We start from the raw sequence: 51,448 nt of genomic DNA, 5'->3' as shown, positions 1-51,448 counted from the left end.
CCCGCCCGCCTCCGTGAGCGCGGCGGTCAGCTTGTCCCGCTGCTCCGGCGCGTCCTGCGGCGTACGGACCCGGGCGAAGCCCGCCGAGTTCACCGCGATGAACTCCCTGACGCTCATGTCGGCCAGCAGCCGGCCCCGGCCGATGACGATCAGGTGCTCGGCCGTCAGCGCCATCTCGCTCATCAGGTGGGAGGAGACGAAGACCGTGCGGCCCTCGGCCGCCAGCGCCTTCATCAGGTTCCGCACCCAGAGGATGCCCTCGGGGTCCAGGCCGTTGACCGGTTCGTCGAAGAGCAGCACCTGCGGGTCGCCGAGAAGCGCCGCGGCGATGCCGAGCCGCTGCCCCATGCCGAGGGAGAAGCCCTTGGTGCGCATCCGCGCCACGTCCTGCAGCCCCACGACGCCGAGCACCTCGTCCACGCGCCGCGCCGGGATGCCGGAGAGCTGGGCGAGCGCCAGCAGGTGGCTGCGCGCCGTGCGGCCGCCGTGCATGGCGCGCGCGTCCAGCAGGGCGCCCACGTGCCGGGGCGCGTTCGGCAGCTCCTGGAAGGTGCGGCCGTTGATCGTGACGCGGCCGGCCGTGGGCCGGTCGAGGCCGAGGATCATGCGCATGGTCGTCGACTTGCCGGAGCCGTTCGGCCCCAGGAAGCCCGTGACGGCGCCGGGCCGCACCTGGAAGGTGAGGTCCTGGACGGCGGTCTTGGCGCCGTAGCGCTTGGTCAGGCCGACTGCCTCGATCATTCTTCAGCCCTATCGACAGATCGGTACGACAACGGGCAGCAGCGTCGCGGGACACCGTGGAGTCACCCGTAGGAGGTAAGAGCAGGGTACGCACCCGGCGGTTCCACCTCATGCGGAAAACGGCCCGCACGCGCCACGCACGGCGACGTACCGACTGCGGACGGCTACGCGTCCCGCTTCCTCAGCACCAGGTAGCCACCCGCCAGGGACGCGACCACCCACAGCACCATGATGCCCAGTCCGCCCCACGGACCGTACGGCAAGGGGTCCTGCCCCAGGCCCCCGGGCACGACCTGCATGATCGCGGAGCCCGCCTGGTCCGGGAAGTACCGCGCGACCTCCTGCACCTTCGGCACCGCCACGAGGATCTGCGACACCAGGAAGAAGAAGGGCACGAGGATGCCCATGGACAGCAGGGGGGAGCGCAGCATCGCCGCCACGCCCATCGAGAACACGGCGATGAGCCCCATGTAGAGCCCGCCGCCGATCACCGCGCGCAGCACGTGGTCCGCGCCGATCGTCGTCCGGTGCTCGCCCAGCAGGGCCTGTCCGACGAAGAACGACACGAAGCTGGTGACCAGGCCCACGGCGAGGGCCAGGGCGCTCGCCACGGCGACCTTGCCGAAGAGGAACGCGCCGCGCTGCGGCACAGCCGCCAGGGACGTGCGGATCATGCCGGAGCTGTACTCCGTGCCGACCACCAGCACCCCGAAGACCACCATCGCCAGCTGTCCCAGCACCATGCCGGAGAAGCTGACCACCGTCGGGTCGAAGGTGAGCTGCTGCACGTCCGACAACTGGTCGAAGGTCACGTTCATCAGCACGCTGATGCCGGCGCCCATCGCCACCGTGACGAGCAGCGCGCCGGTCAGCGTCCACACGGTCGAGGAGACCGTACGGATCTTGGTCCACTCGGAGCGGAGCACTGCGGGTACGGATGCCATGACTTCCTCAAGCCCCCTTCACGCCCGCGCCCCACGTGGGCTGCGGGGCTGTGTCCTGTGCGTGGTACTCGACCGCCGTGGCGGTCATCCTCATGAAGGCCTCCTCCAGTGAGGCGTGCTGGGCGCTGAGCTCGTGCAGCACGACGCGGTGCTCGGCCGCGAGCTCCCCGACGCGCTCCGTCGTCGCCCCGTCGACCTCCAGGACCCCGCCTGCCGCCTCCACGGGGGTCAGCCCCTCGGCCCGCAGGACGTCGAGCAGAAGCTCCCGTTGCGGGGAGCGGAGCCGTACGTAGCTGCGGGAGTTGCGCGCGATGAAATCCGCCATCGAGGTGTCCGCAAGCAGTCGGCCCTGCCCGATGACCACCAAGTGGTCCGCAGTGAGTGCCATTTCGCTCATCAGATGGCTGGAAACGAAGATCGTCCGGCCTTCGGCGGCGAGTGCTTTGAAGAGATTGCGGATCCAGTGAATTCCCTCGGGGTCCAGACCATTGACCGGTTCGTCGAACAGGAGAATGCGCGGATCACCGAGCAGGGCGGCCGCGATTCCCAGCCGCTGGCCCATGCCCATGGAGAAGTTCTTGGCCTTCTTGCGCGCCACGGACGACAGTCCCACGATGTCGAGCACCTCGTGGACCCGTTGCTCGGGGATGCGGTTCGACTGCGCGAGGCACAGCAGGTGGTGGTAGGCGCTGCGACCGCCGTGCACCGCCTTCGCGTCCAGCAGCGCGCCGATGTCCTTCAGGGGCTCGTCGAGTTCCCGGTAGTGCCGCCCGTCGATCCGCACGGAGCCACTGGTCGGGGCGTCCAGGCCGAGCATCATGCGCATCGTCGTCGACTTGCCCGCCCCGTTCGGTCCGAGGAAGCCGGTGACGACCCCCGGGCGGACGGTGAAGGTGAGGTCGTCGACGGCTGTCTTCGTGCCGAAACGTTTGGTCAGGCCCTCGATCTCGATCATGCACCCACGCTACGGGGACGGGGGAGCGGACGCTACCGGGCGGCCCGCCCGAACTCACGGGGCCAGCGGCCCCGGAGGACCCCCGACGGCACCGAGCCCCCGGGACCCGCGCGCCGGCCCGCCGTCCGCACCCGGCTCGGTCGGCGACGCACGGCCCGCACACCCCCGCCCTCTCGGCGCCCGTCCGCGTCCTGCCCCACGGCAGGGGGCTCCGCCCCGGCGCCGTCCCGCGTGCCGCCACGTGCCCTGCCCCGCACGAGGAGGTCCCGCCCCGAGGGGCCCCGCACGCGGGAGGTCCCTGTCCGGTGGACGTCCTTGCACGGGAGATCCGGGGGGACCGACCGCACGGACCGCCCCGCCGCTCCGCCCGCGCGCCGCGCGCGTCGCGGACACGGGTGCCTGCCGTCCGGCGTCGGCCGGCCGGGCCCGCTCCACCCCGGGGACGTGTGTCCCCTGCCGGGGCCTGCCCGCACGGCCACCTCGGCCGCCTCGGGCGCCGCTGCCGGGCTCGCCTTCCCGCCCCGCCCGTCCCGTAGGGCGTACCCGAGCCCCCGTACCGCCCCGCTGACCGCCCCGCCACCCACACCCGTCCCGGCCCGATGCAGCGCCCGCAGGGGTTCGTTCGGCTCGCCGCTCGCCGCTCGCCGCTCGCCGCTCGCCGCTCGCCCCTCGCCCCTCGCGCTTCAGCTGCCCGTTCTCGTTCCAGCTCCCCGCTGTCTGCTGCTTGCCCTGCCCTCCCTGCTCCCGCTCCGTGCTCCCCCCGCCCTGCCCTCCTCCCCCGGCCCGACTCGACCCGCAGGGCCCGCATCCTCACCGCCCGCGCTCCGGCCCGCACTCGCGCCCGCTGGGGTCCGGCCGGGCGCCGTGCCACGCCGCGTGCCCGACCTCGCCGCACGTCCCGCGTCCGCGCGTACCGGTGTGCGGCGGGTCCGGGTGCGGGGCGGAAACACGCGGACGCCGGAGGGCTGGTGGCCAGCTCCTCCGGCGTCCGGGGGCGGCGGGCCGGGGGCCCGCCGGTCAGGGCGTCGTTGCTTCAGCGGGACTGCTGGGCGGGCACCCCGCGGGTGACCTCGTCGTCGCCCGGCACGTTCGCGGCGGCGACGGCCGCACCCGTCAGCGTGGCCAGCATCTCGCGGACGTTGGTCAGCTGGGCGTTGATGGAGTCGCGACGGTTCGTCAGCGCCGCCAGCTCGCGCTCCGATTCGCTGCGGATCCGGTCCGCCTTCGCGTTCGCGTCGGCCACGATGTCCTCGGCCTGCCGCTGCGCCGTCTCCACGGTCTGGCGGGCCCGGCGCTCCGCGTCGGTGCGCAGCTTCTCGGCCTCCAGGCGCAGCTGCTCCGCCCGGTGCTCGATCTCCGCGAGCCGCTTCTCCGCCTTCGCCTGACGCGACGCCAGGTCACGCTCCGACTGCTCGCGCCGCTTCGCGAGGTTCGTCTCGAAGTCGGCCGCCGCCTGCGCCGCCTTCGCCCGGGTCTCCTCGAAGAGGGCGTCCGCCTCCTCGCGCTTGGACTGCGCGTCCTTCTGCGCCTCGGCGCGCAGCTGGTTCGCCTCGCCCTGCGCCTTCTCGACGATCCGGACGCCCTCGTCCTCGGCCTTCGCCTTGCGGTCCGCGGCGAACGTCTCCGCGTCGTTGCGCACCTGCTGGGCCGCGGCCTCGGCGAGCTCACGGTGCTGCTCGGCGGCGCGACGCGCCTCCTCACGCAGGTCCTTCGCCTCCTCCTCGGCCAGCCGGAGGATCTTCTCGACCCGGGCGCCGAGGCCGGCGTACGACGGCTCGGCCTCGCTCACCTGGGCCTGTGCGTTCTGCGTTTCGAGGTGCAGTTCCTCGATGCGCTTTTCCAGAGCTGTGATACGGGCCAGAGCACTGTCACGGTCGGCAACGAGCTTGCTGATGCGGTCGTCCACCTGACCGCGGTCGTAACCACGCCGCACGAGCTCGAAGCCGAAGGGGGAGGAAGTGTCGCTCATGGGGTTCCTGTCGAATGAGACCGGTGAGGTGTTAGGGGGAATCCTAGGGGCCGCAGCGGCGTGTCATCGAGCGGATGACCGTTTGATTGGGAGAATGTCCAGCCTTTTGAGTGGCTTAGCCGGCGTTTGACTTGCCGCCCGTACGGGTACCCCCGGCTCCGGCCGCCGCCTTGGTGCTGCTGCCGCCCTCCTTGCCGCCACTTCCGGCAGGCGCCTCGAAACTCTCCAACGCCTCCAGCACGGCCTGGACACGGGAGATCTCCCCCTTGATGTCCTCCTGGCGGCGCTCCAGCACCTCCAGCTCGCGGCGCGCGGCCGCCAGCAGCGCGTCCGCCTCCTGCTCGGCCTTCTCCTTGATCTGCTGCGCCTCGCGGTTGACGTCGACCTTCTTCTGGTTGGCCTCCTTCAGCAGGCCCTCCGCCTTCTTCACCGCGGCGATCCGGACCTTGCTGGCCTCCGAGTTGGCGTCCGCCACCAGCTCCTCGGCCTTCGCCTCGGCCTGCGCCAGCTTCTCCTCGGCCGTCTGCACCATCTTGTCGGCGCGCTCGCCCGCGACCCGGGCCTGCTCGGCGCTCTCCTGCCGGGCCCGCTCGTGGAGCTCCTCGATCTCCGACTCGGTGCGCGCTCGCAGCTCCTCGACGCGCTCCCTTATGGCGTTGGCGTCCCGGCGCGCCCCGACCAGCAGCTCGTCGGCGTCCGTACGGGCCCTCTCCACCAGGGCGTTGCCCTCGATGGTCGCCTCGGACACGATCCGCTCGGCCTCCTTGCGGGCCGCGCCCACCATCGTGTCGGCCTGCGCCTCGGCGTCGGTGGTGGCGCGCAGCGCCTCCTCCTGGGCCTTCGCCACGAGCTGGTCGGCCTGCTCGGCCGCGTCGGCCCGCCGCTTGCCGGCGTCCTCGCGCGCCTCGTCCCGCAGACGGTCGGCCTCGGCGCGGGCGTCCGCCCGCACCCGGTCGGCCGTCTCCTCGGTCTCCTTGAGGTGCTGCTCGGCCTCCTTGCGGATCCGGTCCGCCGCCTGCTGGGCCGACCCGACCGTCTCGGCGGCCTCGGCCCGCAGCCGCTCCGCCTCGTCCGCCGCCTCGGCGGTGAGCCGTTCGGCTTCGGCGGCGGCCTTGGTGACGAGTTCGTCGGCCTGGGCGGCGGCGTCGGAGCGGCGCTTGTCGGCGTCCTTGCGTGCGTCGTCGAGGAGGCGGTCCGCTTCGATGCGGGCCTTCTCCCGTACCTGTTCGCCGTCGGCGCGGGCGTCCTCGCGCAGGCGTTCGGCTTCGGCTTCGCCGTCGGCCTTGACCTGCTCGGCCTCGGTGCGCAGCCGCGCGGCCTCCTCCCGCGCCTCCTCCAGGACCTCGGCCGCCTCGGTGGCGAGCTGGTCCGCAGCGGCGGCCGTCTCCGTGATGACCCGGTCCGCCTCCGCGGCCGCCTCGGCCGTCACCCGCCCGGCCTCGGCCGTGGCGTCGGAGACCAGCTTCTCCGCCTCGGCGGACGCCTCCGTGACGAGCCGGTCCGCCTGCTCCGCCGCCTCCGACCGGATGCGGTTGGCGTCGCCCCTGGCCTCCTGCCGGGTGCGCGCCGCGTCCTGCTCCGCGGAGGCCAGCGCGTCGGACGCCTCCGTCCGCACCCGCTGCCCGTACTCGGCCGCGTCCGACCTGGTCTTCTCGGCCTCCTCCAGTGCCTCCCGCACGGTCCGCTCGGCCAGCGCCTTCGCCGCCTCGGACTCCTCGCGGGCCCGGTCCCGCAGCAGGGTGGCGTCCGCCGAGGCCCGCTCCCGCTCCGCGTACGCGTCGCCGCGGACCCGGTCGGCCTCCTCCTGGGCCTCCGTCCTGGTGCGCTCCGCGGCGTGCTCGGCCGCCGACCGCAGCCCGGCGATCTCCTCCTCGGCCTGCTCCTGGAGGCCCGCCACGGACTCCCGCACCTCGCGGGCGGTCTGCTCGGCGGCGCCGACCATCTCCGCGGCCCGCCGCTCGGCCTCCTCGACCAGCCGCTGCGCCTCGGCCTGCGCCTCGTCGACCCGCTTGCGGGCCGACGCCAGCAGCTCCTCGCTCTGCTCCCGGGCGCGGCTTCGCTCCTGGTCCGCCTCGCCCCGCGCGGCGCCCAGCGTCTCGTCGGCCTCCCGGCGGCGCCGGTTGGCCTCCTCCTGGGCGGCCGCCAGCTCCTCCGCGGCCTCCGCCTTCAGCCGCTCCGCGGCGGCCTGCGCCTCGGCGCGGAGCCGGTCCGCGGACTCCTGCGCCTCCGCCTTGAGCCGCTCCGCCTCCGCGGACGCCTCCGCCCGGAGCCGCACCGCCGTGTTCTCCGCCTCGGCGCGCGCGGCCGAGACGTCCGCCGCGGCCTCCGTGCGCAGCCGCTGCGCCTCGGCCTCGGCCTCCTCCTGGAGCGCCCGGCGCCGCTCGGCGGACTCGGCGCGCAGCCGCTCGGTCTCCTCGGCGGCCTCCCGGCGCAGCCGCTCGCCCTCCGCGCGGGCGTCGGACAGGGTCTGCTCGGCCGAGACGAGCCGCGCCTCGGCGTCCGACTGGAGCCGCGCCAGCTCCTCGGCGGCCTCCGCCCGGCGTGCGGTGATGCCCCGCTCGGTCTCCTCCCGCAGCGCCTCGGCGGCGGCCTCCGCCGCAGCCTTCACCGACGCGGCCTGCTCCTCCGCGTCCGCGCGCAGCTGCTCGGCCTCGCCGCGGGTGCGCTCCAGGGCCTCCTCGGCCTGCTGGCGCAGGGCGGTGGCGCGTTCGATGGCCTCGGCGCGGACCCGCTCGCTGTCCGCGCTCGCGGCGGTGCGCAGCTCGTCGGCGTCCGACTTCGCCTTGGTGAGGAGCTCCTCGGCCTTCTTCGCGGCCTCCTCGATCTGCTGGACGACCTCGCGGCGGGCCTCCGCCCGGATCCGCTCGCCCTCCGCGATGGCCTCGGCGCGCAGCTGCTCGGCCTCGCCGCGCAGCCGCCGCGCCTCCTCCTGGAGCTCGACGGTCTTGGCGCGGTACTCCTTGGTGTCGTCCTTGGCGGCGCCGCGCAGCTGCTCGGCGGTGCCGGCGGCCTCGCTGACCAGCCGGTCCGCCTCCGCCTCCGCCTCGCGGCGGATCCGCTCGGCCTCCTCACCGGCCTTGCGGGTGGTGGCCTGGGCCTCCTCGGACGCCTTGCCGAGCATCTCCTCGGCGCTGCGGGCGGCCTGGGCGAGCTGGGCGGCGGAGTCCTCGGCGGCCTTCGTACGGGCCTTCTCGGCGGCCGTCGCGACCAGCTTGTCGGCCTCGGCACGGGCGTCCGCGAGGGCCTGCTCGGCCTCCGCCTTGAGCGCCTCGGCCTCCTTCGTCGCCTCGCCGACGAGCCGGGCGATCTCCGCCTTCGCGGTACGGGTGCGCTGCTCGTTCGCGGAGTCGGCGGCAGCCAGGCGCTTGGCGGCGTCCTCGGTGGCGGCGGCGACCAGCTTGTCGGCCTCGGCGCGGGCCACGCGCAGCCGCTCCTCGGCCTCCTGCATGCGCTGCTCGGCGCCCCGGCTGAGTTCGGTGGCCTGCCGGCGGGCCTGGTCGGCCTCGGCGGTGGTGGCGGTGCGGACCTGCTCGGCGTGGCTGGTGGCCTCCTGGGCCTGGGCGGACGCGGCGTTGAGGAGCCGTTCGGCGTCCTTTCGGGCGCGCAGCAGGATCGCCTCGGCCTCGGCACGGGCGGCCTCCGCCTCGGAGCCGACCCGCTGGCGGGTCTCCTCGGCGAGCCGGGCCGCCTCGGCGCGGGCGGCGGCCAGGGCCTGCTCGGCCTCGGCGCGGGACTCCTCCAGCAGCCGGCGGGCCTGCTGCTCGGTACGGGAGCGGAGCTGCTCCGCCCACGCCACGTTCTCGTTGACGTGGGCCTCGACGGTCTGCCGCCGCTCGGCGAGCTCCTGGTCGAGCTGCTGGCGGCGCTGCACCGCCTCGTTGTGCAACTCGGCCTGGAGGCGGGCCTGGTGCTCGGCGTGCTCCTGGAGTATCCGCTGCGTCTGGGCGCGGGCCTCGCGCAGTTCGCGCTCGGCGTCCGAGCGCATCTGCTCGGCCTGCACCTGGGCGGTGCGGAGCATCTGCTCGGCCTGGTAGCCGGCCTCGTTCGGATCGACGTAGGCAGGGCGGGACGCGATGGTGCGCCGTGCCTCGTGGAGCTTGGCGCGCAAGACCTCGACCTGGTAACCGAGGTCCTCGGCGTGCTGGACGGCCTTCTCCCGCTCGGTCTTCAGCCGGTCCATCTCGGCTTCGAACCGCGAAAGGTGGTCGTCGTCAGCCCGGTGGCTCTCCTGGCGTTCGTAGCCCCGCACTGCGCGGTCCCATCCGTCCCCTGGTCGCGAACTCTCCTTGCAGGGGTACCGTCCGCCGGCGAACGGCCCCCCCGGGGAATGGTGTCAGATCGGCGCCCCGCGGCGCTTTTCGGCAGCCTGGCGACGACCCGACGGCGACGGCACCGCGGCGCGGCCCCGCTCCGGCCCCGGCCCGGAGCCGCCCACTCTACCGGGCCGGGAATCGGGCGGTCAGTGCTCCGCTGAGGGGACTTCAGCCTCGGAGCCGGAGGCTGACCCGGCGGACGTGACCAGCTCGGTGAGCACGCCGTGGCAGTCCTTGGGGTGCAGGAACGTGATCCGCGAGCCCATCGAGCCGCGCCGCGGCTCGTCGTACAGGACCCGCACGCCCTTGGCGCGGACGGCCTCGGCGTCGCCGTCCACGTCGGCCGTGCCGAAGGCGATGTGGGGTGGACGCCCTCGCCGTTCTTGGCCAGCCACTTCGCGACCGTGGAGTCCTCGCGGGTGGGCTCCAGCAGCTGGAGGTAGGAGGCGCCGCCGTCGGACGTCTCGTTGATCTTGAGCATGGCCTCGCGGACGCCCTGCTCCTCGTTGGTCTCGGTGTGGAACACCTCGAAGCCGTAGGTCGTTGTGTAGAACTCGACGGTCTTGTCGAGGTCGAAGCAGGCGATCCCGATGTGGTCGATTCTCGTGAGCATGTGACCAGTGGAGCGCTCCCTTGAGCGGTTACGCAACGTGCGCGCCGTCACACCATCCGCCCGGTGACCGAGGCAGGTACCGCTCAGTACATTGACGGTAAACCCTCGTTCACTCCGCAGCCCCCCAGGCTGGAAGGGGATCGTCCTCATGTCTGGAACGACCGGTACCACCTCCGTCATCGTCGCGGGCGCCCGCACGCCCATGGGCCGGCTGCTCGGCTCCCTGAAGTCCTTCTCCGGCGCCGACCTCGGCGGCTTCGCCATCAAGGCCGCGCTGGACCGGGCGGGCATCGGCGGCGACCAGGTGCAGTACGTGATCATGGGCCAGGTGCTCCAGGCGGGCGCCGGCCAGATCCCCGCCCGCCAGGCCGCCGTCAAGGCCGGCATCCCGATGAACGTCCCGGCGCTCACCATCAACAAGGTGTGCCTGTCCGGCCTGGACGCCATCGCCCTGGCGGACCAGCTGATCCGCGCCGGCGAGTTCGACGTCGTCGTGGCCGGCGGCCAGGAGTCCATGACGAACGCCCCGCACCTGCTGCCGAAGTCCCGCGACGGCTTCAAGTACGGCGCCGTCCAGATGCTGGACGCCATGGCGCACGACGGCCTGACCGACTCCTTCGAGGGCATCGCCATGGGCGAGTCCACGGAGAAGCACAACACCCGCCTCGGCATCGCCCGCCCCGAGCAGGACGAGATCGCCGCCCTGTCGCACCAGCGGGCCGCGGCCGCGCAGAAGAACGGCCTGTTCGAGGCCGAGATCACCCCCGTGGAGATCCCGCAGCGCAAGGGCGACCCGGTCGTCTTCGCCAAGGACGAGGGCATCCGCGCGGAGACCACCGTGGAGTCCCTGGGCAAGCTCCGTCCGGCCTTCGCCAAGGACGGAACGATCACCGCGGGCACGTCCTCGCAGATCTCCGACGGCGCCGCCGCCGTGGTCGTGATGAGCAAGGCCAAGGCCCAGGAGCTGGGCCTGGAGTGGATCGCGGAGATCGGCGCCCACGGCAACGTCGCCGGCCCGGACAACTCGCTGCAGTCGCAGCCGTCCAACGCGATCCGCCACGCCCTGAAGAAGGAGGGCCTGGAGGTCGGCGACCTCGACCTGATCGAGATCAACGAGGCGTTCGCCGCCGTGGCCGTGCAGTCGATGAAGGACCTTGGGGTGTCCCCGGAAAAGGTGAACGTGAACGGCGGCGCGATCGCGCTGGGTCACCCGATCGGCATGTCCGGGGCCCGTATCGTGCTGCACCTGGCACTGGAGCTGAAGCGGCGCGGCGGCGGTGTCGGCGCGGCCGCGCTGTGCGGCGGCGGCGGCCAGGGCGACGCGCTGATCGTCAAGGTGCCGGGCGCCTCGTCCAAGTGACGGGCACGGCGCAGTAGGCACACGGGCACGCGGCGCCGCGCGGCCGGCAGGCGTACGACGCCGCGGCCGCGCGGCGCAGCAGCAAGGGCACCGCGGTCACGCGGGTCGGCGCGGTACGGGAAGTTAGGAGCTCTGGTACGTGATGGTGGACGTCCCCGCCCTGGTGGCGCAGGCACGGGAGGGCAGGCCGCGGGCCGTGGCCCGGCTGATCTCGCTCGTGGAGGGGGCGTCCCCGCAGCTGCGTGAGGTGATGGCGACGCTGGCCCCCCTCACCGGCGGCGCCTACGTGGTGGGCCTGACGGGTTCGCCCGGCGTCGGCAAGTCCACGTCGACGTCGGCGCTGGTGACCGCGTACCGGAAGGCGGGCAAGCGGGTCGGTGTGCTCGCCGTCGACCCCTCCTCGCCGTTCTCGGGCGGAGCCCTGCTGGGCGACCGGGTCCGGATGTCCGAGCACGCCTCCGACCCGGGCGTGTACATCCGCTCCATGGCCACCCGCGGCCACCTGGGCGGCCTGGCGTGGGCGGCCCCGCAGGCGATCCGCGTGCTGGACGCGGCGGGCTGCGAGGTGATCCTCGTGGAGACGGTCGGCGTCGGCCAGTCCGAGGTGGAGATCGCCTCCCAGGCGGACACCTCCGTCGTCCTGCTGGCCCCCGGCATGGGTGACGGCATCCAGGCCGCCAAGGCGGGCATCCTGGAGATCGGCGACGTGTACGTGGTGAACAAGGCCGACCGGGACGGCGCCGACGCCACGGCCCGCGAGCTGAACCACATGCTCGGCCTCGGCGAGGCCCGTGCCGCGGGCGACTGGCGGCCACCGATCGTGAAGACGGTCGCCGCGCGCGGCGAGGGCGTCGACGAGGTCGTGGAAGCGCTGGAGAAGCACCGCGCCTGGATGGAGGAGCACGGCGTGCTGGCCGCCCGCCGCAGGGCCCGCGCGGCGCACGAGGTGGAGACCATCGCCGTGACGGCGCTGCGCGAGCGGATCGGCGACCTGCACGGCGACCGCCGGCTGGAGGCGCTCGCGGAGCGCATCGTGGCGGGCGGCCTCGACCCGTACGCGGCGGCCGACGAGCTGGTGGCGGGCCTCACCGGGAACTGAGCCCCGCCCGGGTATGACGACGGCCCCCGCCCCCCTCGTGTCGCGAGGGGGCGGGGGCCGTCGGACGTCTGTGTGCGGTGCGGTCCTGTGGGGGACTGTCGGCGTGGCCCTCGCCAGGACGGCCGGCACCCCGCGGGGCAGCGCGGGGCGGCGGGGGAGCGGTTACGGCTTGCCGCGCAGGCCGCGCAGCTCCTCTGCGACGGGGGTGAGGGCGGTGTGCATCGCGCTCAGCGCCTCGGGCGTGAGCCGGTCGATGAAGTGGCGCCGCACGGAGTCGACGTGGTGGGGCGCCACCTTGTGCATGGTCTCCATGCCCTGCTCGGTGAGGACCGCGAACAGCCCCCGCCGATCGGACTCGCAGTTCTCACGCCGCACCAGACCCGTGTTCTCCATGCGCGTGATCTGGTGGGAGAGGCGGCTCTTGGACTGGAGCGTGGCCGCCGCCAGGTCGCTCATGCGCATCCGCCGCTCCGGGGACTCCGACAGGTTCACGAGGATCTCGTAGTCGTTGTTGGTCAGCCCGAACGGCTGGAGGTCCTTCTCCAGCTGGTACGTCAGCAGCCTGTTGACGTCCAGATACGTGCGCCAGGCGCACTGCTCCGCATCGGTCAGCCAAGGGGTGGCCGTCTCGGTCTCCATAGATGGATTCTACCTAAACAGTTGAAATGTGGACGAAGTGAACGACATGCGGTGACGCCTGCTCCGCTCCCCGTCCCCCGTCCCCGGACGCCCGCACGGCAGTGCAGACGTTCGAGCGCGTCACCCTCCGCAGACTACCGCTCACAGCCCGAAGCGGCGCTGGAGGTCCCCCAGCTGACCGGGAAGGCGCGGTACGGAGCCGTGCTGCCCGTGGCCGGAACCGTGCCCGTGCCCGTGCCCCCCGTGCGCACCGCCCCCGGGGACGCCCGGCTCGTGCGGCACGGTTCCCGTGGCCTGCTCCGGCATCAGCGTCTCCGTCGACTGGAGCAGCACCGTCCCGGCACCCACGAACTCGAACTGGTGCTCCTCGCCCGAGGCCCCGCCGAGCCCCGTCAACGCCCGCACACCGCCCATCACCCCGCGCATGTACGAGTGGTCGTAGTGGTGGCACGGCGACGGGCAGTCCGCCCACCCCACCAGCGCCTGCGGGTCCACCCGGATCGGCGGCTCCATGAACACCACCTCGCCGTTGGAGGCGGCCACGAACTTCCCCGTGCCGATCAGCGTCAGGAACCCCGGCACGATCGACTGCTTCAGCGACAGCGACGGCTGGAAGGCCAGCAGGTTCCCGGCCCGGATCGTCAGGTTGCCGTCCTCCAGGTCGAAGGAGTTCACGTCGAAGGCCCGGTCCGCGAGCAGCATCTTGCCGCTGCCCTCCGCCACCACCCAGTCGCTCGCGTGCATCGGCGAGTGGAAGCTGCCCCGCACCAGCCGCTCCAGCGGCCCGTGCCCCACGCCGTTGAACGAGATGTTCCCGTAGTAGGCGATCATCTTGCCCTTCTGCAGGAACCACCGGGAGCCCTTCAGCTCCACGCAGAAGGTGTACGCGTTGACGTTGTCGTCGCTCGGCAGCGACACCGGGTCGTACACGACGGACGCGTTCACAGCTTCTCCTCCGAGGCCTGGACGTACACCGCACCACTGCCGCTCAGCTCCAGCTGGAACGCCTCGCCCGAGCCGCGCCCCACCATGTCGCGCCAGCCCAGCGCGGTGGAGAGCTTGTTCCGCACGTCGCCGTGGTGCGCGACGTACGCCTGCGGGTCCACGTGGACCGGCCGCCCCGGGGTGATGGGCAGCTGGATGACCCCGCCGTGGGCCATCACGGCGACGGCGCCGTGCCCCTTGAGCGTCGTGGTGAAGAGGCCCTGCCCGGTCACCTGGCCGCGGACCATGCCCATGACGCCGCCCTGCGAGCCCATGAACATGGTGCCCTGCTCCAGTGTGCCGTCGAAGGCGAGCAGCCGGTCCGCTTCCACGTACAGCGTGTCGCCGGTGAGCTGGATGACCTGCACGTGGTGGCCGCCGTGCCCGAACATGACCGTGCCGCTGCCCTCCACGGTCATGAGCGGCGCGGCCTCGTTGGCGACCCGCCGGCCGATCATGGCCATGACGCCGCCCTGGCCGCCGGTGATGTTCGGCGTGAAAGTGACGTCCCCGCGGTATGCGAGCATGGCGCCGCGCTGGCTGAACAACCGCTGCCCCGGCGTGAGGACGGCCTCCACCATCTTGGAGTTGATCTCCCGGAACGGCATCAGACGTCTCCTCCGACCGTGTTGCGCTCGCTGGGCTGCACGTACACGATCCCGTCGCCCTCGAAGCGGATCTGGAACGCCTCGCCGCCGCCCTCGCCCATGAACGTGCGGAAGGTCACACCGGACTGGAAGCTCTGCTGGAGGTTGCCCTGGTGGGCGATGTACGCGCCGGGGTCCACCGAGAGCGGGTACTGCGGGGTCACGCGGAGCACCACGGCCGGCCCGTCGGACATGACCGCGACCTGCCCGGAGCCCTCCACCGTGGTGGTGAACAGCCCGTTGCCGGAGGCGCCGCCGCGCAGCCCGGTGAAGGTCGTGCCGGTCCGCAGCGCCGCGTCGGCGCACAGCAGGTTGCTCGCCTCCACCCACAGCTTGTCCCCGTGCAGACCCAGCACGGTGATGTCGGAGGCCCGGTCGGCGAAGAAGCAGGTGCCCTGCCCCCGCACCTCCATGACCTCCATCTGCTCACCGGTGAGCCGCCGGGTGACCATGCCGCGCAGGCCCTCGCCGCCGCCGGTCATCTTCTTGAACGCCATCTGGCCCTCGTACGCGACCATCGACCCGTTCTTCGCCTTGACGGCGTCCCCGGTCATGTCGACGGCCAGCACTTTGCTGCCTTGAAGTCGGAAGGTTGCCACGCGCAGACGTTAACCGGCGGCGCGGCGGCCCGGACAGGCCCCTGAGGAGGAGGCCGACCCGGAGAAGGGCCCCAGCTAAAAGGTTGGCAAAGCCGCCTGTCACAATGGGACCCGCTTGTGCACGCGTTCACAAGATCGGGCCCCGGCGGCCCGATCCCCCGTACACCACCCACACCGGAAGGTGCCTTCCGTGGACATCAAGACCGCATCCGCCCTCCACCGCCTGCGCCTGGTCTCGGGCCCCGAGGCCGTGTCCTTCATCCTGCTGCTGATCTGCTCGGTCCTGAAGCGGACGACGGACTTCAACGCGGTCCCCGTCATGGGCGCGATCCACGGCCTGCTGTTCGTCCTCTACGGCCTCTTCTGGCTGGACGCCTGGAACAAGGCGAAGTGGCCGCTCAAGACCGCCGCCCTCTACTTCGTGCTGTCGGTCGTCCCCTTCGGCGGCTTCGTCGCGGACCGCAGGCTCAAGCGCGAGGCCGACGACGCGGTCGCCGCGTCGCGCGCCCGGCGCGAGGGCGTGGTGGACGCCGCGTGATCGTCGCGTTCAGCGTCACGCCGCTGGGCGTGGGAGGGGACGTCGGCGCCTACGTCGCCGACGCGGTGCGGGTCGTCCGCGAGTCGGGCCTGCCGAACCGCACGGACGCGATGTTCACGACCGTCGAGGGCGAGTGGGACGAGGTGATGGACGTCGTGAAGCGCGCCGTCGCCGCGGTCGAGGCCCGCGCGCCCCGCGTCTCGGTCGTCCTGAAGGCCGACATCCGCCCGGGCGTCACGGACGGCCTCACGTCCAAGGTCGCGACGGTGGAGCGGCACCTGTCGGACGGGGCCTGAGCCCCGCGGGGGCGGACGCGCGACGCCCCCGCCGACGGCCGGGACCATCAGGTGCGTACCGGCCCGGCCCGGGACCAACAGGTGCGCGCACCGCACCGGAACGGCCCCGTCAGCCGGGGCCCCCGCCCCGCGGGGGCGGCGTGCAGCGGTGGCAGCGGCACGGGGGCCATGCCCGGCGACGCGCGGCCACGCGGTGGGCCGACCACTCACACGGCGTGGACGTGCACGTCCGGCGGGTCCAGCACCGCCAGGTAGGCGGCGATGTCCTGCGGGTCGCTGGTGAAGACCACCGCGCTGCCGTGTCTGGCGGCGGCCAGCGCCACGCAGGCGTCCACCGCGTCAGGCCGCTTCTTGGCGGGGAGGTCGGCCCGCCCCAGGACGGTGCCGACGCGGCGCCAGTCCGCCAGGTCGAAGCCGCTCGCGCAGGCGATGCACTCGGGGCGGCCCGCCTTCGTCTCCCGCATCGGCGGGGCGGAGCCGCGGGTCAGCGGCACCGTGCAGTCCTTGAGGACCGCGCCCAGTCCGTGCACGAGGGCCGGATGCGGACGCCACACCTGGGCGAGCACCGGCCCGAGGACCACTGCCCGGTGCGGCGCGGCCCTCAGTGCTTCGTGCAGGCGGACCGGCTTGGCCTTGCGGTCCGCCAGGGCGATCAGCATCCCCGTGTCGTAGACGGGGACCCGTGCCTTCACGCGGCCTCTCCTGGACGGGTGCCGGTCCGGTCCGCCCCGAGAACCAGGTCGAGGGCGGCGTCGACGTCCCGCTGCTCCTGCTCGGTCAACTCGCCGACGGGCTGCACGGCCCCCCCGGGAAGGCGTGCCGCCTCGGCCGTGGCCGCCGCGATCACGGCGTCCACGCCCGCGAACCGGTCCTCTATGGCTTCCGTCTCGGCCATCTGCCGGGTGGCGGCGTGCACGAGGTACGCCGACACGTCCAGGCCGGCCCGCTCGGCGTGCCGCCTGATGCGCTCGGCCTGATGCTCGTCAAGACTGATGCTGATCCTGGTCTTCGCCACGCGTCGAGTGTATGACGCGTATTACGGTGAACCAAGCGCGCCGCGGACGCCTGGAGCCAACAGGTGCGCGCACCGCACCGGAACGGCCCCGTCAGCCGGGGCCCCCGCCCCGCGGGGGCGGCGTGCAGCGGTGGCAGCGGCACGGGGGCCATGCCGGCGTCAGCAGCGGGGGAGGGCCGTCGCCGGTGGCCACGGTACGTCTCGGGCCCCAGGTGCGTCCGCCGTCCCGGGACACGCGCAGGGTCATCAGCGGCCGGGGCTCCGCGCCGTTCACCGGTGGCCCTGCGGGTGCCGCCGCAGCAGGACGTTGCAGTCCGACACCTTCGCCATGTCCCCCCGCTGCCGTGCCGCCGCCCGCACGTCCACGAGCCACGCACAGGCGGGGCACCCCTCGACGGGGCCGGGCTCCGGCCCCCACCACACCGGCAGGTCGAGGGGCGGGGTGCTGTACCGCATGGGTTCGCTCATGGGGCGATGATCACGCCGCTCACCAGGACGAAGGAACCGCGTACGTTTCCCGCTTCAGGACGTCCTGGTTGCCGTAGAACGTCCCTCGGGAAGTTCGAGTGTCTAGAGAGGGGTTCCGGGTGGGTACTGCGGCGAATCGACGCCTGCGGCTGGTCATGGTGTCCGGAGGGTGGACGTGCGGCGCCCTGGCAGGGGTCGTCGGCGTCGACCCCAAGACCGTTGAACGGTGGGTGAACCTGGGCCGGACCCCGCGGCGTGGGGTCGCGCTGAAGGCGGCGGAGGCCCTGGGGGAGGACGTGCACGAGCTCTGGCCTGCTCTTCGGCAGTCGCGGGCTGCACGTGCTGTCAGCCCCGAGCTTGTCGCGTTGTACGAGCAGAGGGCCGACGTACCCGTGTCCGTGTTCGCGGAACTCGTCGCGCAGGCGCACCGGCAGGTCGATCTGCTCGTCTATGCGGCCGTATACCTGCATGAGGCGTATCCGAGGTTCAACGAGCTCCTGCGTGAGCGAGCCGCCGCCGGATGCTCGGTCCGTATCGCGGTCGGGGATCCGGACAGTGCCTGCGTACAGGCCCGTGGCGTGGAAGAGAGGTTCGGGCACGGCATCGAGTCGCGGTGCCGCCTCGCTCTCATGCACTACCGCCCCCTGCTCGCAACGCCCGGCTTCGAGCTGCGCACCCACGGAACGACCCTGTACAACAGCATTTATCGCGTGGACGACCACATGCTGGTCAACGCGCACGTGTGGGGTGTGAACGCCTACCGGGCGCCCGTGTGGCACCTCAGGCGCGAAGGCCCCGGCGGCTTGTTCGATACCTACGCGGATAGTTTCGCCAGGGCGTGGGACACCGCGCAGGCCGTGGAAGAGTGAGCCTATGGCCAGGACCGAGTACTACGACGATCCGAACGCGCCCCGGCCCAACAGCATGGTGGTGGCGGCATCCGCCGTGGTCACTGATGACGAAGGCCGAGTGCTGCTTCAGCGGCGCCGCGACAACGACCTGTGGGCGCTGCCGGGCGGCGTCATGGACATGGGGGAGTCGCTGCCGGCTGCCGCCGCGCGGGAGGTCAAGGAGGAGACGGGGTTCGACGTCGAGATCACGGGGCTCGTCGGCACCTACACCGATCCCCGTCACATCATCGCCTTCAGCGACGGCGAGGTGCGGCGACAGTTCAACGTCTGCTTCACGGCCCGTCTTGCGGGTGGTGCCCTCGCCGTGTCGGACGAGAGTACGGACGTGCGTTTCGTGGCGGTCGAGGACCTCGCGTCGCTCCCGATGCACCACACCCAGCGGCTGCGCCTCCAGCACTACCTGCAACGGCGCCCGCACCCGTACCTCGGCTGACCCCGCCCCACGCCCGACGCCCGCCTGCCGTCGCGCCCCGCCCGCTGCCCGCCGCGCCCCCGCAGCGGTCCCCGCGGCGGCGGAGTGTCCCGCCCGCCGTCCCGCCCGATGGACTGACGGGCCGTCAGTGTGCCCCGCCAAACCCCCCGCCCCCCGCTTCCCCCGCTCGGACTCCTCCGGTCGACATGTCCGTACCTGTCCCTTTCTGTTGACGTAAGCGATCTCAGTCGACAGGGCTGGAGGCCATTCGTGCACCGGTCGGAGGGCAACGCGCGCACGTACGACTACGACAGCTACAGCCGCCTCGCAGGGCCGCTCACCGAGCCGGAGCCGGCGGGGTACACCGTGCAGTACCGCAGCCTGCTCTCCGACGAGCCCCGGCGAATACGAGCCGTCCTCCTCATGGTCCTCGCCCCGGTGCTGTCCGCGGCCCTCCTCGCGTACCTCGTCTGGCCCACGCACTGGACCCGGCGGGAGGGCGGGGACCGGTGGCTCGTCGCCTTCGACACCGTCATGCTCGTGTCGATCGGGCTCATCTGCCTCTTCATGCTGGTCAACGTCACCTCCATCGCCCACGCCACGCTGATGGCCCGCGACCCCGTCCCCGTACGCCCCGAGCCGGGCACCCGCGTCGCGTTCCTCACCACGTACGTCCCCGGCAAGGAACCCCTCGCCATGGTGCGCGCCACCCTGGAGGGCGCCGTCCGCATGCGGCACGACGGGACGCTGCACGTGTGGCTGCTCGACGAGGGGGACGACGAGCAGGCCAAGGCGCTCTGCGCTGAACTCGGGGTGCACCACTTCACCCGCAAGGGCGTGCTCGACTGGAACCGGTCCTGGGGCGTCCACAAGGCGAGGACCAAGCACGGCAACTACAACGCCTGGCTCGCCCGGCACGGCGGCGGCTACGACTACTTCGCCTCCGTCGACACCGACCACGTCCCGCTCCCGAACTTCCTGGAGCGGATGCTCGGCTACTTCCGCGACCCGGACGTGGCCTTCGTCGTCGGGCCGCAGGTGTACGGCAACTACGCGTCGGCCGTCACCAAGGCAGCCGAATCCCAGCAGTTCCTCTTCCACGCCCTGATCCAGCGCGCCGGCAACCGCTACCGCGCCCCCATGTTCGTCGGCACCAACAACGTCGTCCGGGTCGCGGCCGTGCTCCAGGTGGGCGGCCTGTACGACTCCGTCACCGAGGACATGGCGACCGGGTTCGAGATGCACCGCAGGAGGAACCCGAGGACCGGGCGCCACTGGCGGTCCGTCTACACCCCGGACGTGCTCGCCGTGGGGGAGGGGCCCGCCTCCTGGACCGACTTCTTCACCCAGCAGCTCCGCTGGTCCCGCGGGACGTACGAGACCCTCCTCAAGCAGTACTGGAAGGCGCCTTTCCGGATGCCTGCCGGGCGGCTCCTCAACTACTCGCTCATGCTCGTGTACTACCCGATGACCGCGGTGAACTGGTTCCTAGGCGTCCTCAGCTGCACCCTCTACCTGTGGCTCGGCGCCTCCGGCACGCAGGTCTCCTCCTCGGTGTGGATGATGCTCTACAGCGACGCGGCGGCCCTCCAGATCGGCCTGTACCTGTGGAACCGGCGCCACAACGTCTCCCCCCACGAACCGGAGGGCTCCGGGGGCCTCGCCGGCATGGCGATGTCGGCGCTGTCCGCGCCCGTCTACCTGAAGTCCCTGGCGGCCGCGCTGCTGCGGACCAGCGGGCGGTTCGTCGTCACCCCCAAGGGCCGCCAGGCGAGCCCCGACCGGCTGCTCACCTTCCGCATCCACCTCGGCTGGGCCGCGGTCCTCGCCGCCGCCCTCGCCGCCTCCGTGCACTTCGACCACACCCACGCCGCGATGCGCACCTGGGCCGTCCTCGCCCTGCTCGTCGCCCTCGCGCCCGTCGCCGTCTGGGCCTGGACCACCGCCCGCGAGCGCCGCGCCGCCGCGGCCGCCGCAGCCCCCGCCGCGACCGGGGCCCCCGCGGCCGCCGAGGAACCCGAGACCGCCGCCCTGGCCACCACGACAGGAGGGAACTGACCCATGGCCTACCGGCCGTCGCAGAAGTTCAAGAAGACCCTGCTCGGCGGAGGCGCCATCGTCGTCCTCGCGGGTCTCAACGCCCCCGCGGCGCTCTCCTTCGCCGAGGAGAAGTACCACGCCTACAAGATCGCCCAGCCCGAGTACAAGGCCAGGTACGGCTCCTGGGCACCCGTGCAGGTCCCCGGCGAGTACCGCCTCAACGCCATCCACGCCGCCCTGCTCCGCACCGGCAAGGTGCTGCTGATCGCCGGGTCCGGCAACAACCAGAAGAACTTCGACGCCGGGTCCTTCAAGACCGTCCTGTGGGACCCCGCCGACAACACGTTCACCGCCGTCGACACCCCCGAGGACTTCTTCTGCGCCGGCCACAGCCAGCTCCCCGACGGCCGCCTCCTCGTCGCCGGGGGCACCGCGCGCTACGAGGTCCTCGACGGCGAGGTCACCCGCGCGGGCGGCGCGATGCGCGTCAAGAACGAGAGCCCCGACAAGGCCGTCACGCTCAGGAAGGGGACCGTCTTCCGCTCCCCGTCGGGCGTCGAGTACGTGTCCCGGTTCGACGTCACCGTCCCCAAGGCCAAGCGCGAGTTCACCATCTCGTACTACAAGAGCGGCCAGATGAAGCCGTGGGAGACGAAGGTGACCGCCGCCGAGGCCCGTGTCTTCGTCGAGGCGAAGGAGGAGGGCCCGAAGGGCCTCACGACCCAGGCCGCCCAGTACGAGATCGTCGGCCTGAAGGGCGAGGACGCCCGGAACGTCTACGGGCTGGCCCAGAAGCTCACCACCGAGAAGCAGGACTTCCAGGGCATCAAGTCCGCGTACGAGTTCGACCCCGTGGCCGAGAAGTACGTCCCGGTCGCCCCCATGGCCGACGCCCGCTGGTACCCGACGCTCGTGACGCTGGAGGACGGCCGCGTCCTCGCCGTCTCCGGCCTCAACGACGTCGGCGACATCGTCCCCGGCGACAACGAGATCTACGACCCGAAGACCAAGAAGTGGACCAAGGGCCCCTTCCGCTACTTCCCCACCTACCCGGCGCTCTTCCTCACCCAGGGCGGCAAGCTCTTCTACACCGGTGCCAACGCCGGCTACGGACCCGCCGACAAGGGCCGCATCCCCGGGCTGTGGGACCTGAAGAAGAACGTCTTCACCGAGATCCGCGGCATCGGCGACCCCGACCAGCTGGAGACCGCCGCCTCCCTCGCCCTCCCGCCGGTCCAGGACCAGAAGTTCATGGTCCTCGGCGGCGGCGGCGTCGGCGAGTCCGCCCTGTCCACGCCCCGCACCGCCATCATCGACCTCACGCAGCAGAGTCCCGTCTTCCGCCCCGGCCCCAGCCTGCCCCAGGGCACCCGCTACCTCAGCAGCGTCCTGCTGCCCGACGACACCGTCTTCACCACCGGCGGCTCCCGCGACTACCGCGGCCGCAGCGCCAGCGACATCCTCAAGGCCCAGTTCTACGAGCCCGTCACCAACACCTTCCGCCCGGCCGCCGACCCGACCGTGGGCCGCAACTACCACTCCGAGGCCCTGCTGCTGCCCGACGGGCGCGTCGCCACCTTCGGCTCCGACCCCCTCTTCGGCGACAAGGACAACACCAAGCTCGGCACCTTCGAGCAGCGCGTCGAGGTCTACACCCCGCCCTACCTCCAGGGCGACGCCGCCACCCGGCGCCCCGTCCTCGGCGACGGCCCGGAGGCACTGGACGCCGACGGCCGTGCCACCTTCAGCACCAAGGACGCCGCCAGGATCACCGAGGCCCGGCTCATGCGGCCCAGCGCCGTCACCCACACCACCGACGTCGAGCAGCGCTCCGTCGAACTCGGCCTCACCCGGACCGAGGACTCGATCACCGTCGAGGCCCCCCTCGACCCGACGCTCGTGCCGCCCGGCTGGTACATGCTCTTCGCCCTCGACGCCGAGGGCCGCCCGTCCGTCGCCAAGTGGGTGCAGGTGAAGACCCCGGCGAAGAGCGAGTAGCGCCCAGCCGGGTCCCGGGCTCAGCCGGCCGCGCGCCGCGCCAGGCCCAGCGCGTACTCCGGCCACCACGTCCCCGCCGGCGGGCCGCCCCGGCACGTGCCGTCCGACTCGCCCGGCCGCTTGACCCACAGGTAGGCGTCCACGCGCGGCACGCCCGTCCGCAGCGTCGGCGGCGTGCCCAGCGCCCGCCCCGGCGGATTGCACCACGCCTCCGCGCCCCCGCCGGGCAGCGGACCCGCGCCGTTGCGGCTGGTGTCCACGGTGAAGTGCGCCCCGCCGAGCAGCGCCGACACCTGCGAGCCGAACGCGGTCACCTCGTCCGTCGTCTGGAAGTTCGCCACGTTCAGGGAGAAGCCGTCCGCCCGGTCCACGCCCGCCCGCCGCAGCGGTTCCACCACCTTGCCGGGGTCCTTGATCCACGCCGGGTTGCCCGCGTCCACGTACACCTTCGTGTGCGGCTGCCGCTTGAGCCGGTCCACCGCCTCGGACAGCAGGGCGTACCGCTCCTGGGCCGCGCCGCCCGCGCAGCCGTCCACCAGGTGCGGCACCGCGTCCGGCTCCAGCACCACGATCGCCGGGGCGTCCCCGACGGCGTCGGCGAACGCGTCCACCCACGCCCGGTACGCGCCCGCGTCCGCCGCTCCGCCCGCCGAGTACTGGCCGCAGTCCCGGTGCGGGATGTTGTACGCCACCAGGATCACCGTGCGTCCTTCGTCCGCCGCTCCGCGCACCGCCCGGGTGACGTCCGGCACGGGGTCCCCGCCGGACGGCCACACGGCGGCCGGCTGCTCCGCGATCCGCCGCAGCACCCGCGCGTCCGCGGTGCGCCCGGCCGCCTCGTACGCGCGGACCTGTCGGGCCGCGGGACTGTCGGGGTCCACCCAGAACGGCGACCCCGAGGAGGGCGCGGCGGCCTGGCCGGAGTCGGCCGGGACGCTGCCGGTCGCACGGGGAGCCTGCGCGGTGTTCCCCCCGGGCGAGCAGCCGGCCAGGACGGCGAGCAGGGCGGCGGTGACCGTCAGGCGGGTGGCCGTCAGGTGGTGGCTGGACATCCGGACCCCTTGGGCGGCTGACAGCAGGATGCTGCACATCGTGACACAACAGTCACAATCGGTCAGCGTGCGACACCGGTGGGACACCGTGGGCGCAGCGGGCGGCGGGCTGCGGCGACCAAAGCGTGAGACCGGGCTGACCGCCATGTGACCCCTGGGTAAGGTCGGGGCGTGCCCAAGCCGCTCAGTCTCCCGTTCGACCCCATCGCCCGCGCCGACGAACTCTGGCAGCGGCGCTGGGGTCCGGTGCCCTCGATGGCCGCGATCACCTCGATCATGCGCGCCCACCAGATCCTGCTCGCCGAGGTCGACGCCGTGGTCAAGCCGTACGGACTGACGTTCGCCCGGTACGAGGCGCTGGTGCTGCTCACCTTCTCCCAGGCGGGCGAGCTGCCCATGTCGAAGATCGGCGAGCGGCTGATGGTGCACCCCACGTCGGTGACGAACACCGTGGACCGGCTGGTCAGGGCAGGTTTCGTCGCCAAGCGCCCGAACCCGAACGACGGCCGCGGCACCCTGGCGTCCATCACGGACAAGGGCCGCGAGGTCGTGGAGGCCGCCACGAAGGACCTGATGGCCATGGACTTCGGGCTCGGCGCGTACGACGCGGAGGAGTGCGGGGAGATCTTCGCGATGCTGCGGCCCCTGCGGGTGTCGGCCGGGGACTTCGACGAGGCGTGACCGCCGGGGGTCCGTGAAGATCCGCCCGGCCGCCTGGTTACGCTCGTAGCCATGAAACCCAGCGTGCTGACCCGCTACCGGGTCATGGCCTACGTCACCGCGGTCATGCTCCTCGTGCTCTGCGGGTGCATGGTCGCCAAGTACGGCTTCGGCGTCGGTGAGGACGTCACCTTCATGGTGTCCCAGACCCACGGCGTCCTCTACATCATCTACCTGATCTTCGCGTTCGACCTGGGCTCCAAGGCCCGCTGGTCCTTCGGCAAGCTCCTGTGGATCCTGCTGTCCGGGACGATTCCCTTCGTCGCGTTCTTCGTGGAGCGGAAGGTCACCCGCGAGGTCCAGCCGCTGGTCGCGGGGTCTCAGCCCGCCGTCGCGAAGGCGTAGCGCCACGCACCCGAGGCCGCCGGGCGGACGCGCCCGGCGGTCAGCCATCGACATTTACTAGGACGTCCTAGTAAATTCGAAGGCATGGACGCTGACGCCATCGAGGAAGGCCGCCGACGCTGGCAGGCCCGCTACGACGCCGCCCGCAAGCGCGACGCCGACTTCACCACGCTCTCCGGAGACCCCGTGGAGCCCGTCTACGGGCCCCGGCCCGGCGACACCTACGAGGGCTTCGAGCGGATCGGCTGGCCCGGGGAGTACCCCTTCACCCGCGGCCTGTACCCGACCGGCTACCGCGGCCGCACCTGGACCATCCGCCAGTTCGCCGGCTTCGGCAACGCCGAGCAGACGAACGAGCGCTACAAGATGATCCTCGGCAACGGCGGCGGCGGCCTCTCCGTCGCCTTCGACATGCCGACCCTGATGGGCCGCGACTCCGATGACCCGCGCTCGCTGGGCGAGGTCGGCCACTGCGGTGTCGCCATCGACTCGGCCGCCGACATGGAGGTCCTGTTCAAGGACATCCCGCTCGGCGACGTCACCACGTCCATGACCATCAGCGGCCCCGCCGTCCCGGTCTTCTGCATGTACCTCGTCGCCGCCGAGCGGCAGGGCGTGGACCCGTCCGTGCTGAACGGCACCCTCCAGACGGACATCTTCAAGGAGTACATCGCCCAGAAGGAGTGGCTGTTCCAGCCCGAGCCGCACCTGCGGCTCATCGGCGACCTGATGGAGCACTGCGCGGCCGGCATCCCCGCGTACAAGCCGCTGTCGGTCTCCGGCTACCACATCCGCGAGGCGGGCGCGACGGCCGCGCAGGAGCTCGCGTACACGCTGGCCGACGGCTTCGGGTACGTCGAGCTGGGCCTCTCGCGCGGACTGGACGTCGACGTCTTCGCACCTGGCCTGTCCTTCTTCTTCGACGCGCACGTCGACTTCTTCGAGGAGATCGCCAAGTTCCGCGCGGCCCGCCGCATCTGGGCCCGCTGGATGAAGGACGTCTACGGCGCGACGAGCGACAAGGCGCAGTGGCTGCGCTTCCACACCCAGACCGCCGGCGTGTCCCTGACCGCCCAGCAGCCGTACAACAACGTCGTCCGCACGGCCGTGGAGGCGCTGGCCGCGGTGCTCGGCGGGACGAACTCCCTCCACACCAACGCCCTGGACGAGACCCTCGCGCTCCCGTCCGAGCAGGCCGCCGAGATCGCGCTGCGCACCCAGCAGGTCCTGATGGAGGAGACCGGCGTCGCCAACGTCGCCGACCCGCTGGGCGGCTCCTGGTACATCGAGCAGCTCACCGACCGGATCGAGGCGGACGCCGAGAAGATCTTCGACCGCATCAAGGAGCGCGGCCTGCGCGCCCACCCGGACGGGCAGCACCCCATCGGCCCGATCACCTCCGGCATCCTGCGGGGCATCGAGGACGGCTGGTTCACCGGCGAGATCGCGGAGTCGGCGTTCCGCTACCAGCAGTCCCTGGAGAAGGGCGACAAGCGGGTCGTCGGCGTCAACTGCCACCACGGCTCGGTCACCGGCGACCTGGAGATCCTCCGCGTCAGCCACGAGGTGGAGCGCGAGCAGGTCCGCATCCTGGCCGACCGCAAGTCCCGCCGCGACGACGCGAAGGTGCGCACCGCCCTCGACGGCATGCTGGCCGCCGCCCGCGACGGCTCCAACATGATCGGACCCATGCTGGAGGCCGTACGGGCCGAGGCCACGCTGGGCGAGATCTGCGGGGTGCTGCGCGAGGAGTGGGGCGACTACGTGGAGCCGGCGACGTTCTGAGCCGGTGCGGGCCGGGTCCGGCGGGAGCGCCGGGCCCGGCCCGTTCCGCGTCCGTGCCGCCGCCTCCCCCGGTCCGCGAAGCCCCAGGCCACGGCGGCCCGGGAAGCGCCGCTACGCCGGGGTAACATCCCCTCTGCCCCGGTACGGCGGCACTTCACCGCGGCTCGGGGGGCACATGACGCATCGGACCCGTGACAGCGCACGTCGCGCGGTCTGCCTCTCGGCGGCCGCGGTGCTGCTGGTCGGCGGTTGCGACGTCTTCTCCACCGACAAGACGCCGGAGCGGCAGAAGAACGGCACCGACCCGCTCGAACTGACCGTCAGCGGGCGCCCGACCCCCGGCAGCCTCGCCGTCACCGAGCACGTCCTTGCGCGGCTCAGGGCGCGGGACGCCGAAGGGCTCGCCGACTTCGCCGCCGAGGAAGGCGATCCACGCGCCGACGCGCGGCGGCTGGTGGAGCAGTGGGGCGCCGCGGCGCAGCGCCCGGCCACCGCGGAGTTCTACCCGGGCGAGAAGTACGACCCGTCCGTCACCGTCAAGTTCGCCGGGGCGGGGCCGGAGCTCTCCCTGCTGCTGGTCCCGGAGGACGAGGACGACCCCGGGGCCGACGTCTACGTCGTGCTGCTGGGCGAGGAGTACACCCGGTAGGCCCCCGGGGCGGCACCCTTTGCGCTCGGGGCCCCGGCGGAAAACCGCTGGCGGGGCCCGTGACCGGACTGCATCCTGACCCGATGCGCATCGAGATCCGAGAGGCCCGCGACGACGACTGGCCCGCCGTGTGGCCGTTCTTCCGGCGGATCATGGCCGCCGGGGAGACCTTCACCTATCCGGTGGACCTGGCGCAGGACGAGGCCCGCGGCTGGTGGCTGCTCCGCCCGCCGAACCGCACGGTCGTGGCCGTGGACGCCGACACCGGCACCGTCGTCGGCTCCGCCAAGATGAACAACAACCAGCACGGCCACGGCGCCCACGTCGCCGGCGCCAGCTACCTCGTCGACCCGGACCACGGGGGGCGCGGCGTCGGGCGGGCGCTCGTGTGCGACAGCTTGGACTGGGCCCGGGCGGCGGGCTTCCGCGGGATGCAGTTCAACGCCGTCGTGGAGACCAACCGGCACGCCGTACGGCTCTACGAGCGGCTCGGGTTCCGGATCGTCGGGACCGTCCCCGGCGCGTTCCGGCACCCCGTCGAGGGGTACGTGGGGCTGCACGTCATGTTCAGGGAGCTGTGACCCGGCCAGCCGCCGCGCTGAGCCCGCCGAGGAGCAGGGCCGTGAAGCGTGTCACCCACGCCGCGGTCACCGGCTCGCCGCTCACCAGGGCGCGGTGCACCACCGCGCCCGCGATGACGTCGAAGACGAGGTCGTCGGTGCCGTCCTCCTGGGTGCCCGCCGTCGCGGGCAGTTCGCCGCGGGCCTGGGCGCGGGCCCGGCCCTCCAGGACCAGGCGCTTCTGCCGGTCCACGATCGAGGCGCGGATGCGGTCCCGCAGCGCGCGGTCCCGGGTGGACTCCGCGACCACCGCCATGAGCGCCGTCTTGGCCTCCGGCCGTTGCAGGATGCCGGCGAACTGGTGGACCACGCCCTCGATGTCGGCGGCGAGGCTGCCGCGGTCGGGCAGCTCCAGTTCGTCGAAGAGGACCGCGACGGCGTCGACGACCAGTTCGCTCTTGCCGGGCCAGCGTCGGTAGAGGGTCGTCTTGGCGACGCCCGCGCGGGCGGCGACGTCGCTCAGCGACAGCTTGGACCAGCCCTGCTCGACCAGGGCGGCGCGGGTCGCCTCCAGGATCGCGGTGTCGGCAGCGGCGCTGCGCGGGCGCCCGGGCCGGGCCGGGGCTCCGGCGGGGGGAGCGGTGCGGGGGGTGCGCATGACGGCGACCATACCGGTGAGTAGGTCTGTTGTTCCGGCGCCGCACGTGTGGGGCAGTTCACAGGGGGTGCCTAGCCGGGCCGTGGGTCCGGCGGATACGCTACGAGCCGTAGCGAAAGGGCCGGTCGAGGCCCGGGCGGCGACAGACGACAGTTGCAGGCACCGAGTGGGGACCCGGTGCCGACACCGCGGCGGCAGCCGTGGCGTACCGGTCACGCGCGCGGAGGGGGGAGGATGTAACCATGCAGCCTAGGAACATGTCCATGAGCGGCGTCGTCGACCTCGCCGCGGTGAAGGCGGCCGGAGAGGCCAAGGCGAAGGCGGAGCAGGCGCGGGCCCAGGCGGCCCGGCAGGGCGGGGCGCCGGCGGTGCCGCCGTCCGCGCTGGTGATCGACGTCGACGAGGCGGGCTTCGAGCGCGATGTCCTGCAGCGCTCGGCCGAGGTGCCGGTCGTCCTCGACTTCTGGGCCGAGTGGTGCCAGCCGTGCAAGCAGCTCAGCCCCCTGCTCGAACGCCTGACCGTCGAGTACGCCGGCCGGATCGTGCTGGCCAAGGTCGACGTCGACGCCAACCAGATGCTGATGCAGCAGTTCGGGATCCAGGGGATCCCCGCCGTGTTCGCGGTGGTGGCCGGGCAGGCCCTGCCACTCTTCCAGGGTGCGGCCCCCGAGGAGCAGATCCGCCAGACCCTGGACCAGCTCGTCCAGGTGGCCGAGCAGCGCTTCGGCCTCACCGGGATCGCCGTCGACGCGGACGCCGAGGACGGCGGCGCCGAGGCGCGGGTCGCGCCGGCCGGGCCGTACGACGCCCTGCTGGAGGCCGCGGTGCGCGCGCTGGACTCCGGCGACATCGCGGGGGCCGTCCAGGCGTACAAGAACGTGCTGGTCGACGACCCGGGCAACAGCGAGGCCAAGCTCGGTCTGGCTCAGGCGGAACTCCTGGGCCGGGTCCAGGGCATGGATCCGCAGCAGGTGCGCGAGGACGCCGCCGAGGACCCGAAGGACGTCGCGGCGCAGCTCGCTGTGGCGGACCTGGACCTGGTCGGCGGCCACGTGGAGCACGCCTTCGAGCGGCTGGTCGACACCGTGCGGATCACGGCCGGCGACGACCGGGAGGCGGCGCGGCTGCGGCTGCTGGAACTGTTCGAGGTCGTCGGACCGGACGACCCGCGGGTCGTGAAGGGCAGGGCCGCGCTGGCGCGCGTGCTCTTCTGACGGGTGTTCACCACCCTTTCCGGATGGTTTGACCACCCCGTGCGGCGGACAGCCGCGAGGTGAGACGGGTCGCCGGTGCGGCGGCCGAGCGGTGGACGGCGGCTGCGCTTTGCCAAAACTTGGCAATCGCAGCCGCTGTTACTTGCAGTAAGTCAACGGCGCTCTTATGTCCGGCCATTCCGCGATACATGGCCTTTTGCCGAACCCGTCGGTAGCACGGTGTGTACCTGCGCGGCCCCGCGCCGTCGCAGCCGGTTTATCGAGCCGTTACTAGCGGGTAACGAACCCCCTTGTGCCCCGGGCCCGAATGGACCACGATCGGCGTCGCTCGGTCCGAATCCGCACGAGCCCGGCAACCAGCCGTGCCCGCGGATCCGGGTCCCCACCGAGTAGGCCGGCGGCACTGTCGCGCCGGCCGTGGACAGGGGGGTTCCCGCCCACCGGCAGGACCTGTCCGAACGGGCCGCGGGCGCCAGCGCCGAGCGGCCCCTGGTCGTCGCTCGGGGGTGGTCGCCGTCGGTCGGATCGCGCGGTTCCGCGCTCGCCCGCAGGTGTTCCCCTTCCCGAGGACGTAGCACTTCTCCCATCCCAGGACGGCCCTCGGGCCCTCCCGGAGATGTACGTCCGAGAAGGAGGAATCTATGCAGTCCCAGGTTCGCGGTGGGACCAGATGGAAGCGGTTCGCCGTCGTCATGGTGCCCAGCGTGGCCGCCACGGCGGCGATAGGCGTCGGCATCGCCCAGGGCGCCCTGGCGGCGTCGTTCGCCGTCTCCGGCCAGGAGTTCAAGGTCACGGCCAAGGAGCTCAACGGCACCGGCTTCGCGCAGTACGGCGGCGTCGACATGGGCTACGCGAACGTCAAGGAGGGTGACGACCTGGTTCCGCGCCCGGTCGCCATCTCGACGTTCAAGGACGCCACGATCTCCGGCATGTGCCAGTCGGTCGTGACCGACGTCCCGCTGCTGGGCAAGATCACGCTCAAGCTCACGGCCGGGGACAAGGACCCGGTCGTGGCGCAGAACCTGTACCTCGACGTCACCGACCTTGAGGCCGACGCCACGTTCGACGACATCGACATCGGCATGGCCGCCAAGGACACGGACAACCCCGGCATCGGCAAGGGGCCCGTCGTCAAGGACAGGAACATCAACCAGAACGGCTTCGCGCAGCAGGCCAAGGGCGCCAAGCTGACCGGCGTGAAGCAGAAGGCGTGGGCGACCACCGCCGGCAAGTTCCAGCTCAGCGGTCTGAAGATGAAGCTTCTCAAGGGCTCGGGTGCGGGCGTTGAGTGCTACTGACCGGTGATCCGTGCGGGTGGGTGAGGACGCTTCCGGCGCCCGAGCCCACCCGTCTCCCTCATCACACAGCAATGCCAGTTCCAGGGAGCTTCCATGAGCGCCGAGTCAGCCGCGTCCGCGGAGCAGAACGAGCACTACCTTCGCGTCCTGAAGCGGCGGTTCCGTGACTGGCGGGGCACCCGGCCGTTCTGGGCGGGCCTGTTCACCCTGCTGGGCGGAATCCCCATCGCGTACTTCCCCTACGCGAGCCTCCACCTCGGGCAGATGACCCTCTCGATGGCGACGACCGGAGGTGCCGGCTCCCTGATCATCGGGGTGCTCCTGGTCACCCTGGGCCTGACGATGTGGTTCCAGCCCATCGTGCGCGTCTTCGCCGGCGTCGCCTCCATCCTGCTGGGCCTGGTGTCCATCCCCGTCGCCAACTTCGGCGGTCTGGCCATCGGTTTCCTGCTGGCCCTGGTCGGCGGCGCCATGTCCCTCGCCTGGGCACCCGGGCAGCCGGAGGCCGGCCTGCCCGAGGTCCGGCAGCCCGACGCACAGCAGCCGGCCGAGGCGTCCGCCCCGGTCATGCCCGGGACCGCCGCGGGAGCGGCGCCCGGCCCGGCCGCGCCGACCGAGGCCGCGGCCCAGTACGGCACCGACACGACGGTCGTCGACGCGAACGGCGGGAGGAACAGTGCGGGGTGACGAAACGCAGCCGGCGGCCGCCGACGGGGGCGCCGGGCGGACGAGAAGGGGCCCGCGCCACGCGGCCCCCCGTAAGTCCCTGCTGACCAAGCTTCAGCAGGGCCCCGCGGGCAAGGCGCTGGCCCTCGCGGCGATGCCGACGGCCGTCCTCGTCGGGATGAGCCTCACACCGCCGCCGGCCCTGGCCGACGAGAACGACATCCCGTTCGCCCCCGGCCCCTGCGTCACACAGCCGGACGAGCCGCAGGAGCCGGAGGCGACGCCTTCGGCGACGGCGTCCGCCTCCCCGAAGCCCTCGTCCGGTCCCTCGCAGGACGCGCGGCCGAAGCCTTCCGCGAGCCCTTCCGCCTCGCGGACCGGCTCCGGCGGGGACGACGGGTCGGGCACGGGCTCCGGCACGGACGAGGGTGCCGGCACGGGTACGGGCTCCGGTACGGGCGCGAAGCCCGGGACGGCCGGCCCCACCACGCAGCCGGCGCCCGCCACGAGCGCCCCCGCCCCCGCCGAGACCAGGAACCCGCTGGACCCGCTCGGCGTCGGCGAGGCCATCGGCGACCTCCTCGGCGGCCTCACGGAGGCAGCCGGCGCGCTCGCCGAGCCGCGGACCGAGGAGGGGCCGCAGGCCGGGGACGCGGCGCAGCAGCCCTCCGTCGCACCGGCCGCCGACACGAAGCCCGCCGACGCGGAGGCCGCCGAGACGAAGCCCGCTGACGACGCGGCCGTGGGGCGGGGGTCCGGGGACGCGAAGGCCCCTGCCGCGCCGAAGCCCTCGGCCGGGCCGGCGGACACCCCGGCCGATCCGGTCGAGCGGGCCATCAAGGACGCCGCCGACCAGGCGGGTGCGGAGGTCCGGGAGCTGCCCGACGACGTCAAGGGCCTGGACCCGAAGCAGGACGAGGAGATACCCGACGGCGCCAAGCCCCGCTTCCCGTGTCCGACCCTGGACCCGCAGGCGCTCGCCGACGCCGACCTGGAGCCGGGCCTGCCGCACCTGCCGGACGACCCCTGGCGGCTGGAGAGCACGCTGCTGACGCTGCGCGGCCTGAAGTACCACGGCATCGTGGAGGTCAGGACGGGCAGCGGCACCGTGAAGAAGGCGCTCAAGTTCACGGCGTCCGAGGTGGACATCAAGGACCTGCACCAGATCACGGTCCACAGCGAGGGCCGCAAGGCCCACGTGGAGTCCCGACCGGGCTCCACGTCCACCCTGCGCAACGGCACGGTGACCATGTACACGGAGGAGCTGAAGGGCAACCTCTTCGGCATCATCCCGATCACCTTCAGCCCGGACTCCCCGCCGCCGCTGGACGTGCCCTTCGCGTTCTTCACCCAGGCACGGGTCGTCCAGGCCGGCCAGTTCGGCGGCACGCTCACCGTGCCGGGCCTGCACAACCACATCGAGGGCTGACCCGCGGCGCTTCGGCCCGCACGGGCCCGGCCCCCGCGCGCCGGTGCCCCGTATGCACGCGGTGGGCCGCACCCCGGCAAGGGGTGCGGCCCACACGCGTGTCGAGGGGTGCGCGTCAGGAGGTGCTGCTGCCCAGGTGGTGGACGCGGACCATGTTCGTGGTGCCCGGGACGCCGGGTGGCGAGCCGGCCGTGATGATCATGACGTCGCCGGAGCCGTAGCGCTGGAGCTTCAGCAGCTCGGCGTCGACCAGCTCCACCATCGCGTCCGTGTTGTCCACGTGCGGGACGACGAAGGACTCGACGCCCCAGCTCAGCGTGAGCTGGTTGCAGGTGTCGTCCTCGGTGGTGAAGGCCAGGATCGGCTGCTCCGCGCGGTAGCGGGACAGGCGGCGGGCCGTGTCACCGGACTTGGTGAAGGCGATCAGCGCCTTGCCGCTCAGGAAGTCCGCGATCTCGCAGGCCGCCCGGGCCACCGAACCGCCCTGCGTGCGGGGCTTCTTGCCCTGCACCAGCGGCTGGAGGCCCTTGGCGAGGAGCTCCTCCTCGGCCGCCGTGACGATCTTCGACATGGTCTTGACCGTCTCGATCGGGTACGCGCCGACGGACGACTCCGCCGACAGCATGACCGCGTCCGCGCCGTCCAGGATCGCGTTGGCGACGTCGGACGCCTCGGCGCGGGTGGGGCGGGAGTTGGTGATCATCGACTCCATCATCTGGGTCGCCACGATCACCGGCTTGGCGTTGCGGCGGCACAGCTCGACGAGCCGCTTCTGCACCATCGGGACCTTCTCCAGCGGGTACTCGACCGCCAGGTCGCCGCGGGCCACCATGACACCGTCGAACGCCATCACGACGGCCTGCATGTTGGCCACCGCCTGCGGCTTCTCCACCTTCGCGATGACGGGGACGCGGCGGCCCACCTCGTCCATCACCCGGTGGACGTCCTTGACGTCGTCCGCGTCCCGCACGAAGGACAGGGCCACCATGTCGCAGCCCATGCGCAGTGCGAAGCGCAGGTCCTCGATGTCCTTCTCGGAGAGCGCGGGCACGTTGACCGCCGCGCCGGGCAGGTTGATGCCCTTGTGGTCGGAGACGACGCCGCCCTCGATGACGATGGTCCGGACGCGGGGGCCCTCCACCTCCAGGACCTTCAGCTCGACGTTGCCGTCGTTGATCAGGACCTGGTCGCCCTTGGCGACGTCTCCGGGCAGGCCCTTGTAGGTGGTGCCGCAGATGGACTTGTCACCGAGGACGTCCTCGGTGGTGATGGTGAACTCGTCGCCGCGGACCAGCTCGACCGGCCCCTCGGCGAAGGTCTCCAGGCGGATCTTCGGCCCCTGGAGGTCGGCGAGCACGCCCACGGCGCGCCCGGAGTCCGCGGCCGCCTTGCGGAGGCGGTGGTACCGCTCCTCGTGCTCCGTGTGGGTGCCGTGGCTCATGTTGAAGCGGGCCACGTTCATGCCGGCCTCGATGAGCGCTTTCAGCTGCTCGTAGGAGTCGACGGCGGGGCCCAGTGTGCAGACGATTTTGGAACGGCGCATAAGGCGGATCCTATCGGTTTGTTTCTGTGCGGAATATTCCGGCTGGCGGAATGTACAAATGGGCGGGGGGCCGCTCAGCCGAGTTCTTCTGAGCTTCTCTTCCCGTCGTCGTTTTTCCTGTTTTCAGTTGTTTACCAGCGAGTACGTCTGGCGGGCGATCTCCAGTTCCTCGTCCGTCGGCACGACCGCCACCGCCACGCGCGCACCCTCCGGTGAGATCAGCCGCGGCTCACCGGACCGTACGGCGTTGCGCTCCGCGTCGACCGCCAGGCCCAGCGGCTCCAGGCCCTCCACAGCAGCTTCCCGCACCGGCGCCGCGTTCTCACCCACACCCGCCGTGAAGGCCACCGCGTCCACCCGGCCGAGCACCGCGCAGTAGGCGCCGATGTACTTCTTCAGCCGGTGCACGTACACGTCGAAGGCCAGGCGGGCGCGCTCGTCGCCCTCGTCGACGCGGCGGCGGATCTCCCGCATGTCGTTGTCGCCGCACAGGCCGATCAACCCGCTGCGCTTGTTCAGCAGCGCGTCGACCTCGTCCACCGACATGCCGGCCACCCGCTTCAGGTGGAACACCACCGCCGGGTCCACGTCCCCGGACCGGGTGCCCATCACCAGTCCCTCCAGCGGCGTCAGCCCCATGGACGTCTCCACGCACCGGCCGCCCGCCACCGCGGAGGCCGAGGCGCCGTTGCCCAGGTGCAGCACGATCACGTTCACCTCGGACGGGTCCTTGCCCAGCAGCCGGGCCGTCTCCCGGGACACGTACGCGTGCGACGTGCCGTGGAAGCCGTAGCGGCGGATGCGGTGGGCGTCCGCCACCTCGGTGTCGATGGCGTACCGCGCCGCGTACTCCGGCATCGTCGTGTGGAACGCCGTGTCGAACACGGCGACCTGCGGCAGGTCCGGGCGCAGCGCCTGCGCGGTGCGGATGCCCGTGATGTTCGCCGGGTTGTGCAGCGGCGCCACCGGCACCAGCCGCTCGATCTCCGCCAGCACCTCGTCCGTGACCACGGTGGGCTCGGTGAACCGCAGGCCGCCGTGCACCACCCGGTGGCCGATGGCCGCCAGTTCGGGCGAGTCCAGGCCGAGCCCGTCGGCGGCCAGCTCCTCCGCGACGGCCTTCAGGGCCGCCGCGTGGTCCGGCACCGCCCCGGTGCGCTCGCGGCGCTCCCCGCCGCCCGCGAGCGGACTGTGGACGAGCCGCGAGGCGGGCTCGCCGATGCGCTCGACGAGGCCGGCGGCCAGCCGGGAGTCGTCGGCCATGTCGAGGAGCTGGTACTTCACCGACGAGGAGCCGGAGTTGAGGACGAGGACGCGGGTGGCGCTGGTCACGGGTGCGGGGCTTTCTGTCGGAGGGGAGGGTGCGGGAAGGCGGTCACGCGGAGGGCGCGGACTGGGCCTGGATCGCGGTGATCGCGACGGTGTTCACGATGTCGCTGACGAGGGCGCCTCGCGACAGGTCGTTCACCGGCTTGCGCAGGCCCTGGAGCACCGGGCCGACCGCCACGGCCCCGGCGGAGCGCTGCACCGCCTTGTACGTGTTGTTGCCGGTGTTCAGGTCCGGGAAGATCAGCACGGTCGCCCGGCCCGCCACCTCCGAGTCCGGCAGCTTGGTCGCCGCGACCGACGGCTCGACGGCCGCGTCGTACTGGATCGGACCCTCGATCATCAGTTCGGGCCGGGCCGCGCGCACGAGCTTCGTCGCCTCCCGGACCTTGTCCACGTCGGCACCCGAGCCGGAGCTGCCCGTCGAGTACGACAGCATCGCGATCCGCGGCTCCACGCCGAAGCGGGCCGCGGTGGCCGCCGACTGCACGGCGATGTCGGCGAGCTGCTCGGCGTCCGGGTCCGGGTTGACCGCGCAGTCCCCGTACACGAGTACCCGGTCGGCCAGGCACATGAAGAACACCGACGACACGATCGAGGCCCCCGGCTTGGTCTTGATGATCTCGAACGCGGGGCGGATGGTGGCGGCGGTCGAGTGCACCGAGCCGGACACCATGCCGTCCGCGAGGCCCTCCTGCACCATCAGCGTGCCGAAGTAGTTCACGTCCGACACCACGTCGTACGCCAGCTCCACCGTCACGCCCCGGTGGGCCCGCAGCGCGGCGTACCGCTCGGCGAACCGCTGCCGCAGCTCGGACGCGGACGGGTCGACGAGCAGGCTCCCGCCCAGGTCGATGCTCAGGTCCGCGGCCTTCCTGCGGATCAGCTCGGGGTCCCCGAGCAGCGTCAGGTCGCACACGTCCCGGCGGACGAGGACGTCGGCGGCGCGCAGCACGCGCTCCTCCAGGCCCTCCGGCAGCACCACCCGGCGTCGGCCGGCCCGGGCCTGCTCCAGCAGCTCGTGCTCGAACATCATCGGGGTGACCCGGCCGCTGCGCGCCACGGACAGCCGCTTCACCAGGTCGGCGGTGTCCACGTGCCGCTCGAACAGGCCGAGCGCGGTCTCGGCCTTGCGCGGGGTCGCCGCGTTCAGCTTGCCCTCCAGCGCGAACAGTTCGGCGGCCGTCGGGAAGCTGTTGCCCGGCACCGAGATGACCGGCGTGCCCGGGGCGAGCCGGGAGGCCAGCGTGAGGATCTCCTCGCCGGGCTGCTCGTTCAGCGTCAGCAGCACCCCCGCGATGGGTGGCGTCCCCGCCGAGTGGGCGGCCAGCGCGCCCACCACCAGGTCGGCGCGGTCGCCGGGGGTGACGACGAGGCACCCGGGGGTCAGGGCGTGCAGGAAGTTCGGCAGCGTCGCCCCGCCGAAGACGAAGTCGAGGGCGTCCCGCGCCAGCCCCGAACCGTCGCCCAGCACCACCTTCGCGCCCAGCGCCTGGGTGATCTGCGCGACCGTCGGCGCGGCGAGGGAAGCGTCGTCGGGCAGTACGTAGCAGGGCACGGGCAGGCGGGCCGACAGCCGCTCGGATATGACCTCGCGGTCCTCGGGCGCCACCCGGTTGGTGATCATCGCGAGGACGTCGCAGCCCAGCCCCTCGTACGCGCGGAACGCGTTGCGGGTCTCGGCGCGCACCTGCTCGGCCGGCAACCCCTTGCCGCCCACGACGGGGATGACAGCCGCGCCGAACTCGTTGGCCAGGCGCGCGTTCAGCGCGAGCTCGTCCGGCAGCTGAGTGTCGGCGAAGTCGGTGCCCAGGACGAGCACGGCCTCGTAGTCCCGCGCCACCGCGTGGTACCGCTCCACCACGCGCGACACCAGTGCGTCCGTGCCCTGCTCCGCCTGGAGGTCGGAAGCCGTCACGTAGTCCATGCCGTACACGGACGCCGGGTCCTGCGCGAGCCGGTAGCGGGCGCGCAGCAGGTCGAAGAGGCGGTCGGGGCCGCCGTGCACCAGCGGGCGGAACACCCCCACCCGGTCCACCTGGCGGGTCAGGAGTTCCATGACCCCCAGCTCCACGACCTGGCGGCCGTCCCCGCGGTCGATCCCGGTCACGTACACGCTGCGCGCCACGCCCTGCTCCCCTGTCTTCGCCGTGTCGGTCCGTGGCTCCGTACGGGCGGAAAACACCCCGAAGAGGCAGCCATACCCTCTTGACAATACCCCTCCGAATGGGTAGAGCGCTTGCCGGGTGTTCGGGTGGGGAACGCAAGGCCGTATGGTCCACGCCGGCCGGGACCAGGGGCCCGCACCGCCCGCTGCGAGCACCCCGGGTCCATGCACCGTGGGACAATCCGGGAAGCCCCCCGACGTCCGACTACGAGCAGGAGACACAGCACGATGCGTATCGGAGTTCTCACCGCAGGCGGCGACTGCCCCGGCCTGAACGCCGTCATCCGGTCGGTCGTGCACCGGGCGCTCACCGGCCACGGCGACGAGGTCATCGGCTTCGAGGACGGCTTCAAGGGCCTCCTCGACGGCCACTACCGCCCGCTCGACCTCAACGAGGTCAGCGGCATCCTCGCCCGCGGCGGCACCATCCTCGGCTCCTCCCGCCTGGAGCGGTCCCGGCTCGCCGAGGCGGCCGAGAACTGCGGCGAACTTCAGCGGCGGTACGGTCTCGACGTCCTCATCCCGATCGGCGGCGAGGGCACCCTCACCGCGGCCCGCATCCTGTCCGACGCCGGCATGCCGGTCGTCGGCGTGCCGAAGACCATCGACAACGACATCTCCTCCACGGACCGCACCTTCGGCTTCGACACCGCCGTCATGGTCGCGACCGAGGCCATGGACCGCCTCAAGACCACCGCCGAGTCCCACCAGCGGGTCATGGTCGTCGAGGTCATGGGCCGTCACGCGGGCTGGATCGCGCTGGAGTCCGGCATGGCGGCCGGCGCGCACGGCATCTGCCTGCCCGAGCGGGCCTTCGACCCCGCCGACCTCGTGAAGATGGTCGAGGAGCGGTTCGCCCGCGGCAAGAAGTTCGCCGTGGTCTGCGTCGCCGAGGGCGCGCACCCCGCCGACGGCACCATGGACTACGCCAAGGGCGAGATCGACCAGTACGGCCACGAACGCTTCCAGGGCATCGGCACCCGGCTCGCGAAGGAACTGGAGCGGCGCCTCGGCAAGGAGGCCCGCCCGGTCATCCTCGGCCACGTCCAGCGCGGCGGCACCCCGACCGCGTACGACCGGGTCCTCGCCACCCGCTTCGGCTGGCACGCGGTGGAGGCCGCGCACCGCGGCGACTACGGCAGGATGACGGCCCTGCGCGGGACGGCCATCGAGATGGTGCCGCTGGCGGAGGCCACGACCGAGCTGAAGCGGGTCCCGGAGGACCGCATGGCGGAAGCCGAGTCCGTCTTCTGACGCAGGCGCGGCGGCCCACCGCGTGCAGGGCCGGCCGCCGGGCGCGGGTGTCCGGCGGCCGGCGCTCCGCGTGCGTGCCCGCCGATCCGGGAGGGACCGGCCGGACGGCCCGGCTCGGTGGCCCCGTGTGTGCCGCCGCCGTCCCGGGCGTACCCGGGAGGCGGTCACCGCCTGCCGGCCCTGCCGGGAGGCGCAGTCCGGCGGGCCCGCGTGCCGCCACCCGCCGGGCGTCCCGGCTACGGCCCGGCCAGCGCCCAGAAGTGGTCGACGATCCGCTCCAGGTAGTCCCGCCCGGCCTCGCCGCCGCTGCCGCCGGAGTCGCCCCAGCTGTACGTGGCGACCATGCGCGCCTGGTAGTCCGCGTGCAACCGCTGGAGCACCTCCTCCAGGTGCGGGCGGTCCATCGGCAGCAGCCGGGCCGCCGGCTTCACGTACGCCTGCCAGCGGGTCGTCGCCGCGTCCCGCAGCACCTCGGCCAGTTCGGCGTCCTTCCCCGTCGCTGCCAGCAGTTCGCGCGGGCCGAGCCCCAGCACCTCGGCGAGCGCGGCCGTCTGCCGCTCGTTGCCCCGCCAGCGGCCGGTCTCCTCCATCCTCAGGTACGCCCGGGACTCCACCCCGACCCTGCGCGCCAGCTCGTCCGGGGCCAGCCCGCGGGCGATGCGGTGCTCCCGCAGCGTGGTGGCGGTGGCGATCAGGTCGCCGGGCGAGCACCACAGCACCCCCGCGAGGGCGGTGAGCTCCCGGGTGTCGGGGCGGGCCAGCCCGCGCTCCCACGCGACGACGGTGTCGGGCGGCACGTGCAGCCCGTACTGGGCGCGCAGCCCGTACGCCACGTGGCCGGGCAGCATGCCGAGGCCCTCGCGCAGGCGGCGCGCGGCCAGGGCGTTGAACGGGGGAGTCGGGGAGGAAGGGGGAGACGGGTGCACGCGCACAAGCTAGGTGCGCAGGGTGACGGCTGGCTACGGTGCGTTCGGACAACGCGGAACGTTGGAGGAACGTCCAGAAGGCCCGGCTCGTGCGGCTCGCACGACTCGTGGCCACGCGTGCGTCACGACCCTAACCGGGCCGGATCGTGCCCCGGATCCAGCGGTACTGCAGCTCCGGCCGCCCGACCTGCCCGTACTGCGGCGTGCGCGCGGCACGGCCCGCCGTGACGAGGTGCTCCAGGTAGCGGCGCGCAGTGATCCGCGAGACGCCCACCTCCGAGCCCACCTCGGCTGCCGTCAGCCCCTCCGGGGCCTCGCGCAGACTGTGCGTGACCGCCGCCAGGGTCGGCGCGCTCAGCCCCTTGGGCAGGGCGGCGGGCTGCGGGGCGCGCAGCGCGGCGAGCGCCCGGTCCACCTCGTCCTGGCCCGCGGCCTCCCCGGCCGCGCCGCGGAACTCCGCGTACCGGCCCAACCGGTCCCGAAGCGTCGCGAAGGCGAACGGCTTCAGCACGTACTGCACGACGCCCAGCGCCACGCCCTCCCGTACGACGGCCAGGTCCCGCGCCGAGGTCACCGCGATGACGTCCGCCATGTGCCCGCCGGCGCGCAGCGCCCGCAGCAGTTGCAGGCCGTGCCCGTCCGGCAGGTACAGGTCCAGCAGGATCAGGTCGACGGCGGTGCGCTCCAGCAGCCGGAACGCGGCGGCCCGCGAGTGGGCCGTGCCGACCACGCGGAACCCGGGCACCCGGCCCACGTACAGCGCATGGGCGTCCGCCGCGACCGGGTCGTCCTCCACGACGAGCACACGGATCCCCGCGGCGGGGCCGCTCGCCCCGCTCACCGCCCGGCCTCCGCGCCCGCCCCGGCCGGACCCTTCGGACGGCCCCGCGCCGGGGCGTCCCCGACCCCGTCCGCCGCGCCCCCGCGGCCCCTGCCCACCGGCTCTCCGACGTCCGCGCGAGCCGCGCGCGGGGGACGCGCTCCGGCCGCGTGTGACGCGTCCGGACCGGCCGGGCGCCCGGCCGACAGCGGCAGCCGCACGGTGAACGCGGCGCCGCCGTCCGGTCCCCGCCCCAGCTCCACCGTGCCACCCGCCCGGTGCGCGGCCTGCCGGACCAGCGCGAGGCCGATGCCCCGCCCGTCGCCCCGCGTCGACCAGCCGCGCCGGAACACCGCCTCGGTGTCCTCGTCGGCGACGCCGGGACCGCTGTCGCACACCCGCAGCAGCAGCACGTCGTCCGTCACCCGCGCCGTCACCTCCACCCGCGGCGCTTCCGAACCCTGCGCCGCCTCCACCGCGTTGTCGACCAGATTGCCGAGGACCGTCACCAGGTCGCGGGACGGCAGCCCCTCCGGCAGCACCCCGTCGTCGATCCGGCTCTCCTCGGTCAGGACCAGCTCCACACCACGCTCGCTCGCCTGCGCCGACTTGCCCAGCAGCAGCGCCGCGAGCACCGGTTCGCCCACCGCCGCGACCACCCGGTCCGTCAGCACCTGCGCCAGCTCCAGCTCCGCCGTGGCGAACCCGACGGCCTCGTCCGCCCGCCCCAGTTCGATGAGCGACACCACCGTGTGCAGCCGGTTCGCCGCCTCGTGGGCCTGCGCCCGCAGCGCCTTGGTGAACCCGCGCTCCGAGTCCAACTCGCCAGACAAAGCCTGAAGTTCGGTGTGGTCGCGGAGGGTCGCGACCGTGCCCCTGCGCCGCCCTCCGACCACCGGACGGGTGGACACCACGAGCACCCGGTCGGCCGTCAGGTGCAGTTCGTCCTGGCGCGGAGCGTCGTCGAGCAGCGCACCCGTCAGGGAGGCCGGCAGCCCCAGCGCCGTCACGGGCTCACCGACCACGTCCCGGTCGGCGAGCCCGAGAAGCTCACGGGCCCCGTCGTTGACCAGCGCGACCCGCCGCCGCGCGTCGAGCATCACCAGGCCCTCGCGCACCGCGTGCAGTGCGGCCTCGTGGTAGTCGTGCATCGCGCTCAGCTCGGCCGCGTTCATGCCGTGGGTGTGCCGGCGCAGCCGCGCGTTGATCACGTACGTGCCGGCGCCGCCCAGCGCGAGCGCGCCCCCCGCCACCCCGAGCAGCGCCGCCACCTGCCGGCGCACCTGTGCGCTGATCCGGTCGATGGTGATGCCGGCGCTCACCAGGCCGACGATCCGGTCCCGGCTCCACACCGGTGTGACCGTCCGCACGGACGGGCCGAGCGTCCCCTCGTACGTCTCCGTCAGCGTCCCGCCCCGCTGGGCGGCGCCGATGTGGCCGAGGTACGTCCCGCCGATCCGGTCCGGTTCGGGATGGGTCCAGCGGGTCCCGTCCGGCGCCATGATCACCACGAAGGTGACGCCGCCCTCGCGGGTCAGGGCATCGGCGTACGGCTGGAGGAGGGCCGTCGGCTGCTCGGAGCGGGCCGCAGCGACCACCGAGGGGGAGCGCGCCACGGCCAGCGCCGTCGCCGTCACCTGCCGCCGCGCGGTCTCCTCCGCCTGCCCGCGGTCCGTGACGTACACGAACACCGCGTACCCGGCCACGATCGCGGCCACCAGCACCACCTGCATCGCGAAGAGCTGCCCGGCGAGGCTGCGCGGCCGCGCCGGCGGCACCCGGAAGGGGAGGGGGAGGCACCCGCGGGCGGTATGGGGTATGCGGGGTCTGCGCATGCGGCAAGTGTGCCTGGTCCGCCATCGCGTGAACGAAACGTACGCAACGGTGACCGGCGTCACAGCGCTGGTGGATAGTCGCGGGGCATCCACCGGGACGACGTGGAGCGCACGCGACGAGGAGGACACCGTGGCCGCACGGCGGGAACGCACGCACTATCTCTATCTGGCCGTCATCGCGGCGGTCGTGCTCGGCATCGCCGTGGGGTTCGCGGCCCCCGGCGCGGCCCGGGAACTCAAGCCGCTCGGCACCGGCTTCGTGAACCTGATCAAGATGATGATCTCTCCGGTGATCTTCTGCACCATCGTGCTCGGCGTGGGCTCGGTCCGGAAGGCCGCGAAGGTCGGGGCCGTCGGCGGTCTCGCACTCGGCTACTTCATGGTGATGTCCACGGTGGCCCTGGCCATCGGCCTGGTGGTCGGCAACCTGCTGGAGCCCGGCTCCGGACTGCACCTCACCGAGGAGGCGCGGTCGGCGGGCAGTGCCCAGGCGGAGGGGGCGAGCGAGGGCACGGTCGACTTCCTCCTCGGGATCATCCCCAAGACGCTGGTCTCCGCGTTCACGGAGGGCGAGGTCCTCCAGACGCTGCTGGTGGCGCTGCTGGCAGGCTTCGCGCTCCAGGCCTTGGGCCGCAGCGGTGAGCCCGTCCTGCGCGGCATCGGCCACCTCCAGCGCCTGGTCTTCCGCATCCTGGCGATGATCATGTGGGTGGCGCCGGTCGGCGCGTTCGGCGCCATCGCGGCGGTCGTCGGCTCCACCGGACTGGACGCGCTGAAGTCGCTGGCCGTGATCATGCTGGGCTTCTACGCCACCTGCGTGGTCTTCGTCTTCGTCGTGCTGGGCGCGCTGCTGCGGCTGGTGGCGGGCCTCAGCATCTTCTCCCTCTTCCGCTACCTGGGCCGCGAGTTCCTGTTGATCCTCTCGACCTCGTCCTCCGAGTCCGCGCTGCCGAGGCTGATCGCGAAGATGGAGCACATGGGCGTCAGCAAGCCCGTCGTCGGCATCACCGTGCCGACCGGGTACTCCTTCAACCTGGACGGCACCGCGATCTACCTGACGATGGCCTCCCTCTTCGTCGCCGAGGCGATGGGGCAGCCGCTGTCCGTCGGCGAGCAGGTCTCGCTCCTCGTCTTCATGGTCATCGCGTCGAAGGGCGCCGCGGGGGTGACCGGCGCCGGGCTCGCCACGCTGGCGGGCGGCCTCCAGTCGCACAAGCCCGCGCTGGTCGACGGCGTCGGCCTGATCGTCGGCATCGACCGGTTCATGAGCGAGGCCCGCGCCCTGACCAACTTCGCGGGCAACGCGGTCGCCACGGTCCTCGTCGGGACGTGGACGAAGGAGATCGACAAGGCCCGCGCGGCGGAGGTGCTGGCCGGAAGGGTGCCGTTCGACGAGCGCACGCTGGTCGACGACGGCCACGGCGCGGCGGCCCCCGCCGACGCCGAGGAGCGGGAGGCCCCGCGGGACGAGGCGAAGGAGCCCGCCCGCGTCTGAGGCCCCGCAGGGGTGCGAGGGCAACCGCGCGGGGGCCGGTCGGCGGCCTCCGCGCGGTGCGCGCGTGCGGGGCGCGCCCGGGTGGGGAACGTTCGCGTCTGCGTGGCGCTTTCGGGGCGTACCGCCGGTAACATGCTCGTGCCGGCATGCACGTTGCCTTCGGCTGGCATGTCCGCGCCGCCCGGCCCGCCGCCGCCCGCCGCCTCCGGCCGCAGCCCGCTCCCGACGGCCCCGACCGATCGAAGGGACGCCCCCATGACCCGTACGGTCCGCTCCACGGCAGTGCTCGCCCTCGCCCTGACGCTCACCTTCGGCGCCGCGACCGCCTCCACGGCGGACGGGTCCGCGCCGGACGGGTCCGCGACACGCGGAGGGTCCGCCGCGACCGGCCTCCGCGACGTCGTCCTCGTCGGCAACAGCGCCGACGGCACCGTCAGCTTCCTCGACGCCCGGACCTACCGGAACCTCGGCATCCTGAACGTCGTCCCCGACCTGGACGAGGTCCTGTCCGGCATGGGCCCGATCCGCCGGGCCGCGTACGAGATCGTCCGGCAGCAGGCCGGCGGCGACAAGTTCGTCGACGACGCGCACCTCTCGCCCGACGGCCGCACCCTCTACGTCTCGCGCGGCAACCTCGGCGACGCCGCCGCCTACGACGTGGCGACCGGCCGCCAGGTGTGGCGCACCCACCTGGCGGGCTTCAAGGCCGACCACGCGGCGCTGTCCGCCGACGGGCGGACCCTCGTCGTCTCGGCGATCAGCGCGGCCAAGGCACAGACCCTGGACACCGCCACCGGAGCGATCACCGGCGAGTTCCCGACCGGCACCTACCCGCACGAGAACATCTACTCCGCCGACGGGAAGCTGATCTACAACATGTCCATCGGCGTCACGTCGATGCCGTACGCGCTCGACTTCCTCAAGGGCACCAAGCAGGTCACCGTCGTCGACGCGGCGACGCTCAAGGTGGTCCGGACCTACGGCTTCGACAAGGGCGTCCGCCCCGCCGTCATCACCCGGGACGGGCGCACGATGTACGCCCAGCTGTCCTACCTCAACGGCTTCGTCGAGTACGACCTGGAGGCGGGCCGGACCGTGCGGACCGTCGAGATGCCCTACAGCGAGGCGGCCGCGGCGATGCGCCGCGACGACTACCCGCAGAACTCCGCCCACCACGGCATGGCCGCCGACGCGGCGGAGGAGAAGCTGTGTGTGGCCGGGACCATCGACGACTACACCGCCGTCGTCTCCCGCCCCGGCCTCACGGTCGACGGCTACGTCCACTACCCGCAGGGCTCCCTGCCGTACTGGGCGGTGACCGGCCCCGGCGGCGACCACTGCTGGGTGACGCTCTCCGAGCGGGACGAGGTGTCCGTCGTGGACTACCGCACCGCCGAGGAGGTGGCGCGGGTGAAGGTGGGCGACTTCCCGCAACGGGAGCGGGCCGGCCGCGTCGCCGAGGACGCCCTGGGCGGCCTCCGCCCCCAGGACTGACCGCGCCGCGGGGACGGGGCGGGCGGGACCGCCGCCCCGGCTCCTCCGCACCACGGCGACGGCCCCCTGCCCGGGCCGTGAGCCGTGCGCTTCCACGACGCGGGAGGCGCCCCACCGGCCCGCCCGACGCCCGTCCGGCCCGACGGCCCCCAGCGGCAGGCGGGCACGTACGGCCGGCGGGTCCGGCCCACACGGCCCACACGGGCCGGGTCCGCACGGCCGGCCGGCGCCCGGTCGGCCCCGGCCCAGCACCCGGTGGACGTCCTGCCGGGCCGCCTCCGGCAGGAGCGGCCCCAGCCGGGTCGGCAGGGAAAGGAGATCGGGGCCCCACCGCGCGCGGAACTCGGGGCTCACCGCCGCGATGTCGAGTGCATTGGCCGCGGTCGGCCCGGCGAATTCCCTGCGCATACCGGTCGACGGCACGGACGACTCGCCGGTGAAGCGGTCCAGGAACGGCGCCCCCGGGCGGTGCAGTTCCGGAGAGGACGCCGCGCGGTCGCAGCTCGCGTAGAAGTAGACCAGCTCCTCCGCCTCGTCCCCGACCGCGGCCCGCACCTCGTGCCGCCGCGCCGGGGGAGCAGCCCGTCCGGGAAGCCGTCCGTGCCGTAGAAGGCGTGGCACAGGCCCGCGAGCTGCAGTTCCGGGCGGGCGCCCCAGGCTGCGAGCCGCTCCCTGACGCGCAGGAGGTGGGCGAGCAGTGTCCCGCCCGGGTGCTCCGAGTCCGCGGCCCCGCACCGCTCCAGCAGGGCGAGTGCCGCCTCGGTCCTGTCCGTCACGGCCTTCCCCCCGGTCGACCTGTTCCACCGCACGAAAAACCCCGGCTCAATTGACGGCCGGGGTGTCTGTGCGGGTATATTCGATGTTTCGTGTGTGCTCAGAAAGCTGGCGTACACACGGACCAATAAACGGACTGTATCGCGCCTGGAGTGGAATTGTCAATCGGGGGCATCGCGGAAATCCCGGAATCCGGTGCACTGCGGGAGGAGCGGCATTTCGTCGCCCGGCTGTACGCCCGGCTGGACGCCCTGCGCGAACGCGCCGAGACCGCGAGGCGGGACGCGCTCAGGGACGCCGGCACCACCTTCCAGGCGCGCCTGGAAAGGGACGTCCTCGTCGCCGAGCAGTCGGGGCTGCTCGCCGCCTACGACGCCGCGGACAACGGGCTGTGCTTCGGACGGCTCGTCTTCCGCGACGGCCGCGACCACCACATCGGGCGCATCGGCCTGCGCGACGACGACCCGCAGCGCACCCCGCTCGTCGTCGACTGGCGGGCCGACGCGGCCCGGCCGTTCTACCTCGCCACCGGCCACGCACGCATGGGCCTCGCACGCCGCCGGCACCTCAGCACCCGGGGGCGGACCGTCACCGGCCTGCACGACGAGATCCTGGACCTGCGCGACACCACCCGCAGCGGGCACGAGGGCCACGATGCGGACGAGGTGCTGCTCGCCGCGCTCGACGCGGCCCGCACCGGCCGCATGCACGACATCGTGCAGACCATCCAGGCCGAGCAGGACCGCATCATCCGGGCCCCGCACCAGGGCGTCCTCGTCGTCGAGGGCGGCCCCGGCACCGGCAAGACCGCCGTCGCCCTGCACCGCGCCGCGTACCTGCTCTACGCGCACCGCGAGCAGCTCGCCCGGCGCGCCGTGCTCGTCGTGGGCCCGAACCCGGCGTTCCTCGGCTACATCGGCGAGGTGCTGCCCAGCCTCGGGGAGACCGGTGTGCTGCTCGCCACCGTCGGCGAGCTGTTCCCCGGTGTCCGGGCCACCGCCGCCGACACCCCGGAGGCCGCCGAGATCAAGGGCCGCGCCGCGATGGCCGACGTGCTCGCCGCGTACCTCCGCGACCGGCAGACCGTCCCCGGCACGCACGAACCCCTGGAGGTCGAACACGACGACTACGGCACGCTGCTGCTCGACCGCGCGACGGCCGAGGACGCCCGCGCCGACGCCCGCGCCACCGGCCTGCCGCACAACCTGGCCCGTCCCCGGTTCGCCACCCGCGTCATCGACGCCCTGACCGCGCAGCTCGCCGAACGGCTCGGCGCCGACCCCTTCGGCGGGCCGAACCTCCTCGACGCCTCCGACGTCGCCCAGATCGGCAAGGACGTCGCCGCGAGCGCCGAGGTGCACGCCGCGATCGACCGGTTGTGGCCCGTGCTCACGCCGCAGCGGCTCGTGGCGGACTTCCTGGCCGACCCGTACGGCTACCTCCCGGACGGCGAGGCGGAGTTCGTCCGGCGCGCGACCGGCCCGTGGACGGAGGCGGACGTGCCGCTGCTGGACGAGGCCGCCGAACTCCTCGGCCACGACGACGCGGCGGAGCGGGCCGCCGCGGCCCGCGAGCGCGCCGCGCGCGTCGCGTACGCGCAGGGCGTCCTCGACGTGTCGTACGCGTCGCGCACCTACGAGTTCGAGGACGAGGAGTCGGAGGTGCTGGGAGCGCACGACGTCATCGACGCGGAGCGGTTCGCGGAGCGCCACGAGGAGGCCGACCACCGCACCGCGGCCGAGCGCGCCGCCGCCGACCGCACCTGGGCCTTCGGGCACATCATCGTCGACGAAGCGCAGGAGCTGTCCGCGATGGCGTGGCGGCTGCTGATGCGCCGCATCCCGACCCGTTCCCTGACCCTGGTGGGCGACCCCGCCCAGACCGGGGATCCCGCGGGCTGCGGTGCCTGGGACGCGATCCTCGGCCCGTACGTGGGGGACCGCTACGAGCACGTCAGGCTCGGCGTCAACTACCGCACTCCCGCCGAGGTCATGGAGGTCGCGGCGGAGCTGCGGCGCACCGAGGAGCCCGGGTTCACGCCGCCGCGCTCGGTGCGTTCCACGGGCGTGCCGCCCTGGGAGGTGGTGGCGGACGACCTGCCCGCGGCCGTGGCGGAGGCGGTCGCCCGCGAGATGCCCGCCGAGGGCCGCCTCGCCGTCGTGGCCCCCGCGGACCGGCTCCCGGCGCTGGCCGCCGCGCTCCCGGACGCCGCCCGCGGCCCGGACCCCGACCTGACGCGGCCGGTGGTGCTGCTGGACCCCCGCCAGGTGAAGGGCCTGGAGTTCGACACGGTCCTCGTCGCGGACCCGGACGCGATCCGCGCGGGCACCCCCCACGGGGTGAACGACCTGTACGTCGCCCTCACCCGGGCGACCCAGCGCCTCGGCCTGATCCGGCCCGCCAACCGCAGCCTGAGCCCCGGGCCCTGAGCCCCGGGCCCTGAGCCCCGGGCCCTGAGCCCCGGGCCCTGAGCCCCGTGGGCGGGGCCGGGGCCGGGCGGAGGAGCGGCACGGCCACCGGCTCGCCGCCCGCTCCGGGCCGCCCGTGCCGCTACGACAGGACCCGGCGGCGCCCTCAATCCCGGGGGCGCCGCCGGGTCCCGCGAGAGCCTCAGGAGCGGGCCCCGCCCGGCCTCACGCCGGGGTCAGCCACACCGTGGCCAGCGGCGGCAGCGTCAGGCGGATGCCGTCCGCCTCGCGCTTCACCGGCTCGGCGTTCCGCACGCCGCCGCCGCCGTACCGGACGGCGTCCGTGTTGAGGACCTCCGTCCACGCGGCGACGCCGTCCGGCGCCCACAGCCGGTAGTCCTCGCGCACCACGGGCGAGAAGTTGCTCACCGCCAGCAGCGGGGCGCCGGCCGCGTCGTACCGCAGGAACGCGAACACGTTGTCCTCTGCGGCGTCCCCCAGCGCCCACTGGAAGCCCTCCGGCGAGGTGTCGCGCTCCCACAGCGCCGGGGTCGCCGCGTACACCCGGTTCAGGTCACGCACCAGCTCCCGCACGCCGCGGTGGTCGCCCGCCGAGTGGTAGCCCTCGTCCAGCAGCCACCACTCCGGGCCCTGGGCCTCCGACCACTCGGCGCCCTGCGCGAACTCCTGTCCCATGAAGAGCAGTTGCTTGCCCGGGTGGGACCACATGAAACCGAGGTACGCGCGGTGACTGGCGCGCCGCTGCCACCAGTCGCCCGGCATCTTCGACACCAGCGCCTGCTTGCCGTGCACCACCTCGTCGTGCGAGATCGGCAGCACGTAGTTCTCGCTGTAGGCGTACACCATCGAGAACGTCATCTCGTTGTGGTGGTACTGGCGGTGCACCGGGTCCTTCGACACGTACACGAGCGAGTCGTGCATCCAGCCCATGTTCCACTTCAGCCCGAAGCCGAGCCCGCCCTGGTCCGTGGGGCGGGTCACGCCGGTCCAGGCCGTGGACTCCTCCGCGATGGTCACCACGCCGGGGCAGCGGCGGTACACCGTCGCGTTCATCTCCTGGAGGAAGCGGACCGCGTCGAAGTTCTCCCGGCCGCCGTGCTCGTTGGGCGCCCAGTCGCCGTACTCGCGGGAGTAGTCCAGGTACAGCATCGACGCCACGGCGTCGACCCGCAGCCCGTCGATGTGGAACTCCTCGCACCAGTAGACCGCGTTCGCCACGAGGAAGTTGCGGACCTCGGTCCGCCCGTAGTCGAACTCCAGCGTGCCCCAGTCCGGGTGCTCCGCCCTGCGCGGGTCCGGGTGCTCGTACAGCGGCGTCCCGTCGAACCGCGCCAGCGCCCAGTCGTCCTTCGGGAAGTGCGCCGGCACCCAGTCGACGATCACGCCGATCCCGGCCCGGTGCAGGCTGTCCACGAGGTACCGGAAGTCGTCGGGGCCGCCGAGGCGGGCCGTCGGCGCGTAGTACGAGGTGACCTGGTAGCCCCAGGAGGGGCTGTACGGGTGCTCGGACACGGGCATCAGCTCGACGTGGGTGAAGCCCAGGTCCTTCACGTACGCGGGCAGTTCCTCGGCCAGCTCCCGGTACGTCAGCCCGGGCCGCCACGACGCCAGGTGCACCTCGTACACCGAGAACGGCGCCGTGTGCACGGGCCGGTCGCCGCGGTGCGCCATCCAGTCCGCGTCGCCCCACCGGTACGCGGACGACGTCACGACCGACGCGGTCTCCGGCGGGCACTGGGTGCGGCGGGCCATCGGGTCCGCCCGCAGCGAGTGGCCGCCGTCGGGGCCGACGACCTCGAACTTGTACTGGGTGCCCTCGGCGATGCCGGGCACGAACAGCTCCCACACGCCGCTCGCGCCCAGGGACCGCATCGGCAGGCCCCGGCCGTCCCAGAACGTCCAGTCGCCGGCCAGCCGCACCCCGCGGGCGTTCGGCGCCCACACCGTGAAGCGGGTGCCGGTGACGCCCTGGTGCTCCATCACGTGCGCACCGAGCGCCCGCCACAACTCCTCGTGCCGGCCCTCCCTGATCAGGTGCAGGTCCAGCTCGCCGAGCGCCGGCAGGAAGCGGTACGGGTCGCGCACCTCCAGCTCGGCGTCCTCGTAGGTGACGAGCAGCCGGTAGTCGTCCGGCACGGCCGCCAGCGGCAGCACGCCCGAGAACAGGCCGTCCCCGTCGTCGTGCAGCGCCATCCGCTCACCGTCGGCCGGCACCACGGCCACCGCGCGGGCGTGCGGGCGCAGCGCGCGGAACGCCACGCCGCCCTCGGGGAGCGGGTGCGCGCCCAGCAGGCCGTGCGGGTCGTGGTGTTCCCCGGCGAGCAGCCGGTCCCGGTCGGCGCCCTCGACGGGGTGCGCGGGCACCCCGTCGGCGCTGACGCGCGGCCGCGGCGGTCCGGCGGCGGCCGGGGCGGCGGCGGTGGGGGCGACAGCGGCGGGGGCGGCGGGCACCGGTGCGTCGGGCGCGG

The 51,448-nt window shown here is 73.1% G+C and carries 42 protein-coding genes and 2 pseudogenes; 21 read left to right on the top strand and 23 right to left on the bottom strand.

The genetic code is table 11. From position 1 onward, the window contains the following. The 6 genes and pseudogenes from BJP40_RS24875 to mce form a co-directional block, all read right to left on the bottom strand. A partial coding sequence (locus BJP40_RS24875; protein WP_143066024.1) for an ABC transporter ATP-binding protein occupies positions 1-741 on the bottom strand: 741 nt, incomplete at its 3' end. Between the two features lie 164 nt (positions 742-905). Beyond that, complete coding sequence (locus BJP40_RS24870; protein ID WP_071271427.1) at positions 906-1,685, bottom strand: ABC transporter permease subunit; 780 nt, start codon at positions 1,683-1,685, stop codon at positions 906-908. A gap of 7 nt (positions 1,686-1,692) precedes the next feature. After that, positions 1,693-2,640, bottom strand: coding sequence for an ABC transporter ATP-binding protein (locus BJP40_RS24865; RefSeq protein WP_071282510.1), 948 nt, complete (start codon positions 2,638-2,640; stop codon positions 1,693-1,695). Positions 2,641-3,673: 1,033 nt separating this feature from the next. Beyond that, entirely contained in the window at positions 3,674-4,609 is a 936-nt protein-coding gene (locus BJP40_RS24860) for a cellulose-binding protein (protein WP_071264046.1), read from the bottom strand. Positions 4,610-4,724: 115 nt separating this feature from the next. Continuing rightward, entirely contained in the window at positions 4,725-8,858 is a 4,134-nt protein-coding gene (scy, locus tag BJP40_RS24855) for a polarized growth protein Scy (RefSeq protein WP_071282509.1), read from the bottom strand. A 210-nt stretch (positions 8,859-9,068) separates the two neighbouring features. Continuing rightward, a pseudogene (gene mce / locus BJP40_RS24850) lies at positions 9,069-9,535 on the bottom strand (methylmalonyl-CoA epimerase). A gap of 148 nt (positions 9,536-9,683) precedes the next feature. Here mce and BJP40_RS24845 point away from each other — a divergent pair. Then, positions 9,684-10,895 (top strand): acetyl-CoA C-acetyltransferase, encoded by a 1,212-nt coding sequence (locus BJP40_RS24845; RefSeq protein WP_071282508.1) that lies wholly within the window; start codon positions 9,684-9,686, stop codon positions 10,893-10,895. Positions 10,896-11,037: 142 nt separating this feature from the next. Then, positions 11,038-11,994, top strand: coding sequence for a methylmalonyl Co-A mutase-associated GTPase MeaB (meaB, locus tag BJP40_RS24840; RefSeq protein WP_071264037.1), 957 nt, complete (start codon positions 11,038-11,040; stop codon positions 11,992-11,994). A 162-nt stretch (positions 11,995-12,156) separates the two neighbouring features. Here meaB and BJP40_RS24835 read toward each other — a convergent pair whose 3' ends face one another. From BJP40_RS24835 to BJP40_RS24820, 4 genes are all read right to left on the bottom strand, one after another. Beyond that, positions 12,157-12,633, bottom strand: a complete 477-nt coding sequence (locus BJP40_RS24835; RefSeq protein ID WP_071282506.1) for a MarR family winged helix-turn-helix transcriptional regulator — start codon at positions 12,631-12,633, stop codon at positions 12,157-12,159. Positions 12,634-12,774: 141 nt separating this feature from the next. After that, positions 12,775-13,578: an AIM24 family protein gene (locus BJP40_RS24830; protein ID WP_071282505.1), complete on the bottom strand. Its 804-nt coding sequence runs from the start codon at positions 13,576-13,578 to the stop codon at positions 12,775-12,777. Continuing rightward, entirely contained in the window at positions 13,575-14,225 is a 651-nt protein-coding gene (locus BJP40_RS24825; protein WP_071264031.1) for an AIM24 family protein, read from the bottom strand. Before BJP40_RS24825 ends, BJP40_RS24830 begins: the two co-directional genes overlap by 4 nt. After that, entirely contained in the window at positions 14,225-14,863 is a 639-nt protein-coding gene (locus BJP40_RS24820; RefSeq protein ID WP_079168848.1) for an AIM24 family protein, read from the bottom strand. Before BJP40_RS24820 ends, BJP40_RS24825 begins: the two co-directional genes overlap by 1 nt. Positions 14,864-15,053: 190 nt before the next feature. On the opposite strand from BJP40_RS24820, the gene BJP40_RS24815 reads away from it, so the two are divergent. Both BJP40_RS24815 and BJP40_RS24810 read left to right on the top strand, forming a co-directional pair. Beyond that, positions 15,054-15,401 carry a DUF3817 domain-containing protein gene (locus BJP40_RS24815; RefSeq protein WP_071264029.1) on the top strand — a complete coding sequence of 116 codons (348 nt, stop codon included), beginning with the start codon at positions 15,054-15,056 and terminating at the stop codon, positions 15,399-15,401. Continuing rightward, the gene (locus tag BJP40_RS24810; protein WP_071282504.1) at positions 15,398-15,697 is read left to right on the top strand and encodes an MTH1187 family thiamine-binding protein; all 300 of its coding nucleotides are present in this window, start codon (positions 15,398-15,400) and stop codon (positions 15,695-15,697) included. Before BJP40_RS24815 ends, BJP40_RS24810 begins: the two co-directional genes overlap by 4 nt. Positions 15,698-15,903: 206 nt before the next feature. Here BJP40_RS24810 and BJP40_RS24805 read toward each other — a convergent pair whose 3' ends face one another. From BJP40_RS24805 to BJP40_RS24795, 3 genes are all read right to left on the bottom strand, one after another. Then, entirely contained in the window at positions 15,904-16,389 is a 486-nt protein-coding gene (locus tag BJP40_RS24805; RefSeq protein ID WP_177204476.1) for a hypothetical protein, read from the bottom strand. Further along, positions 16,386-16,712, bottom strand: a complete 327-nt coding sequence (locus tag BJP40_RS24800; RefSeq protein WP_071282502.1) for a hypothetical protein — start codon at positions 16,710-16,712, stop codon at positions 16,386-16,388. Before BJP40_RS24800 ends, BJP40_RS24805 begins: the two co-directional genes overlap by 4 nt. A gap of 270 nt (positions 16,713-16,982) precedes the next feature. Continuing rightward, positions 16,983-17,180, bottom strand: a complete 198-nt coding sequence (locus BJP40_RS24795; RefSeq protein ID WP_071282500.1) for a hypothetical protein — start codon at positions 17,178-17,180, stop codon at positions 16,983-16,985. Between the two features lie 155 nt (positions 17,181-17,335). On the opposite strand from BJP40_RS24795, the gene BJP40_RS24790 reads away from it, so the two are divergent. The 4 genes from BJP40_RS24790 (at position 17,336) to BJP40_RS24775 (ending at position 22,541) form a co-directional block, all read left to right on the top strand. Beyond that, complete coding sequence (locus BJP40_RS24790; RefSeq protein WP_071282498.1) at positions 17,336-18,049, top strand: helix-turn-helix domain-containing protein; 714 nt, start codon at positions 17,336-17,338, stop codon at positions 18,047-18,049. Between the two features lie 4 nt (positions 18,050-18,053). Further along, positions 18,054-18,524, top strand: a complete 471-nt coding sequence (locus BJP40_RS24785; protein ID WP_071264020.1) for an NUDIX hydrolase — start codon at positions 18,054-18,056, stop codon at positions 18,522-18,524. 249 nt (positions 18,525-18,773) lie between these two features. Then, on the top strand, positions 18,774-20,561 hold the full coding sequence (locus BJP40_RS24780; RefSeq protein WP_071282496.1) for a glycosyltransferase family 2 protein: 1,788 nt from the start codon (positions 18,774-18,776) through the stop codon (positions 20,559-20,561). A 3-nt stretch (positions 20,562-20,564) separates the two neighbouring features. After that, positions 20,565-22,541, top strand: coding sequence for a kelch motif-containing protein (locus BJP40_RS24775; RefSeq protein WP_071282494.1), 1,977 nt, complete (start codon positions 20,565-20,567; stop codon positions 22,539-22,541). A gap of 20 nt (positions 22,542-22,561) precedes the next feature. On the opposite strand, the gene BJP40_RS24770 is transcribed toward BJP40_RS24775, so the two are convergent. Beyond that, positions 22,562-23,593, bottom strand: coding sequence for a glycoside hydrolase family 6 protein (locus tag BJP40_RS24770; protein WP_071282492.1), 1,032 nt, complete (start codon positions 23,591-23,593; stop codon positions 22,562-22,564). Positions 23,594-23,764: 171 nt separating this feature from the next. Between BJP40_RS24770 and BJP40_RS24765 the strand changes: the two genes are divergently transcribed. The 5 genes from BJP40_RS24765 to BJP40_RS24745 all read left to right on the top strand — a co-directional run bounded on the left by BJP40_RS24765 (position 23,765) and on the right by BJP40_RS24745 (position 27,673). Then, positions 23,765-24,274 carry a MarR family winged helix-turn-helix transcriptional regulator gene (locus BJP40_RS24765; RefSeq protein ID WP_071266947.1) on the top strand — a complete coding sequence of 170 codons (510 nt, stop codon included), beginning with the start codon at positions 23,765-23,767 and terminating at the stop codon, positions 24,272-24,274. Positions 24,275-24,325: 51 nt separating this feature from the next. After that, entirely contained in the window at positions 24,326-24,658 is a 333-nt protein-coding gene (locus tag BJP40_RS24760) for a DUF3817 domain-containing protein (RefSeq protein ID WP_071282490.1), read from the top strand. Between the two features lie 84 nt (positions 24,659-24,742). After that, positions 24,743-26,443 carry a methylmalonyl-CoA mutase gene (locus BJP40_RS24755; protein ID WP_071266951.1) on the top strand — a complete coding sequence of 567 codons (1,701 nt, stop codon included), beginning with the start codon at positions 24,743-24,745 and terminating at the stop codon, positions 26,441-26,443. A gap of 175 nt (positions 26,444-26,618) precedes the next feature. Then, positions 26,619-27,092 carry a hypothetical protein gene (locus BJP40_RS24750; protein WP_071282488.1) on the top strand — a complete coding sequence of 158 codons (474 nt, stop codon included), beginning with the start codon at positions 26,619-26,621 and terminating at the stop codon, positions 27,090-27,092. Between the two features lie 89 nt (positions 27,093-27,181). After that, positions 27,182-27,673, top strand: a complete 492-nt coding sequence (locus BJP40_RS24745; protein ID WP_071282516.1) for a GNAT family N-acetyltransferase — start codon at positions 27,182-27,184, stop codon at positions 27,671-27,673. Here the strand turns inward: BJP40_RS24745 and BJP40_RS24740 are convergent. After that, positions 27,660-28,310, bottom strand: coding sequence for a TetR/AcrR family transcriptional regulator (locus BJP40_RS24740; protein ID WP_107416857.1), 651 nt, complete (start codon positions 28,308-28,310; stop codon positions 27,660-27,662). The two genes, BJP40_RS24745 and BJP40_RS24740, sit on opposite strands and share 14 nt — an antisense overlap. A 242-nt stretch (positions 28,311-28,552) precedes the next feature. Between BJP40_RS24740 and BJP40_RS24735 the strand changes: the two genes are divergently transcribed. The 4 genes from BJP40_RS24735 (at position 28,553) to BJP40_RS24720 (ending at position 32,917) form a co-directional block, all read left to right on the top strand. Continuing rightward, a complete protein-coding gene (locus BJP40_RS24735; RefSeq protein ID WP_079171442.1) occupies positions 28,553-29,524 on the top strand; it encodes a tetratricopeptide repeat protein in 972 nt (323 codons plus the stop codon). A gap of 641 nt (positions 29,525-30,165) precedes the next feature. Continuing rightward, on the top strand, positions 30,166-30,822 hold the full coding sequence (locus tag BJP40_RS24730) for a DUF6230 family protein (protein ID WP_071282482.1): 657 nt from the start codon (positions 30,166-30,168) through the stop codon (positions 30,820-30,822). Positions 30,823-30,915: 93 nt separating this feature from the next. Further along, a complete protein-coding gene (locus BJP40_RS24725) occupies positions 30,916-31,509 on the top strand; it encodes a DUF6114 domain-containing protein (protein WP_071270301.1) in 594 nt (197 codons plus the stop codon). After that, positions 31,499-32,917 (top strand): hypothetical protein, encoded by a 1,419-nt coding sequence (locus BJP40_RS24720; protein ID WP_071282480.1) that lies wholly within the window; start codon positions 31,499-31,501, stop codon positions 32,915-32,917. Before BJP40_RS24725 ends, BJP40_RS24720 begins: the two co-directional genes overlap by 11 nt. A gap of 115 nt (positions 32,918-33,032) precedes the next feature. Here the strand turns inward: BJP40_RS24720 and pyk are convergent, their stop codons facing one another. From pyk to pta, 3 genes are all read right to left on the bottom strand, one after another. Continuing rightward, positions 33,033-34,460: a pyruvate kinase gene (pyk, locus tag BJP40_RS24715; protein ID WP_071270307.1), complete on the bottom strand. Its 1,428-nt coding sequence runs from the start codon at positions 34,458-34,460 to the stop codon at positions 33,033-33,035. 123 nt (positions 34,461-34,583) lie between these two features. Then, entirely contained in the window at positions 34,584-35,792 is a 1,209-nt protein-coding gene (locus tag BJP40_RS24710; protein ID WP_071282478.1) for an acetate kinase, read from the bottom strand. 43 nt (positions 35,793-35,835) lie between these two features. Then, positions 35,836-37,914, bottom strand: coding sequence for a phosphate acetyltransferase (pta, locus tag BJP40_RS24705; protein WP_071282476.1), 2,079 nt, complete (start codon positions 37,912-37,914; stop codon positions 35,836-35,838). A 267-nt stretch (positions 37,915-38,181) separates the two neighbouring features. Here pta and BJP40_RS24700 point away from each other — a divergent pair, with 267 nt between their 5' ends. Beyond that, positions 38,182-39,207 carry an ATP-dependent 6-phosphofructokinase gene (locus tag BJP40_RS24700; protein WP_071270316.1) on the top strand — a complete coding sequence of 342 codons (1,026 nt, stop codon included), beginning with the start codon at positions 38,182-38,184 and terminating at the stop codon, positions 39,205-39,207. A 236-nt stretch (positions 39,208-39,443) separates the two neighbouring features. Here BJP40_RS24700 and BJP40_RS24695 read toward each other — a convergent pair whose 3' ends face one another. From BJP40_RS24695 to BJP40_RS24685, 3 genes are all read right to left on the bottom strand, one after another. Next, positions 39,444-40,055, bottom strand: coding sequence for a helix-turn-helix transcriptional regulator (locus BJP40_RS24695; RefSeq protein ID WP_071282475.1), 612 nt, complete (start codon positions 40,053-40,055; stop codon positions 39,444-39,446). Between the two features lie 208 nt (positions 40,056-40,263). Then, the gene (locus BJP40_RS24690) at positions 40,264-40,974 is read right to left on the bottom strand and encodes a response regulator (protein ID WP_071282473.1); all 711 of its coding nucleotides are present in this window, start codon (positions 40,972-40,974) and stop codon (positions 40,264-40,266) included. Further along, positions 40,971-42,686 (bottom strand): sensor histidine kinase, encoded by a 1,716-nt coding sequence (locus tag BJP40_RS24685; RefSeq protein WP_226962865.1) that lies wholly within the window; start codon positions 42,684-42,686, stop codon positions 40,971-40,973. Before BJP40_RS24685 ends, BJP40_RS24690 begins: the two co-directional genes overlap by 4 nt. Before the next feature lie 232 nt (positions 42,687-42,918). Between BJP40_RS24685 and BJP40_RS24680 the strand changes: the two genes are divergently transcribed. Next, positions 42,919-44,283, top strand: a complete 1,365-nt coding sequence (locus BJP40_RS24680; RefSeq protein ID WP_071282472.1) for a cation:dicarboxylate symporter family transporter — start codon at positions 42,919-42,921, stop codon at positions 44,281-44,283. A gap of 255 nt (positions 44,284-44,538) precedes the next feature. Further along, entirely contained in the window at positions 44,539-45,777 is a 1,239-nt protein-coding gene (locus BJP40_RS24675; RefSeq protein WP_071282470.1) for a YncE family protein, read from the top strand. Between the two features lie 552 nt (positions 45,778-46,329). Here the strand turns inward: BJP40_RS24675 and BJP40_RS36405 are convergent. Continuing rightward, positions 46,330-46,553, bottom strand: a pseudogene (locus BJP40_RS36405) (DUF6817 domain-containing protein); the annotation flags it as partial. A gap of 198 nt (positions 46,554-46,751) precedes the next feature. On the opposite strand from BJP40_RS36405, the gene BJP40_RS24670 reads away from it, so the two are divergent. Then, a complete protein-coding gene (locus tag BJP40_RS24670) occupies positions 46,752-48,980 on the top strand; it encodes a UvrD-helicase domain-containing protein (protein WP_071282514.1) in 2,229 nt (742 codons plus the stop codon). 204 nt (positions 48,981-49,184) lie between these two features. Here the strand turns inward: BJP40_RS24670 and glgB are convergent, their stop codons facing one another. After that, positions 49,185-51,431 carry a 1,4-alpha-glucan branching enzyme gene (gene glgB / locus BJP40_RS24665; protein WP_079171444.1) on the bottom strand — a complete coding sequence of 749 codons (2,247 nt, stop codon included), beginning with the start codon at positions 51,429-51,431 and terminating at the stop codon, positions 49,185-49,187. Positions 51,432-51,448 lie beyond the last annotated feature (17 nt).

It is taken from the genome of Streptomyces sp. CC53 (assembly GCF_001865245.1).
GTDB lineage: Bacteria > Actinomycetota > Actinomycetes > Streptomycetales > Streptomycetaceae > Streptomyces.
Note: the sequence above shows the minus strand (reverse complement) of the source record. Positions and strands in the feature narration are given on the sequence as shown.

Bases quoted from the DNA above. Each gene is read 5' to 3' on its own strand.
- BJP40_RS24785 (WP_071264020.1), top strand. From the start codon at position 18,054: ATGGCCAGGACCGAGTACTACGACGATCCGAACGCGCCCCGGCCCAAC.
- pyk (WP_071270307.1), bottom strand. From the start codon at position 34,460: ATGCGCCGTTCCAAAATCGTCTGCACACTGGGCCCCGCCGTCGACTCC.
- BJP40_RS24825 (WP_071264031.1), bottom strand. From the start codon at position 14,225: ATGCCGTTCCGGGAGATCAACTCCAAGATGGTGGAGGCCGTCCTCACG.
- BJP40_RS24675 (WP_071282470.1), top strand. From the start codon at position 44,539: ATGACCCGTACGGTCCGCTCCACGGCAGTGCTCGCCCTCGCCCTGACG.
- BJP40_RS24845 (WP_071282508.1), top strand. From the start codon at position 9,684: ATGTCTGGAACGACCGGTACCACCTCCGTCATCGTCGCGGGCGCCCGC.
- BJP40_RS24835 (WP_071282506.1), bottom strand. From the start codon at position 12,633: ATGGAGACCGAGACGGCCACCCCTTGGCTGACCGATGCGGAGCAGTGC.
- BJP40_RS24695 (WP_071282475.1), bottom strand. From the start codon at position 40,055: ATGCTGCCCGGCCACGTGGCGTACGGGCTGCGCGCCCAGTACGGGCTG.
- BJP40_RS24865 (WP_071282510.1), bottom strand. From the start codon at position 2,640: ATGATCGAGATCGAGGGCCTGACCAAACGTTTCGGCACGAAGACAGCC.
- BJP40_RS24760 (WP_071282490.1), top strand. From the start codon at position 24,326: ATGAAACCCAGCGTGCTGACCCGCTACCGGGTCATGGCCTACGTCACC.
- BJP40_RS24755 (WP_071266951.1), top strand. From the start codon at position 24,743: ATGGACGCTGACGCCATCGAGGAAGGCCGCCGACGCTGGCAGGCCCGC.
- BJP40_RS24700 (WP_071270316.1), top strand. From the start codon at position 38,182: ATGCGTATCGGAGTTCTCACCGCAGGCGGCGACTGCCCCGGCCTGAAC.
- BJP40_RS24735 (WP_079171442.1), top strand. From the start codon at position 28,553: ATGCAGCCTAGGAACATGTCCATGAGCGGCGTCGTCGACCTCGCCGCG.
- BJP40_RS24790 (WP_071282498.1), top strand. From the start codon at position 17,336: ATGGTGTCCGGAGGGTGGACGTGCGGCGCCCTGGCAGGGGTCGTCGGC.
- BJP40_RS24870 (WP_071271427.1), bottom strand. From the start codon at position 1,685: ATGGCATCCGTACCCGCAGTGCTCCGCTCCGAGTGGACCAAGATCCGT.
- BJP40_RS24750 (WP_071282488.1), top strand. From the start codon at position 26,619: ATGACGCATCGGACCCGTGACAGCGCACGTCGCGCGGTCTGCCTCTCG.
- BJP40_RS24775 (WP_071282494.1), top strand. From the start codon at position 20,565: ATGGCCTACCGGCCGTCGCAGAAGTTCAAGAAGACCCTGCTCGGCGGA.
- BJP40_RS24795 (WP_071282500.1), bottom strand. From the start codon at position 17,180: ATGAGCGAACCCATGCGGTACAGCACCCCGCCCCTCGACCTGCCGGTG.
- BJP40_RS24730 (WP_071282482.1), top strand. From the start codon at position 30,166: ATGCAGTCCCAGGTTCGCGGTGGGACCAGATGGAAGCGGTTCGCCGTC.
- meaB (WP_071264037.1), top strand. From the start codon at position 11,038: ATGGTGGACGTCCCCGCCCTGGTGGCGCAGGCACGGGAGGGCAGGCCG.
- BJP40_RS24685 (WP_226962865.1), bottom strand. From the start codon at position 42,686: ATGCAGGTGGTGCTGGTGGCCGCGATCGTGGCCGGGTACGCGGTGTTC.
- BJP40_RS24725 (WP_071270301.1), top strand. From the start codon at position 30,916: ATGAGCGCCGAGTCAGCCGCGTCCGCGGAGCAGAACGAGCACTACCTT.
- BJP40_RS24860 (WP_071264046.1), bottom strand. From the start codon at position 4,609: ATGAGCGACACTTCCTCCCCCTTCGGCTTCGAGCTCGTGCGGCGTGGT.
- BJP40_RS24740 (WP_107416857.1), bottom strand. From the start codon at position 28,310: ATGCGCACCCCCCGCACCGCTCCCCCCGCCGGAGCCCCGGCCCGGCCC.
- BJP40_RS24770 (WP_071282492.1), bottom strand. From the start codon at position 23,593: ATGTCCAGCCACCACCTGACGGCCACCCGCCTGACGGTCACCGCCGCC.